We start from the raw sequence: 57,671 nt of genomic DNA on the forward strand, positions 1-57,671 counted from the left end.
TCAATGGATGGACTTGATATTGCACTTTGTTCAGTTAAAGGGGCTGGTCCTTCAACGCAGGTGAAAATTATTCAATTTGAAACCATTCCATTTGATGAAACATTTAAACTAGAAATAAGAAAAATCTTTGCTAAAGAAGAGATCAGATTTGAGCAATTATGCGTTTTAAACCCCTATATAGCAACAACTCATGCGAAATTAATAAATGATTGCTTAAAGAAATGGGGTTTCGAAACGCAATCGATTGACCTAATTGCAAGTCATGGGCAAACGGTTTTTCATGCGCCCAAAAGATTACATCAGAAGGAGAAATTTGGAAACGCCACTTTGCAAATTGGAGATGGAGATCATTTGGCTGTGAAGACGGGTATAATTACAATTAGTGATTTTAGGCAGAAACATATAGCAGCGGGAGGCGAAGGAGCCCCCTTGGCAGTTTATGGTGATTATCTGATTTTCTCTGAAAGGGGTGAAGATCGAATTATGTTAAATATTGGTGGGATAGCCAATTTTACCTATCTGTCAGCCGATTTGGAATCCGCAAAGGTGTTTTCTACGGATGTTGGGTCAGGAAATACCTTGATTGACGCTTATGTTCATAAATATTACTCGGGAATGGCTTATGATGAAGACGGAAAGATCGCCAGGTCGGGAAAAGTCAATGAAGCATTATTGAATCAGCTTAAAGAACATTCGTTTTTCAAAGAAGCGTTCCCAAAATCAACTGGTCCTGAGCTTTTTAATTTCAATTATGTTGACGAAGCTTTAAAAGCAATAGGTAAAAGCGACATAGCGCCAGAAGATTTAATTAGAACCTTAACTCGTTTCAGCGCCGATGGCATTGTGGAGGCAATTAAAAGTTGTTTTTCAAAAGATATTAAGCTTCATGTTTATGGAAGTGGTGGTGGAATTCATAATCCGTGCATGATGGAGGATATTAAAAGCCAACTGCCAGAATGTGTTTTTCATACAACGGATGAACTGGGAATTATTCCCGACGCAAAGGAAGCAGTATTATTCGCTGTATTAGCTAATGAGTTAGTGGCAGGAGAGCAGTCTGAATTGTTTGGAAATGAAGAAAGGGGAACGCCTAAGGTTACGATGGGGAAAATTTCGCTTCCTTAGAAAAGGTCTGTTTTGAAAGATTTGAAACTTAAAATAAAGAGCCGGAAGCATTTGCTTCCGGCTCTTATAGTTTTATGATTTGGGATTCAAAATATCTTTGATGCGTTGCGAAAGGTCTTCCAGGTGAGCCCTGTTGATTCCGCTGTATTTTGGTGTTGCAGCTAAAATTTGTGCCTGTAAAACTTTTAGTTCGGTTTTAGCCAATGGACGAATGTCCGTTTGAGTTTGATCCGGACGACGCTGTGATGGAGGAACATTATCCTGGTTAGCCGGAGGTGTTAATAATGTTGCTAAACGCTCAACATAAGCACGTTGTAAATTACGACGATACGTGTCAATGTTTTTGCCCATAGCTAATTCAGTCCAAACGCCACCTCTAACGTCTTTAAATAATTCGCTTACCGAGTAAGATGTGGTAGGGTTAGTGGTTTCGAACTCAATTAAGCGCGATAATTTTTCAACGCTAAAAATCGAGTTTAAAATATTGGTCTGAAATGCTCTGATACGATCAACCACATTTGATTGGTCGAACTTGCGCAGAATACTTTGATCAATCAACCAGGTTGGAGTAGCTAATGCCTGCTCATTTAAAAAGGCAACAGCTTTCTTTTGCATTTCTTTTGAAACCGGAGCATAAACATCGCCTTGCTGATCATATGATTTTGGTGTCTCATATACACCACCAATGTTTTTAGCCACATGGCCCATATAACGATTCCACTGGTTGGTCAATTCGGAGTACATATCTTTTAGAACACCATAATCCTTACCTTCTTCATAAGTCCATTTGTTAAGGTTAGGCAATTCACGCTTAAGGTTTTTAATACCATAAGTACTTGCTTTTACCGCATCATTTCCCAGGTCTTCGTTTTGTGAGCGAGGATCCGCAGGATTGGTTTCTGTTCCGAAAAAGTATAAAGGGTCACCAGAGTGCTTAACGATCATCTTGTTTAATACCAACTCTTCTTCTTTAGGAGTTTTGGCATCCGGAAGCGTACGATAACCCCAGTCGATGGCGTATTTGTCGTAAACACCTATAGCAGGATATAGATTAACACCTTTGTCTTCAGGTTGAGCAACGTAGTTGAATCGTGCATAATCCATGATTGATGGAGCAGTACCCATTTTTTGAGTAAAAGCTGCTGAACGCAAAGAATCAACAGGGTAAGCGAAGCTCGATCCATAGTTGTGGCGCAAGCCTAATGTATGGCCAACTTCGTGTGAAGAAACAAATCGAATTAATTGTCCCATAACTTCATCCTTGAACTTAAGGTTACGAGAGTCTGGATTTACAGCTGAAGTTTGGATAAAGAACCAGTTACGAACAAGTTTCATCACATTGTGGTACCAGCCAATATGGCTTTCTATAATTTCACCTGAGCGAGGATCGGCAACGTGCGGGCCATAGGCGTTTGGTATTTCAGAAGCGAAGTAGCGAATTACAGAGTAACGTGCATCTTCAGTGCTGAACTCAGGATCTTCTGCGGCTGTTGGGGCTTCTTTACAAATAATTGCATTTTTAAAACCTGCCTGCTCGAAAGCTTTATTCCAGTCATTTACACCGGCAATAAGGTATGGACGCCATTTGGCTGGAGTTGCCGGATCGATGTAGTAAACTATTTGTTTTTTAGGTTCCACCAACTCACCACGATTATAAGCTTCAAGATCTTTTGGCTCTAATCTCCAACGGCGAATAAAGGTGGTTTTGCCTGCTTGTTGTTCCTCAGCGCTAAAATCAACCTGTGTTTGTGCAAAGTAGCCCACACGATTATCAAAATAACGCGGCTTCATTGGTTCTTTAGGTAACAGCAACATTGAGTTGTTGATCTCAACGGTAGCAATAGAACCGCTTGCATCTGGAGATGCTCCATTAATTCGATAGGTGAAAACATTTTTAACCTCGATGTTTAATGGATAACTTTTTACACTACTAATGTATGAACGGCTGTCGTCAGCTCCAGCAATGCGGTATTTTTTACGAAGGTCTTCAGGAAATGTAAATGCAGGATTGTCTCTAGAGAACAAATCAGTAACATCAACTACAACGCCTGTAGAGTCTTTGCCCAATGATTTAATATCAAAGCTGGCAATAATCGGTTGTACATTTGAATTTTGTACCGACTGATACATTTCAGAGTTCTTGTCTACCACAATGTCGTAGGAGATTTCTCTTAAAAACACTTTTTTATGTTCATACTTTTCAAAACGAAGAACTTTTGAATCAAGTTGCTCGCCACCGTAGCCTAAACCGTTAGCGGTTTTTGAAGTGCGTGTTACCAATAATAAGTCGCGATTCATTAATGAATCAGGGATCTCATAAAAATAACGATCATCCACTTTGTGAACTGTAAATAGTCCTTTGTCGGAAATGGCTTTTGCAGTTATAACTTCTGAATAAGGTTTTATGCCTTGTTTTGGTTGAGACTGCATCATCGATGGATTGTTGCCGTTCATCCCGTTTGGCATGTTTGTTTTTTGCTGGGCCATGGCTGGTAAGGTCAAGGCACTTGCAAGCAAAACGGTTCCTATAAGCGTCCGCTTTGTTGAAAATTTAATCATGGGCTTTTTCTTTTGTAAGGTTAGCGGCAAAGCTACATCTTCACCCCATTAATTATAGGGAAATGGAAAGCACAACAGAGATTTTACAGAGTTATACTCTACGTTTTAGGGTTAATACAACGTAGTTGGTAGAGTTTTTACGGTGAAACTGAATCAGGAGGCCACGATTGTTTTTTGAGCGTAATAAATTATCGATTTCAGAAACCGGCATCTCTGAAACGGGTTTTAGATTGATTGAGATGATCTCATCGTCTTTTTGTAAGCCTGCTTCATCGGCAGGAGAGCCAGGCTGAACTAATGAGATAAAATAACGGCGACTACTGTTATTGTCAGTCACTAACTCAAGTCCACTCATATCATGCTCAAAAGGTAAATTAAAGTAAGCATTGGGTTTTAAGAACATTTTTTGATGTTGATAATCGAAAATGACGGTAAAGCGTTTAAGTAAATCATTGCCAATGTTTCCGTTTCGGTTGCTTGCAACCTTGTCTGTTACATCGTCATGGTTAGGGAATGAGGTAATGATATTGTTTACTTCAATATCACTAAAGGCCAAATGCTTAATTCTTCCAATAAACCCATCAATTGGACCACTTAAGCCCCGGCCTAAAAAAGCATTTAAAGTCGAATCAGGAACTTTAATATCCGGACTAGATGAAGGCTCTAAAGAAACCGGATGGCCAGCTCCTGTATCAATAATCAGTTTTGTTTTTATCGTTTTATTGTCACTTATTTTTACATCAGCAAAAACATAGGCACGCTGATTTTCGATTAGCAATGGAACCGGTTTGCATTTTCTTGATGCTTTGAACTGATCAGGAGAAAAAATGGTAATTACCTGGTTTACGTAATTGATTTTAACCACAAAGCTATTAAAGAAATCATATCCAAGAATTCCGGCGACAGGCATTCCAACGTAAGATGATAGATCTAACACATCTTTTGGGATAATGGCCCCAGCCATATTAAAACACTCTGCTTTTCCGATATTCATTCGAATGCCTGTTACAATTTTTGCCTTAAGATCATCACCTTCTCCCAAGCCCTTAATAATTACGTCCCGGCCGGTAGATAATTTAAGTGAATCTTTTAAATCAGGGTTGGTTATAAGCATAATGCTTACACCACTATCTAAAATAAAATTATAAGGGCCATGGCCGTTAATGAAAACTGGCAGAACTATTAAGTTTCGCTGAAAATTAAATGGAATGCTTAGTTGGTCTTTTTTATCGGGAAGCAGAAATTGATATTGGGCAAACGAACAATATGAGCTAAACAATAAAATGCCGCATAGCAGGATTCTCCTGAAGAGTTTTTGTATAAATGATATGTTAAGACAACAAATCATTTTATAAGATTTAGGTGACGAAAATTTAAATAAATCGGTTGAGTTGAGAGTCGTATAATAAATATACTAAAAAATAGGCCCAAGGCCTAGCTTTATATGTAATATTTTTAATAGATAATTAAGTGGAAAATCATAATTAGCTGATTTTCAGCAAAAGGCCTATTCCGTGTTTTACTATGAAGAATATTTATAAATAATCAGTCATATTTTATATTAAAAGAAAAAGCGGGACATTCTTAAAATATCCCGCTTTTGGGTAGGGTATTTTTTTTAATGTTGATGAGAGAACGGAACACTTATTCCAAATGTGATAGTTCGGGCTGTTCCGGCGATTCCAATTTCTTTAAAACGACTTAAATGATCGATATAATTAGTGTTGGTTAGATTCCTGCCAGCAACGTAAAGCGAAAGCAGTTCTTTGCCCGAAGCAGAACGAAGTGTGGCCCCGATCGTAGAGTTTAACACTGAATAACCATTGCTAGTGGTTTCAAAAGGATCAACCTTAGCTTGTTTAAAACTGGTTTCGAACCCTGCAGAAACAAATATTTTTGAAATCGAAGCATCTTTCCTTCCTTCGAAATCATATCGAACAGTATTGATCAGCTTAGCCTGTGGAATAAAAGGCAAATTAGTATTCGTCTCATTGTTGGTCCCACGGGTATAGGCAATGGAGTTTTCGAAATGTAGGTGGTCAACAGGATGAATGTCTAAACTAAACTCTAAACCACGCAAGGCAGAATTGCCCTGTACATAACTGTATACTGGGTAAAGTTGTCCGTTAACATCTATCTGCTCATTATTGATATTTTGATAATAAATATAATCGTTGATGAAATTATAGTATCCATTTAAAGAAGAACTGACATATTTCCCTTCCCAGTTAAGTGCAGCGTCAAACTGTAAAGAGGTTTCTTGCTTTAAGTTCACATTGCCTTTTTCATATCTAAAGGTCCCTTCGTGAACACCATCGGCGCTTAGTTCAGCAATGTTTGGCGCACGGAATCCACGTCCAACATTAGCTTTAAGGCCTAATTTGTCGGCTAATTGCCAGGTCATTCCAACTGATCCCGAAATATTAGAAAAACTGTTGTTAAACGAGTTGAATTGATATTCCTGTTTGGCGTTTAATTTACGGGCATCATACCTTATACCGGCATCGAGCGTGAATTCATTCCATGCCTTTTTTACATAAGCAAACGCTCCGCCTGTGTACATGTCATAAGCCGGGATAAGGGCCTCTTCTCCCTTGTTACTGTTGTTTTGAATAGTGCCCGATATGCCGAAAACAGGTGCCCAGCCATTTATCTCCTCAAAATAATACTTGCTGTCAATAGAGTAAGTGTTCAGGTAAAAATAAGTTGCTGGGTCAGTTGATGAATCCTCTAACTCCCTGCGTTGATTGTTTTGAAACGATGCAGTGGTTTTCAAAAAGCCTTTGCCAAGATTCACATTGGAGTTCAAGGTGAGCTTTTGGTGGGTAATATGTTGAAAGGGAAGGAACATTGAACGACTTTTTAAATCACTCTCACTAACAGGATTTCCATCAACATCCACAAAATTCCCGGCATTATCACGTTCTCCTTCGGTTAACCCAATTTTCGTATTAAAACGTGAATAGGTAAGATGAGCAAATCCCCATGATTTATTAAAACCTACCATGCCCGAAAGGTCATCTTCGTTAAATGCACTATTATAAACACGCTCTGTTGGTGTTTTAAATGACATGGCATTTTTATAAGTTCCGTTTAGGCGATAGACAATACCATTAGTGTTTCCCTGGAACTGAAGATTGTTAGCCGTTAAGCCATTATTGGTAGAGTAATTAGAAGCAAATTGCCCGCTAAAATTACCATTAGCAGGCACAGTAGGGTCGATAATATTAATTACTCCACCTAACGCATCCGAACCATAGAATAAACTTGCAGGTCCGCGCAACACCTCCACTTTTGAAGCCGAGTACTGGTCAATCTCAATGCCGTGTTCATCTCCCCATTGTTGCCCTTCTTGCTTAACATCGTTACTTAGTGTTACGATCCGGTTATAGCCCATACCACGAATTACGGGTTTAGAAATGGCTCCGCCCGTAGTTATTTGCGATACTCCGGGAACAGATTTTAAGGCGTCAATAATATTCGTAGCTCCCGATTGAGTAAGGTCTTTTTTAGTAACCGTTTCGATCGTTGTGCTGTTTTTAGAGTTTTTACCCAAAATAGGGGAGCCTGTTACCACCACTTCATCTGCTTCAATAACCGAAATTTCTAATTGAAAATCAGCTGTTGAAGTTGTGGTTAGGTCAACTAATTGCGTAAGGGTTTTATATCCCATGCGACTAACATCAATTAACAATTTAGCTTTTGGAACATTTGTTAGTGTGTACTCGCCATTGTTGTTAGTTGTTGCCCCTAACTTTAAACTGGAGATACCCACATTGGCACCTTGTATTGGAGCGCCTGTTTGTTTATCGGTAACACGACCACTAATACTTGTAATTGAATTGGCCATAGCTGGCGAATAAGTAAAAACGGCAATTACAAGGCACAATATCAGTATGATATGACGAATCATAAAATATATAATAGAAAGAACAATCGAATTTGAATGTCTTTGATAATAAGAAAATAGTTGAATTACTTTGAATAGTCTAAAAGCAGGCTTTTGACCAAGCGCCAAAGAGTATTCAAATAAAAATGAGGAAGGTTAACAGAAAGAAGGAGGGCCTCTTAGCTGTTTAAGAGCAATATTAAACAGTTGTTGTTTAACATTCTCTGGATGATAAGTTTTGTAGGTAAAGTTGCTGATTAAAAAAGGAGAAGTACTTTCGGTAAGAAAGTCTTTAACAAAATGATAGTTACAAATCAAACACTGACCTGAATTGTCTTTTGTTTTAATAATCTGTTCTGTTGAATCAACAGCTTCTTTACTGTTATGGTTGTGGAAGGCGGCAAATGGAACTAAGGTTATCAGAAAAACGGCTAATAGCCAGACTGATAACAGCTTTTTTAGAGTTCGCTTTTTTGCACTGTGAATCACGGTTCAAATATACTGCAGTGCCAAACCTTAAACAAGCTGCTTATGGTAACAAAGTCTTTATAGGTCAGCAATATGACGAAGCATCAGCCTACTCTGTGAAACTTAGCAGTACATAAACGCTAGTGTTTCACAGAGCAGCTTAATGCAATTAAGAACTTATCAAGTTCATTCGATCTAAAATAAACTGTTTATTGTTTCGTCGTTTACCAGGTTAGGAAGCGTAACTTTTAAATTGGGGGTTCTGTCCATCTCTCTGGTTATCGCAAAATAAGCTTCCTTATTTCGTGCCCAACTTCTACGGGCAATACCATTGTTTACATCATAAAACAACATGTTTTGCAGTTTTTGGGCAGCAGCTTCGGTTCCGTCGAGTAACATTCCGAAGCCACCATTGATTACTTCACCCCATCCAACACCGCCGCCGTTATGAATTGACACCCATGTAGCCCCTCTGAAACTATCGCCAATAACATTATGTATCGCCATATCGGCTGTATAACGGCTTCCATCATAAATATTGCTGGTTTCCCTGAACGGAGAATCCGTACCACTCACATCATGATGGTCCCGACCCAGAACTACAGGTGCAGATAATGTTCCGTTTTTTATAGCCTCATTAAACTTCAGAGCAATTTTAGCCCTGCCTTCAGCATCGGCATAAAGAATACGTGCCTGAGAACCAACCACCAGTTTGTTTTCTTCAGCATTCTCAATCCAGGTAATATTATCTTGCATCTGCTGTTGAATTTCTTCAGGAGCTGTTGCCTTAATTTCAGCTAAAACTTCTTTTGCTATACGATCTGTTATTTGAAGATCTTTAGGATTACCGGAAGTGCAAACCCAACGGAATGGCCCAAAGCCATAATCGAAACACATTGGACCGAGAATATCCTGGACATAAGACGGATACTTAAAGTCGATGCCGTTTTCGGCCATTACATCAGCACCGGCTCTGCTACATTCGAGCAAGAAGGCATTTCCGTAGTCAAAGAAGTAAGTTCCTTTTGCACTATGACGATTTACTGCTGCGGCATGACGTCTTAAGGATTCCTGAACTTTTTGTTTGAATAACTCAGGATTGCTTGCGATCAGTTGATTAGATTCTTCAAAACTAAGTCCTACAGGATAATAACCGCCCGACCATGGATTATGAAGAGATGTTTGGTCCGAACCTATTTCAATAAAGATTCCTTCCTTGTCGAATTGTTCCCAAACATCCACCACGTTACCAATAAAAGCCAACGAAACTGTTTCTTGCTTTTCTTTAGCTGTTTTCACTCTGCTAACCAATACACCCATATTGTCAATCAGTTCGTCAACCCATCCTTGTGCATGGCGTTTGGTTGCTGCAGCCGGATTCACTTCGGCACAAATGGTTATACAACCTGCGATATTGCCGGCTTTAGGCTGAGCTCCACTCATACCTCCCAAACCAGCTGTTAAGAAAATCTTTCCTTTAGTTTCAGCATTGTGGCCAAGCTTTTTACGGAAAGCGTTCATAACGGTAATAGTGGTTCCATGAACGATACCTTGGGGGCCAATATACATATATGAACCGGCTGTCATTTGTCCGTATTGGGTAACACCAAGGGCATTAAATTTTTCCCAATCATCAGGTGTTGAATAATTCGGAATCATCATTCCATTGGTTACCACCACACGTGGAGCCGTTACACCTGAAGGAAATAATCCTTGTGGATGCCCGCTGTAGATATTAAGGGTCTGCTCATCGGTCATTGTAGCAAGATATTGCATGGTGAGCAGGTATTGGGCCCAGTTTTGGAAAACAGCACCATTGCCTCCGTAAGTAATCAACTCGTGCGGATGTTGCGCTACCGCCGGATCAAGGTTATTCTGGATCATTAGCATAATTCCTGCAGCCTGGATGCTTTTATGCGGATACTCTTGTATTGGGCGAGCGTACATCGCATAACCAGGACGGAAGCGATGCATGTAAATTCGTCCGTATTTTTCCAGTTCTTCTAAAAATTCTGCAGCTAACTCTTGGTGCCAGTGCTCAGGGAAATAACGAAGTGCATTGCGTAAGCTGAGTTTCTTTTCTTCTTGACTTAGCACTTGCTTTCTGATAGGCGCATGGCTAACTGTAGTGTCGTATGGCTTTTTTTCAGGTAATTGAGCCGGAATTCCCTGAAGTAGTTCTTCTTTAAATGTCATAACAGTATTGATGGATTTTTAATCTGATTATTAACGAATTAACATCAATGGTTTAACGCAAAAATAAACGCTACTTTTGATACCTATAAATACCAATTTTGTCACTAGTTAATAACCATGAGTTATCAAATAGAGTTGCGCCATCTGAAATATTTTCAGGTATTGGCCGAGGAATTAAAATACAGAAAAGCTGCTGAAAGACTATTTATTTCTCAACCGGGCCTTAGCCGACAAATCAAACAAATGGAAGAGCGCTATAAGGTTAGTTTGTTCGACAGAACCAAAAAGAAGGTGGAATTAACCGAAGCTGGTAGCTATCTGAAGAAAGAAGTTGACTTCTTATTCAATCATCTGGACACTATTCAACAGCAATTGGAGAATATTAGTTTAGGGAAAGAGACCGAAATTCGGATTGGCTTTTTAGGCTCTGCTGCCCAGCGGGTCATTCCTGATTTAGTGCTGAAGTTAAACAGGGAGTACCCTGGTATCAGAACTGTTTTAGAAGAATTACCTAATAAATTACAAGTAGAACTCATCGAAAAAGACAAGCTCGATTTGGGTTTTGTCCGCACACATCAATTTAAAGAAGGAATAGCTAAACACCTGGTTCATCAGGATACCTTTTCGCTAGTACTACCGGTAAACCATCCAATCAATAAACCGAGCTATGAATCGGTAAAATCACTTGGTGCCTCGCCCTTTATCTTTTTCTCAAGTGATGACAGTCCTTTTTATCACGATTTAATTATGAGCATTTGTGAAGACCATGGATTCAGGCCTCAGGTTTTTCATAAATCAGTAAACGCTCTTACCATTTTTAAACTGGTGGAAGAAGGCTTGGGTATTGCCATAGTTCCTACAGCACTCCAGTACGGCTTCGATTTAAATGTTAAATTTTTGGAGCTCGATTATATCCCTCAACGTACTCAACTATTTGCCATTTGGAAAGAGAACAATCGAAAGCCAGCTTTGAATAATGTGGTGGAGGTGTTAATGAAACAGTAAATGGATTCTTGTTATTTAACCAGTAGTTAAAAAATTTTAAATATTGCTTAATAAATAGTTGTTTTGCAGAACACTATGTTATTGAGCTATTTTAATGAAAAAACATTTACTTATCATTTCAGGAATACTTCTATTTTCTATTTCAAGCAATGCCCAAAAATGGAAGTTTGGTATAAATGCTTCTATTTTTCAGAACAATTTATCAAGCGGAACATTTAAGGATGGCGGGTACCCACCAGACTATAAAAAACCGATTGACATGTCTCTAGGCGTTTTTGTTGAAAAAGAAGTAAACAATTGGCTTTCTTTTCAGCCGGCACTCATCTACAAAGGGAAATGGACCTCATTTAGTGGGTTTCTTCCCACTGTTTATGATCAGGAAACCAATACTTACGTGGACAGTTATATTGCCACTGATTATATATTTAGATATATAGAAATGCCTCTTTTAGGGAAATTTACTCCTTTAAATCATCTCCATTTATACATTGGCCCTAGTATTGGGTATGCAATTACAAAGGACGCAAAGGTTAAAATGTTCGTTGATTACTATGATTATTACATGAACTATATAGGTAATGAAGAAATAACAGTAAAAGCCAGTACAGAACAAAAAAGGGATTATTACAATAGTTTCGAAATAGGTTATCAGATTGGGGCTGGTTATGAGTATAGGAAATTTGAAGTTGGCCTCGGTTATCAATCAAACTTTACCAGTGTTTTTAAAGACAAGGAGAATAATTACTCAAGCAAGCCTAAATTTCATTCACCGTCATTAAATATCTCTTATCGATTTTTCTAAAAATAATTACTAAACCTATAAAAATTCTTTAAATGAAAGTTAAAAAAATCAAAAGCATTTTGTTGGGATTTGTTGCATTAGCAACTGTAAGTATTACTTCTTGTAATAAGAATGAGGATCCTCAACCATCTCAGGAGTCATTAACCGGGAAATGGGAAATAAAGACCAATAAGATTGTAAATTATATTAATGGCGTTGCGCTTGATGATTCTATTACACTAAATTTTCCGGCGGGCAGAGTTTTTCTTGAATTAGATGGTAGTAAAGCTAAACTTAACACTCATCCAAATATTTGGCCATATACTTTAAATGGAGATCAATTTATAATTAATGACAGCTTTTGGGGAGAACATGGTGTTTTCGAGAATGATATTCCAATTCCAATAACCAGGTCGTCAAAATTTAAAATAACAGGTGATATTTTAATATTAGAAGGAATTGATGAATGGATTCAATATGGAGAACCTAACAAAACGGTGATAAGTTATAAAGCTAAAAAAGTTAAGTAGCCTGCAAAAAGATGGTTTATAAAAAGGTGGCAAGAAAAATTCTTACCACCTTTTTATATTCTGGTTTGTTAATTAGTCTTTTCCCGCCGGTCTAAACGGATTTACCCAGCTGATGAAAGGGGCTATTTTGCGGGTTTGGATCCAAACCCTTCCTTTTCCACTGAAACGACAAACCAATCCTTCTCCTGAGAAAAACAACGATTTATAACCGCCAACTCTTGAGATCTCGTATTGCAATCCTTCCGTAAAGGCAACAATATGTCCGGTGTCAACCACGTAGCCATCCTCCACGTCAATAGGGATAATGCCTCCATAAGAGTTAAACCATAAGTCGCCTTGGCCCGAACATTTGATCAAAAAGAAACTTTCTCCTGAGAAAAAACCTCTCATTAAACCCTGAAACTTGGTTTCAACGTTAATAGTATCTGCAGAAGCCAAGAAAGCGGTATTCTGTAAATAAATAGTTTCGTTATTTAAGTAGATATGCTCTACATCACCCGGGCAAGCCGGTGCAATTTGAATATCGCCATTGCCGTTTACTGCCGAAAACTCATTTATAAATAACGATTCACCGGTTAAGAAACGTGAAAATCCACCTTTTAATTTGGTTTTCATTTCAATGTTGGTGTCCATAGTGGCCATTGCTGCAGCTTCTACTTTAAGCTTTTGTCCGGCCGGTATATTTACGGTTACAAATCCATAATCGGGTTTGCAATCCATTTTAAAATCAAATCCTTTTTTATCTAGTGTTTCCATTACTTCCTAGGTTTTAATCGTACGCCCAAAATATTTCCAAATGAAGAGGTGTTGTGAGATTGTATCCACACAGTACCATGTCCCTTAAACTTACACACCAAGCCTTCTCCTCCTAAAATGGAGCTGATCCAGCTTTTGCCGGCTTTAGTAAGTGAGAAGTTAAGGCTTTCTTCAAAGGCAACAATATGACCTGTATCTACAATGTATTCCCCATTCACCTGGATCGGATAAATAGCGCCGAATGAATTGACAACTACGGTACCCTTACCACGAATTCCTAACCAGAATAAACTCTCCTTAGAAATTAGTGATTTAAAGCCTTGCCAGTTCATGTCAATATCTATGTCGGGAGAGCTGGCAACGTAGGATCCGCCTTGAACAATAATTCCTTCTCCGTTTAGCTCTTTTACCATCATATCACCTGCATGGGTAGCTCCAAGCCATACAGTTCCGCCCTGACTACCTGCCGAATAATGGTTTAAGAAGAAACTTTCGCCCGAAAGCATTCTTTTCAATCCTTTTATAATTCCACCCGAAGCTTTTTTGTGGGTAGTGGTCGTCATATTAACCGAAGGGCTCATGGCGATCATGGCACCTGCTTCGGCTGTAAAGTCCTGGCCTGGAGCAAGTGTTATTTCAGCCGCCGATGATCCGGGACGCATCCTTAGTGTTACATTAAGTTTGCTGGTGGTTATATCTGAAGTTTGTAATTCCATTTTTAAGATCTTATAAGTGTCTGTTTACCCATGATGCCAAACCAGCAATGTTGCGGGTTTGTAAATAGATTTTTCCTGTCCCCTCTACACGTGTTACAAAACCTTCTCCACCAAAAAGGCTTCCGAAGATGCCGCCAGCTAATTGAGGTTTAAGTTTCATGCCCGGCTCGTAAGCAACTAAATGACCTGAATCCACTATATATTCGCCATTGATTTCTTTTTCGATAATACCGCCGTAGGCACCAAAAACTACTTTTCCATGACCAGAAGCAACAAGTTTAAAAAGACCTTCTCCTCCAATAAGAGAACCAATGCCAGCCCATTTAACACCAAGTTTTACTCCCGGCTCTGAGGCAATGTACGAGCCCTGCTGAATGCAATAGCTTTCGCCATTGAGTTCTTTAACTGTTATATCGCCTGGGGTAGGTTGCGTCAAATGGAGGCTCAACGTTTTGCTAGTGTTGTTGGTAAAGTGATTGATGAATAAACTTTCACCACCTAAAAATTTTCGTATTAATCCGCCAAATAGGCCTCCGTTAAATTTTGCGTTCATATCTAACTCTGCCGACATGCTCGACATGGCGTCAGATTCAGCAACGAATGTTTCACCGGGTTCGAGCTCTACAATTACGTGAGCAAAAACCGGTTTTCCTTCTACTGTTAAGTTCATGGTTAGAATTTGTTTATAGTTAATAGTTTGTAGCTAGTTAGCATTTAGCATTGCCTCTCTGAACTTTTTAAAGTTTGAAGGCAAGGGCGTAAATTGTGGGTTGATGTTTTTAATGTTTTCTTTAAGATGATCAATTCGTTCCTGGGTATTAGGGTGAGTGGATAAGAATGATAAATCAACGGTTTCCTCCATTTTTTTATTCAACTCTGTTTCTTGTTCTTTTTTTAAGGTTTCAAAAAAAGAAATCAAGCCTTGTGGATTCATATTAGCCTCAACCAGCATATTCAATCCTGTTTCGTCGGCTTCGGTTTCAAAGGCACGACTGTTAGAGAGTGATGCCAGGTCTCCCCCGATATTGGCGAAAGTGCCTGCTAATGCACTCACATCACCGAGGGTGGCCGCCAAAATGGTGAAAATGCCAATATTGTTAATCACACTTCTGACATGATGACGACGAGTAACGTGGGCAAGTTCATGACCTAAAACACCTATTACTTCTTCCCACGATTTAGCCTTATTAATTAATCCGGTTTGAACAATTACTTTTCCCCCTGGTAAGGCGAATGCATTAATAGTAGGGTCTTCTACAAAGTACAGATCAATTTTATAACCCTGCTGTTCCACCTGCTTAAATAAAGGGGCAGCAACTTTTAAAAACTCCTTCTTTAACGAATCATTTTTTATGATTTTGTATTGAAGAGACAAAGCCGTGAAGAGTTTATCGCCGGCCTCTTTTTCCCAGGTTAGAGGTACTTGTTTCGCCAAACCCTCAACCATTTTATCTTTTAACAGATAAAGACCGCCAATAAGAACTACAAAAATTGCGATAATGGTTAAAGAACCTATCAGTAGTTTATTAAGCAGTTTTCTGGCAGATACAATCTCTTTATGAAAATTAGGGTTTGAGGTTATCACAGCATCCTTTAGCACTGCTTTATCTGCCGTGTAAATGGTAATTTCTTCCCGATGTTTATCACTGAAAAAAATGAAGCGATTTCCTGAGCCACCGGCCCTAATGCTTAGATTTTTTAGATCAAGAGTATGATTTATTGATTCCGACTGAAAGAATGCACCATCGTTAGTTAAAAGCAAACTACCGGAGCATCTTCCGCCTGCAGCATTTGGATGAATAAGAACAGCTGAATAGGATTGTTTTTGGTTTTCGAGTAAAGGCATAAATTATTGAGCAGGCAGTTTTTATGGGTTGTTTTTAATTGTAACTGAATTAATTAATGGTTTGATAGAGCAAATTTAGTTTCATTGTGCAGGCAGATTGCATTATGTTGGCGATGAAAATAAGGCTTTAAGTTGAATTTGCAAATGCTTACTTTATAAATGGGTGTTTATCCTGATAATAGGACCATTCTTGTGAGGTGTTAAGTAAAAAAGCTGCAACTTCTATTTTTAGCATAGAAAATGCAGCTTTTCTAGTAAACTAAGATAGACTTCAGGTTAACCTATTTCTTCAGGTCGATAATGTAGGAGGTGAGTTCAATAATTTGACCATTAGCAAACTTGTACACATCGCAATAAGCCATGTCTACAATAGTTCCGTCTTTCTTCTTCATGCTCATTGTTCCATCCGACATGACCATATCGCCATCTGCAATTACATTTTTTACCATAATCTTCGGTGGGTCAGGGAAATCATCCGTTTTCATGGCTTTACTCACCGCTTCTTTTCCTTCTAAAGCCGGGCTGCCCACCATTCCCCAAACCACATTGTCGGCACAGTAGTCTATAAATGTTTCGACATCACCTTCTGCAAACAAGGCATTCAGCTTATTTACAATTTCTTTGTTTGATGCAGTTGACATGTTTTGAAGATTTTAAATGGTTAATAATCGTTTTGAGTTTAATAGCCCCTTATAATTATTTCGGTAAGCATATGCTAAGAAAAGATCACCAATTAATAAAGCAATTGCAACCGGTAGGCCACTAGGTTCAATACTCAAATGAAATAAAAAGATGTTGAGTATATCAGGGAAAATGACCACCGTTGCCAGCGGAACATACCAACCTGATAAAAAAGCAATGGCACAAACCAGTTCGGTTATTTTAATAAGCATCAGTAAATAACCCGATGCCACCATCCCTTCCATAAAGATTTTAACTTTTCCATGAAGTTCGGGCTGTGGCATTAAATGAAAAAGAACCGTAACTGAGGCAAATAGAAACATGAGCCCCATTAATAAACGAACAATTATTACTGCAGTTTTCATCTCGATTAAAGTTTATTCCAAAAATGTTGTTATTGAGTACGGGGCTGTTCGAAGCTAACCATCCACTGAACACCGAACTTATCTTTTAGCATGCCGAAATAGGCTCCCCAAAAAGTGTCTTGCATGGCCATTTGTTCCTGCCCGTCTTCAGAAAGACCTTTAAATACCCTGTCAGCATCAGGTTTACTATCTGCATGAACCGAGAGATAAAAGTTATTTCCTTGCTGCAAACCTTGCTGCATCGATCCTAAGGCATCAGTCCCCATTAAAATATTACCATTTCCTATAGGTAAGGCCATATGCATGATCTTGTCTTTGTCTTCCTCTTTAACATCACCCGCTTCGGGAGTGTCGCGATAACGCAATAGCATCGAAAACTCACCGCCAAAAACCGATTTGTAATGGTTAAATGCTGCTTCTGTTGTACCTAAAAAGTTTAGGTATGGATTAACAAGTGCCATAGTTGTAAGATTTAAGATTAATAGATTATTGATTTTCTAATACTGTCTTCAGATTCCCAAGGCTTTCATCCAAACTTTCGCCCAGGGTTTTATTCATTAGGAGGTTCATTAAATTCATTGGGAATGGATTTCGTCCACTCATTTCCCATTTAACTTTTGTTTGTTGCGACGAAAGGGTGTTTGTGCTCAATGAAGTGTTGGCTATTCCCTCAAAAGGTTTAATGAATCGAAGCTGAATGTCAATCTGACGATCGCTGATACGCTTAATCTGTTGCTCACCTTGACCTGCTTGTTTGTTTCCGTTCCAGGCATACACAAAACCTACAGTGCCATCCGTTCCCCTGAAATCTTTTTGGAGATTAGGATCCATCATTACCCACTTGTTATAATGGTCCTGGTTCTTGAGCAGTTTTATATAATCAAAAACCTGTTGTTGTGGCTTATTGATCACTATTTCTCGCTCAACTTTATATTCATTTTTAACGAATAGGGCTGTGATCAGTAATACAATTACGATTGAGACCACGAATAGGATAAGGATTCCGATGATTTTCATAATAAGTTGTTTTAAGTTGAATTATAAGTTTTTTATCAGGTAATTATTGATCATTGTTGGATTCATAAACAATCATCATTACAAACCTAGGAGATTATGAAATAAGTGAAAAGGCGCAGATACGGCATTCTTGTGGGTTGATTGCGACAGCAGATATAGTTATTTTTAATGTATGAAACACATCTCTATTCTGGTGCCCAAAGGGGCTATTTTAGGTAGTCTTGAAGGCTCCCGCCAGCTGCTAACACAGGTAAATGAGTTTTTTAAGGCCAAAGGGCAAGATCCAATATTTAAGGTCCAACTTATAGGGCTTTCAAAAGAAATACCTGCAAGTGGCGGTTTGTTTACTGTTAATGCCGATATGGTGATTAATGAGGTAAAAAAGACCGACTTAATTATTATACCCGCATTAGATGGGGATTTGGCAACTGCGATAGAGAACAATCGTGATTTTATACCATGGATCATTGATCAACATCGAGCAGGGGCTGAAGTAGCAAGTCTCTGCCTTGGGGCTTTTTTATTGGCATCAACAGGCTTATTAAATGGAAAGAGTTGCGCCACTCATTGGATGGCAAGCAATGAATTCAGAAGAATGTTTCCAAGTGTGAATCTTGTTACTGAGCAAATCATTACCGATGAACAAGGCCTTTATTCAAGCGGAGGAGCGTTTTCTTACATGAACTTAATCTTATATCTGATTGAAAAATATGCTGGTCGGGAAATGGCGATTCTTTCTTCCAAAGTTTTTGCCATTGATATTGAGCGCAGCAATCAATCTCCATTTATTATGTTCCGTGGTCAGAAAGAACACGAAGACCTGCCAATACGAAAGGCCCAGGAGTTTATTGAAACCAATTTCCATGAGAAAATTACCGTTGATGAACTGGCAGATATGCTGGCAATCGGACGCCGGAGTTTGGAAAGACGATTTAAGAAGGCTACTTCAAATACCGTTACAGAGTACATTCAACGGGTGAAAATTGAGGCGGCTAAAAAAGACTTTGAAACCAGCCGGAAAAATATCAACGAGGTAATGTATGAAGTGGGTTATTCAGATACCAAAGCTTTCAGAACTACCTTTAAAAAGATCACGGGTCTTTCACCTATCGACTATAAGAATAAATACAATAAAGAAATGGCCGTGGCTTAAGTAGCGGCAAACTCTTTTGTCAGAATTACCCCTAAAGAATGCCGTTTTTACACCTCATGAAACCCTAACTGTCAATGTAAATTTGATTAAAACATGACAAGCAGATGTTTTAATCAAATTACATTGGCTATGATTGAGGTATTTAAAACGAACGTAAGTATTAATCATCAGGCGATCGGCCTAATACACCTAATCCAATCAACCTTTAAGGGCTACAAGGCGAATTTCGATCTGCATGACTGCGACCGGATTTTGCGTGTGGAAAACACGGAAGGCTTAATTGATGCACTTGAAGTAATCAAGTTGCTAAATCGGCTGGGTTTTTATATTGAAGTACTTCCTGATGAACTTCCTGTCTATTCACTAAACTATTGTTTAACAAATAACTAATCCATAATTATGCTATTGTCAAACAAAATTGCAGTTATCTACGGAGGTTCAGGGGCTATTGGCAGCACTGTTGCAAAGGCTTTTGCCCATGAAGGCGCTAAGGTTTTTATTGTCGGTCGAAATCGTAGCAGGTTGGAAAAAATTGTTGCCCAAATTGAAAGCTTCGGTGGCTATGTAGAAGCAGCTTCGTTCGATACCTTGGATGATGATGCGGTAGAGAATCACCTTGCTGATCTAGTTGAGCGAATGGGGCGCATTGATATTTCCTTTAACTGCATAGGAGTTTATCATGTGCAGGGAGCGCCGCTAGCAGTAATGCGTTTAGAAGATTTCACCTTTCCAATTTCAACATATCTTACTTCAAACTTTAATACTTCAACTGCCGCAGCACGTTATATGGTAAAAGCGAATTCGGGTGTAATTTTAACCATTTCAACGCCTGGAGCCTTGATGAGTAATGGTTATGCAGGAGGCTTTGGAGTGACTTGTGCAGCCATTGAGGGTTTAACCCGGCAATTGGCAGGGGAGTTGGGTCCATCTAACATCCGGGTAGTTTGTTTACGACCAGATGCGATACCCGAGGCAGTTTGGGCTGGGTCACATAGCAGGGAAATGTTTATGAATCGAGCCCAATTGATGGGGATGTCATTTGAAGAACTCTTCCAGGGGATGTTAAACGGCACTTTACTTCAGCGTTCGCCCACCTTACAGGAGGTTGCAGATACAGCGGTTTTCCTGGCTTCGGATAAAGCGAGCGCCTTAACGGCTACGGTAGCAAATTTGAGTTGTGGATCGGTGGTGGGGTGAATCGTTTCAGGTAGTGAATTTATCCTTTTGAAGTTTCGAACGAGGCAGATATTTTAGAAGAATTTCCATTGAAGATCGATTCTGCTCCCAAATTTCTCCAGATTTATTATTTTGTTTTATCTCGAAAGATTGGGGCATGAAATTACTTATCGTTGAAGACGAACCTTCATTAAATAAAAGCATCGTGGAGTTTCTTACCTCACAGCAATATTTATGTGAATCGGTTGACAATTATCAGGATGCGGTTGATAAAATCAGCTGCTATGAATACGATTGTATCGTACTCGACATTATGCTGCCCGGCGGTAATGGATTGTTGTTGTTGCAATTGCTAAAAGAACAAAATAAAACAGATGGCGTGATCATTATATCAGCCCGGAATGAACTGGATGACAAAATAAAGGGCATTCAACTTGGTGCCGACGATTATTTAACCAAACCATTTCATCTTTCTGAATTAAGCGTAAGAATAGCTGCAATAATTCGTCGTAAAAGTCAATTTGGAAACAGTTTGTTGACATTTCATGAAATTCAACTCGATACCCAGGCTAAGTCAGTATCTATAAAAGGACAAGCCTTGGTGCTTACCCGGAAAGAATACGATTTACTTTTGTATTTTATTGTTAATAAAAACAGGGTGTTATCGAAAAATACAATAGCCGAACATTTATGGGGTGATGATATGGATTTAGCAGATAATTATGATTTTATTTATACCCACATTAAGAACTTACGTAAAAAATTACTGCTATTTGGCGCCCGCGACTATATCCAAAGTGTTTATGGTATGGGCTATAAATTTACCGATCAGTGAAACTAGCTACTAAATACAATCGCATTACCATTGCTGCATCCATCTTCATTTTTTTGGTTGGTAGTGTAGCTTTTTATTTTGTACTGAAGTATGTCCTGCTTAAACAGCTTGACGATACTTTAAGAGCCGAGCAACAAGAAATTACACAGTACACTAACGAACATAAACAGTTACCCGAAATATTGCCTGCATATGGGCAGAAGATAGTTTATAAAAATATAACTGATTCTTTAGCTTTTTCCGGATTCAGATCTGTAAAACAATGGAGTGAAGAGGACAAAGAGTTTGAGTGGCAGCGGGAATTAACCTTTCAAATTAATGTTTCAGGTAAGCAATACGAAGTAATTGTTAGCAAATCGCAGGTAGAAACGGAAGACCTGTTAGAACTGGTAATATTAGTTACGGTGAGTATGATTGCGTTAATACTACTTGCCGGTTATTTAATGAATAGAACTATCCTGAATCGTTTGTGGCAGCCTTTTTATCAAAGTTTGTTACAGGTAAAAACGTATAACCTGTCCGACCATAAAACGCTAAACTTACCTACTACCAACATTGATGAGTTTTCGCTTTTGAATCAGAGCCTTAATAGTATGAGTGATCGGGTTCAGAAAGATTATTCCGTGCTGAAAGAGTTTACCGGCAATGCAGCCCATGAGATGCAAACTCCTTTAGCGGTAATTCGTTCAAAACTGGAAATGCTTATGCAGAATGAGCGCTCACTTGAACATAATGCAGAACCTTTGCTCGAAATGGAACACTTTGTTAATAAACTTTCACGATTGAATCAGTCGTTGTTGCTACTTACCAAAATAGAAGTAAAGCGGTTTGAATTAGACGAAGAAATTCAGTTCGATGAGATCTTACAACAGAAAATAAATGAGTTGACCGAATTAATTTCAGCAAATCAACTCATCTTTAAAACTGAAATCGAAAAATTAACGATTTCTTTTAATCGTCAACTGGCGGAAATCATCATTGGCAATTTGTTAAACAATGCTGTACGGTATAATTACTCCGGAGGAGATATCGATATTTCCTTAAAAGAAGGCTCTTTGGTTATCTCAAATACTTCTGCACTCCCTGAATTAGACAAAGAGAAAGTATTTCAGCGCTTTTACCGTCATCCTGATACAAAGTCTGATGGAAATGGTTTAGGACTTTCTATCGTTAGGCAAATTTGCGAAGTAGCAAATTTTCGGTGCACTTATCAGTACAAAAATGATCGACATATTTTTACCATTGTGTTGTTCGATCGTTTTTCTTCTCAATAATTTCTTCTCCAACATTACTTCAGAATTGAGTCTTTTCTTTATCGTGCTATAAAGAAAATGAATAAAGTAACCCTTCTTATTTTAATGCTACTGAGCATAAATGCACATGCGCAGCATGTTTTTAAGGCAATAGTAAAGGATTCTATTTCCCAACAGCCTATTGTAAATGTTTCTGTAAGTGAAGGGAAAAATAAAGGCGCCTTAAGTTCCGACAGCGGAAAAGTGGTTTTTTCTGATTTGTCAGCAGGCAAACATCGGTTTTTGTTTTCTTTAGAAGGATATGACCCTCAGGAGATTCAAATAACCCTACCCAGCTCATCATGGCATGTGGTGCTATTAAAAGCGAAACAGAAAGAGTTAGAGGAAGTAACCGTTATTGCCTCTTCGCGAAATAACCTGAGAATGGAAAATTCTCCATTAAAAGTGGAGGTGTTAGGGATGGAAGAGTTAGCGGAAGAGAATACCATCAAGCCCGGAAATATAGCAAGTCTGCTTAGCGATGTTAGCGGCATTCAAATTCAACAATCATCAGCGGTGTCAGGCAATGCGAATGTCCGAATTCAAGGTCTGGAAGGCCGGTACACTCAATTGCTTAGAGATGGTGTGCCACTGTTTGATGGATTTTCAGGAGGATTTGGAGTCTTGCAAATCCCTCCGCTCGATTTAAAACAGGTAGAACTAATTAAGGGCTGTGCTTCTACTTTATATGGAAGTGGTGCTATAGGCGGATTGATCAATCTTATTTCAAAGCAGCCAACAGAACAGCAGGAAGCCGTTGCAACGCTCAACCAAACTTCGCTTAAAGAAAGTAATGTCAACCTTTATGCTGCAAAACGCTATAATCACTTTGGCTACACGTTCTTTACCGGGTTAACCCATCAAAATGCCGCCGACGTAAATAAAGACGGGTTTTCGGATGTTCCAACGCTTAACAGCGTGGTTGTTCATCCGCGCATATTCTTTTATCCAAATGAAAAAACTAAGATCATCGCGGGATATACCGGAACCTTCGAGAATCGGTTGGGTGGTGATATGGAAGTTATCGGTAATAAGTCAGATGAGATACACCGGTTTTTTGAGCGGAACAACAATGATCGTCATTCCGGAGAACTTTCTTTAGATCATACATTTGCCAAATCTGGCCGGCTAAGTGTAAGAGCCAGTTTAAGTTCCTTTGCCCGAGGGATAAGTTCTGCTGATCTTTATTTTAAGGGAAGACAAGTAAGTTATTTTACGGAAGCAGCAGTAATGGTTCCGTTTTCAAAAAACAGTGTGGTTGCCGGACTAAATGTAAGTGGTAACCTTTTCAAAAAACTGCCTTCTGATCCAATCGCGTTAACTAATTTTCAAAACAATACAGTAGGGGCTTTTGCCCAGTTCACTGCCTGGCTACCCGGAAACTCAACGTTCGAACTAGGCTTAAGAGGAGATCATGACAATTTTGGAAATTTCCTTTTGCCAAGGGTCGCCCTATTGCATCGATTTAATAATGCCTGGGCTACCCGGCTAGGTATAGGCCTTAGCTACAAATCGCCTAACCCATTAGCTCCGCAAAATATCGATTATCCGATCGAAACCATCCAGCCACTGCCTGCAGGAATAAAGGCTGAAAGATCAATAGGGTACAATGCAGAAGTGAACTACAAAAAGAAAATAGGAGAGAATTCTTCCTTATTTATCAATCAGGCTTTTTTCTTTACCGAGGTTAGGAAACCCATCGTCACTACTGTATTATCGGATGAATCGGTTGTTTTTAACAATGCCAACAAATCCATTAACACGAAAGGGTTGGATACTTATATCCAACTAACACTGAACGATTGGGAGGTTTATGCCGGGTATACTTTAACGGTGGCTGAAAGAAAATACCTTACAACTAACCAGTTCCTGCCTTTAACTCCTATGCATCGTGTGGCTTTTACGCTGGTTAAAGAATTTGAAGAGCATTGGCGCCTTGGGCTGGAGGGTTCGTATACAGGCTCGCAATACAGAGATAATGAGAGTAAAACTCCCGGATATGTTTTCTTTGCCGCAATGGTCGAACGAAAATTCGGTAAGCATGTAAGCTTAGTGTTGAATGCCGAGAATCTACTCGACTATCGTCAAAGCAAGTTTGAATCATTATATACAGGTACAATTACAAATCCCACATTTAAACCGTTATGGGCACCCATCGACGGAAGGGTAGTAAATATGAGTTTAAGAATCGGGTTGTTATAAAAATTATATGAAGAAGGATCAAATGTGGAAGATTAGGCTAACAATTGCTTTACTTTTTGTTTCCAGGTCATTTAGTGTATATGCTCAACTAGCAGATACTATGATAATGAAACAAGAGCCAATCATAAAATATGGGCAGTCATCAAAACTGAATAGTCCTATAGAAAAGGTCGCATTCATTGGCGTGCCCATAGCAATGGTCACTTATGGCTTTTGTGCATTAAACAATGAAGAACTGAAGGAAATTAACGGGAGTACAAGGGTTGAAATCAAAGAAGATCATCCTCATTTTGCTACAACTGCCGACAATTACCTCCAATTTGCACCTGCGGTTGCTGTTTATGGTTTAAACGCCATGAATGTTCCAGGGAAAAATAATTTCCGAGACCGGTCAATGATCTATTTATTGTCGACAGTTTTTATGAGCACTACCGTTCATGGGCTTAAAAACGTAACCCACGAACAACGTCCAGATGGCTCGGATTACCTGTCGTTTCCTTCCGGACATACCGCTACTGCTTTTGCTGCTGCCGAATTTCTACGACAGGAATATAAAGATCAATCTATGTGGTATGGCATTGCGGGGTATGGGGTTGCAACGGCAACGGGGGTATTACGCATGTATAATAATAAACATTGGTTCAGTGATGTAGTAGCGGGGGCTGGCATTGGCATTTTATCTACGGAAATGGCTTATTGGGTTTACCCACCTATAAAAAGAGTACTATTCAAGGATAAGTCGCCAAAAGCATTGGTTGCTCCAACTTATTACGATAAAACCATTGGGTTGAGTTTGGTGGTTAAGCTATAAATCGTTAACCATTTATGCTGAAGTGATTACGAAAACAATTTTCAAATTAATAGCCTATTGATATGAATATCTGCCAATTAAATTCACATAAACTAAATCAGAAAGGAGGATCTGATGTATCTAATGCGCTCTATGATTGTATCGTTTCTAGCCTTATCAATCATTTCAGGTTGTAGTAAAGATGAAATGACAGTTCCGGCGAACGAAGCCGAATTAGCCGCTAATGATTCCTTAACAAAAGCGGTGGAATGTGTTTTAAGAGGTGTTCCTGGTTTTCCGGGGGCATCTAACTTTGTTACCAATATCACCAACCCTTACCTTCCTCTAACTCGAGGGAAGGTCTTTACCTATAGATCTGTAACTGCAGATGGCGTTGAAATCGATATCGTGAAAGTAACCTATAAAACAAAAAACATCATTGGAGTACCTACTACCATTGTTCATGATCAATCGTTTATAGATGGAGAACTTGCCGAAGACACCTTTGATTACTTTGCTCAAGACAAGCAGGGTAATGTTTGGTATTTTGGAGAAGACACGAAGCAATTAGAAAACGGGAAAGTGATTGGTACAGTAGGCTCTTGGCGGTCGGGTGTAAATGGTGGAACCCCGGGCATTGTGATGCTTGCCAAGCCTAAGGTAGGCTTAAGTTATCGACAGGAATTTTCTCCTGATGTTGCTGCAGATCAAGCCAAAGTACTAAGTCTCACTGCAACTGTTAAGGTGCCGTTCGGGCATTTTACTAATTGTTTGAAAACCCTTGATACAACCCCATTAGAACCAACTGTAAAGGAATACAAATTTTATGCAAAAGGAGTAGGCTCAGTGTTGGAGGTTCAAGATGAAGAAAGACTAGAGCTGATCTCAGTTAAAACTTATTAGCGTTTAAAACTGCAATCTGATTTAAAATGCTAGAAATGAAAAAAAGCGATCCATGGATCGCTTTTTTTCATTTCTTGTGGTCCCTACAGGAATCGAACCTGTACCTCGAGAACCGGAATCTCGAATTCTATCCATTAAACTAAAGGACCTTTAGTAGTAGCCCAGACGGGAATCGAACCCGTATCTAAAGTTTAGGAAACTTCTATTCTATCCATTGAACTACCGGGCCAACGGTAGGCGGCAAAACTACTGTTTTGGAGCCAAATCTGAAAACGTTAAAAGGTCTTTTATCGAATTTCACTACCATTTTTCACAGCCGTTGTTGGAGCTGCAAAGCAAAGCTTACCATCCGCATCTTCGGCCATTAAGATCATTCCCTGTGACTCAATGCCTTTAATCTCTCTTGGAGCAAGGTTAATCAAAATGCTTACTTGCTGGCCAACAATGGTTGAGGGCTCAAAATATTCAGCAATTCCTGAAACAACGGTACGCTGATCAATTCCTGTATCTATTGTAAGCTTTAATAATTTTTTAGTTTTTGCTACTTTCTCAGCTGTTAAAATGGTTCCAACACGAATATCCATTTTCGAAAACTCATCGAAAGAAATGTTGTCTTTTGCAGGAGTAACCTCTTTTGCTGCAGCTGCATTTGCCGTTTTTGATGCTTCGAGTTTTTGTAATTGCTGTTCAATTACATTGTCTTCCACTTTCTCAAACAATAAGGCTGGTTCTGCAATCTGATGTCCTTCGGTTAATAAGTTAATGCCTCCTGTATTATCCCATGCCGTTTCAGAAAGATTAAGCATGGTTGCTAATTTTTTAGCGCTAAAAGGAATAAATGGTTCGGCCAAAACTGCCAGGTTTGCGGCAATTTGTAAACCGATGTTCATGATAGTTTTAACACGTTCTTCATCTGTTTTAATCAATTTCCAAGGTTCTGTATCAGCTAAATACTTATTGCCTAATCGGGCAAGGTTCATAAACTCCTGCATCGCCTCACGGAAACGATAAGCCTCTATTGAAGCTCCAATTTTAGCTGGATAGCCTTTTAGTTCTTCAATAACTTCTTTATCGAAATCGGTTAATGCGCCTAATGAAGGAACTACTCCGTTATAATATTTCTGGGTTAGTACCGCTACACGGTTAATGAAGTTACCGAAGATGGCTACTAACTCATTGTTATTACGAGCCTGATAATCTTTCCAGGTAAAATCGTTGTCTTTCGTCTCTGGAAAGGTTGAACATAATACATAACGTAATACATCCTGCTTATCTTTAAAATCAACCAGGTAATCGTTTAGCCAAACGGCCCAGTTGCGCGAAGTGGAAATTTTATTGTTTTCCAGATTTAGGAACTCATTAGCCGGAACATCGTCGGCTAAGGTGTAGGTTCCGTCAGCCATTAACATGGCAGGGAAAATTAAACAGTGGAAAACAATATTATCTTTCCCAATGAAGTGTACCAGTTTGGTGTCGTCAGATTTCCAATGCTCTTCCCAGTTTGCTGCACTAGTTTGTGGTTGACGAATATTTAAATAGTACTCGTTTTTCTTCGAATCAGCATAACCTGCCTCTTTCGACTTAAATAATTCTTTGGTTGCCGAAATATAACCGATTGGAGCATCGAACCAAACATATAGAACTTTTCCATCAGCGCCTTCAACCGGAACTGGTACGCCCCATTCTAAATCGCGGGTTACGGCACGCGGCTGTAAACCTTGAGATAACCATGATTTGCATTGGCCGAAAACGTTCGGTTTCCAGTTTTGGTGGTCCTCTAAAATATATTTCTCTAGTTGAGGCTGATATTTATCTAATGGTAAATACCAGTGTTTGGTTGACTTTAAAACAGGCTGCTCACCACTTAATGTTGATTTTGGATTAATTAACTCAGTGGCATTAAGAGTAGAACCGCAGTTTTCACATTGGTCGCCGTAGGCCTTGTCATAGCTACATTTCGGACAGGTACCTGTAATGTATCGATCCGCTAAAAACTGATTAGCTTTCTCATCATAATATTGCTCACTTTCTTCTACAATAAACTCGCCTTTATCATATAGCTTTTTAAAGAAATCTGCTGAAGTTTCATGATGAGTTTGAGAAGAAGTACGATGATAGATATCGAAAGAAATACCGAAATCACGGAAAGAGTCACCGATTATTTTATGGTACTTATCAACCACTTGTTGTGGTGTAACGCCTTCGGCTTTTGCTTTAATGGTAATTGGAACACCATGCTCATCAGAGCCACAAATAAAAACCACCTCTTTACCTTTCGAGCGTAAATAACGAACAAAAATATCAGCAGGTAAATAGGCACCGGCTAAGTGGCCAATGTGAACAGGACCGTTGGTATAAGGCAATGCAGAAGTAACCGTATATCTTTTGAATTCTTTCATCGAAACTATAAAAGTGAATGTAATGATAGATTGAGAGTTTAGACAGGAGTAGGTAGCCTATTTCAAAGCTTCCATCGTAGTCAAAATTCTCACGAAACTCGGCAAAGATAAAGAATTTAGCGCAAGGGAATAATGGCATTGTATTTTGGCCCGCGGATCAGGGAGATTTGCCCAGAAAACAAAGATTAAAAAGGATCTGCGAATATCAGCGAAATCTGCGGGAGGTATTTTGGCCCGCGGATCAGGGAGATTACTGCAGAAAATAAAGATTAAATAGGATCTGCGAATGTTAACGAAATCTGCGGGAGACATTTTAGCCCGCAGATCACGGAAATTTGCGCAGATAAAAAATATAGGAATAAGATCTGCGAACATCAGCGAAATCTGCGGGAGACATTTTAACTGCAGGAGTATTTTAGATTTCGGATCTTGCAGATTTACGCAGGAAATAAAAAACAAAAGAAACTTTGTGTACCAGTGTCTATAAACCATTTACTTTTCTAAATATCGATTTGGAGATATCAACACAGTTAAAGTTCACTAATAAGCCTAATTTCTTTTCCGATAGTTTTAGATAGGTAATTAATTGTTTATGGTGTACTTCAGCCAAGTTTTCTACTGATTTAATTTCAACTACCACCAGATTATTGATAAGTAAATCGATTCGATAGCCGGCATCTAGTTTTATTCCGTCATATATAAGAGGTAATGCACATTGAGCTTTTACGTCCAATCCCATTTTTTTCAATTCATAGGCTAAAGCGGTTTCATAAGCAGACTCCAGTAAACCTGGGCCTAAGTTGTTGAATACTGAAAAAATCGCACCTCTGATAAGATAGGAAATCTCATTTTCACTCATAGAAAACAGGTAGATAATGGTATTCATTAAATATAACTATTTATTGTTTTGATGTTAAATATTAGGTCCCAAGAACCTCTCGTCGGCTTAATTGGTAAGAAATTTGGCGTGTACAATTATGCATAAGGTTTGATTCTTGCCGCTAATCATTACATCTTTGCGCTATGAACAGAACTCCTGCATACTTACAACCCGGTGATACAATAGGCATATTATGCACTGCCCGATATGTGACTAATGACCAACTCCAACCAGCTATTAATTTATTTGAAAGCTGGGGGTTAAAGGTAAAATTGGGAAGTACGGTTAATGTTGAGTGGCATATTTTCGGAGGCGATGACCAGTTGCGTGCGCAGGATTTGACAAATTTTTTTAACGATCCGGAAGTAAAAGCGATTGTTTGTGCACGTGGGGGCTACGGTACTATAAGAATGATTGATGCGGTGGATTTTTCAGGCTTAATTCAACAGCCCAAGTGGTTGGTAGGTTTTAGTGATGTTACGGCTTTACATTCACATATTAACAGCATGTATGAGATACCCACTTTGCATGCTTCGATGCCTGTGATAATTGACAATAAAACACCTGAAGCGATTGCCTCACTTAAAAACGCCTTGTTTGGTGAAGAACTCGATTATTCATTCAAAAATGAATCTTCATTTAGTAGGTATGGTGAGGTAGAAGGTGAAATAGTTGGAGGGAATCTATCGTTAATTCATACCGTGCAGAATACCGTTTCCGAATTGTTTATGTATGATAAGATTTTATTTATAGAAGAGGTAGGGGAGTGGATGTACAATCTGGACCGTATGATGTGGAACCTAAAACGTTCTGATAAATTAAAGAATTTAAAAGGCTTGATCATTGGTGGTTTTACCGAACTGCAGGATAATGAGATTCCGTTTGGCTTGAGCTATGAAGAGATTATTTGGGAAAAGGTAAAAGATTATAACTATCCGGTTTGCTTTGGTTTTCCCGCAGGACATATTGCCGATAACCGGGCAATTAAAATGGGAGTGCAGGCTACTTTAAGAGTTGGTAAAAATGTAAGTTTTAGCCAAAAGGCATAAAAAACGCCCCGAGAAATCGGGGCGTTTTTTATGCTTCTAATCGGTCTGATTAATTTGATTATTTCTTATTCTTATTATTGATCGTTAGCCCAGAGGTAGCTAAGTAGATTATTAGCAGCAGAGGATTTTCTTCATAAGAGCGGATAAAATTTAAAGGATTATTGTATCAGTATGTGTAGATGATCGCAAGTGAATTCTTAAGTGATGGGTAAATGTTTTTACTAGATGTATATATAAGATTTGTCCAAAAGGCTTAATTGCTTTTTGGACAAATCTTCAAGCATTTTATTTATCCCACCAAACGGGAACATAGTTATCGCTAACTACGGTTGCATTTGGATTATATAATCGTTCGTCAATTGAGGTAGGATAGCGTAGCGGAATCTGAGGTTTAACACCGTTAGGATTAGGGGTTAAAGCAGGAATTCCGACTCTTCTGTAATCATCGTAAGGCTCGGTTTGAGTAAACAGGGCAATGTATTTTTGTGTAATGATCTTTTGTAAGCTTATTGTTCCAGCTGTTTCGCTTGCAAAAGCAGTGACAAATGCTGCAGGAGGAACAGCTCCGGTTACAGCTCTCACAGAGGATGTAACTGCTTCATTATGGGCTGTTGCTGCTGCTGCTGCATTTCCAAGCCTTAAATTTGCTTCCGCGGCGATGAACTGAGCTTCAGCATAGGTAACTAAAGGTAGTGGCGAGCCATTCGAAGCAATTCCAGGGCCTGGCGCTGAAGTAGAATTAGTGGTTATATCCGAAGGACTATTTCCTGAATAACCACCAGCATCGTCTTTTGCAGCAAAAAATGGCAACCGGGGATCATTATTAGTCACTAAAAGGTTAATAAAAAAATTTCCCATTCTTATATATCCTCTATTGTCCATAAAGGCAGCCCATTGATTATAATTTGAGGGGTTATTGTCGTAAAAAACAGCCTTCATGTCATCTAATTCTTTAAGCGAAAGATCTGCTGCGGCTAAGTCTTGTAAAGCTTTTGTTGCACTCCCTGTTGGATCAACTTGACTTAACCGATTTGCATATCTCGCCTTAAGTATATAAGCCGAACGAATCCATTTAGCTACATCTCCACCAAAAATAATATCATCAGCGGCCGGAATAAACGCATTAGATGTTAACGGTTCCTTTAAGTTTGTAATAGCATTATCTAACAATGTTTGAATATCGGCTATAACCTGTTCTTGTGGTTCAAATTTAGGAGTAAAGTTTCTTTGTAAACCATTAAAAGCCTCTGAATATGGAACATCACCCCAAAGATCAGTAGCCAAGCCTAAATTCATGGCCATCAAAATTTGTGATATTCCTTCATAGTAAGGATTTTCGTTTCCGTATGTCACAATAATTTGATTGGCATTGATCATTGTTCCTGCAAATAAGGTTTGCCAGGAATTTAAAATATCGTTTTCATTAATATCATAACGAGCATAGTTTTGATATTGTCCATCCACGCCGGCTACGTGTTGAGTGAATAAATTCGTTTGACGAGCCAGATCTCCGGTTAGGTTGGCAAAAGTACCTACCTCAGTAGAGCTTAATAATAAGCTAGGGGATGAATTTTCCGGATTGTTAGGATTTACTCCGTAGTCATCAAGCTTTGATTGACAAGATGAAACAGTCAGTATAAATCCTAGTATTATGTAAGTTATAATTCTTTTCATGGTTATTGTTATAATTAGAATCCAACAGTTAAACCAAAAATAAATGAGCGGGCACCAGGATTATTAAAGTAGTCAAAGCCATTCAGATTTGATCCAGCACCTGTTAAACTAGTCTCAGGATCTCCACCTTTATAATTTGTATCGAGGAATAAGTTTCGGCCGGTTGCTCTAACACTGAGTGAATGGATAAATTTTTCCATCTTTTTAAGTCTAAATGTATAAGAAAGTGAAACCTCTCGAACTCTAAACCAGTTTACATCTTCAACAAACTGCTCGGCTGCGCCACCGCCATCTCCCAAGTATTGTGAAAAATAAGTTAAGGCACTTATCTCTGTGGTATTAGGAGTGGTGCCATCTTCCAATACGCCGGGTATAACATATGTCCGTTCTCGATCTGCTGATTGCTCTGTACGACCTAAACGGTTTAAACGTGCATAAGTACCGTTCCAGATAGCTCCTCCATGTCGGATGTCAAACAGAACATTTAAACCAATTCCTTTGAAAGTGAAAGTATTTCTGATACCTCCCATCCAGTCAGGCTGTGGGTTTCCAATATTGCCGCTTTCAGCTTGTTTTAATGGTACTCCATTGGCTCCAATTATTAAATCACCATTTGTATTTCTTTGCCATTTCGTGCCATAAAATACACCAATAGGTTCACCTATAATTGCATATGAACCAATATCGGTAAAGGCAGACTCTAATTGAAGTTGCGTAACACCTTCAGCTAACTCTAAAACTTTGTTTTTATTTGTTGACCAGGTTACTCCAAGATTCCAGTTAAAGTTCTGGCTTTTAACTACATCACCTGCAACTTCGACCTCATAGCCTTGGTTTTCAGCTTTTCCAGAGTTTACATATTCAGCTGTAAAACCAGAGGATGCTGATAATGGGCGATTTAGGAGGATATCATTTGTGGTTTGATGATAGTAAGTAAATCCAAGACTAAGTCTGCTTTGGAACATTTTAAGATCGAGTCCAAGTTCATTTGCCGTTACTTTTTCAGGTTGTAGATTTGAGTTACCCAAAACTGTTAAACCATCATAGCCAAACCCATTCGCGCTTCCATAAGGAAAACTCAAACCGTTTGTAAAGCCATCGGTATAAATAGGAGGTTTATAATAAGTTTTTGTATTATAAGGTTCAGGTGAAATACCTGCCTGAGAATATGAATATCTAAACTTACCAAAGCTTATCCAATCGGTAAGGTTAAAGGTTTCGGAAAATAGCCATGCTAACGAAGCCGATGGATAGAAGAAGTTATTTTTTGATTCGCCAAATGTTGAAGACCATTCATTCCGTCCGGTCAAGGTTAAGAATAACATATCTCTAAATGCGAAATCCAACTGTCCAAATAATGCATTTGTATATTTTCTGACTGCAGAAGTTGAAGAGTATTTGGTGGCAGCATTGGACATATCATAAAATCCAGGAACTGATAATGTTTGTCCTCTTGAATAAAGACTTCCAAAGTTGCTTGTGCTAATATTGAAACCTGCAGTATAATTCAATTTAATGTCACCGATTAGCGGTCCTCCACCCGTAAAGATAAGGTCAGAGTAAATGTCACGGTTGGTAATTGTGTTATAGTTTACCTGACCGGTCTGATCTCCTGCATCGTTACCAAATGAAGAAACTGCATAAACCTGTCTTCTGTCATCAGAATATGAATCAACTCCAATTTTGTACATTGCATTAAACCATGGTTTTCCGGTATAAGATAAGTACACATTTCCTATAATTCGGTTAACACTTGTATTGAATGGGTTCTCATACGCTGTATAAAAAGGATTGTCATACAATGCAAAATAGGTGCGTTGAAAGTTGTTAGAGAATTTATAATCACGTATATCAAATGAAGCAGGCGCTCTCAACAAACCAAGCATTACACCTCCGATATTACTACCATTCTGAGATTGAATACCGGTAGTTCTGATATAATTTGCTGTTCCTCCAACTTTTAGCCAATCTTTTAAGAAACCATCAGCGGTAATGCGTAAAGAATTACGTTTGAAATCAGTATTTGGAACAATACCACTCTGATCTGTTCTGCCAGCTGAAAACCTAAATGTTACTTTGTCGTTTCCTCCGTCAATTGATAAATCGGTAGTACTTGTCCAAGGTTTTTCAAAATAATTATCGGTGTTATTATAAGAGATTAAGTCAGGTGTGGATGCAATTGCCGGACCCCAACTGCTTGAAGTTCCACCGCTTACATCATCATCAGTATTATAGATATTATCTGGCCCTGGATCAGCAGTAATATAATTACCACCTACACCTTGTGCATATTTGCTTTGGAGATTAGGAAGTCTGTTAACTTCTGAATAATCAAAGGTTTGACTAAGGGTGATTCCTAATCCAGATCCCTTTTTACCTCTTTTTGTTGTATAAACAATGGCTCCGTTTCCAGCTCTGGCTCCATATAATGCAGCTGCTGCCGGACCCTTCAGTATTGTTACTGATTCAATATCATCAGGATTAATGTCGATTGCACGGTTGGCGTTATTTACCCCACTTAATGTTTGATTAAATGGATAATCTCCGGCAACAGTAGTAGTAGTTGAGTTATCAATTGGAACCCCATCAACAACAATAAGAGGCTGAGTTTCACTCGTAAATGTTGATACACCTCTTAATTGAATTTTGCTTGATGCTCCAGGCACACCAGCTGCACTTGTTACTTGTACCCCCGCTGCTTTAGCCGCAAGAGATTCTATAACATTTACCTCTCCAGATTGCTTAAGGTTGTCTCCTTTCAGATCAGTAACAGCATATCCTAAAGCCTTTTTCTCTCGGCTTATGCCCAATGCTGTAACGACAACTTCTCCTAATTGCTTAGAGTCTTGCTCCATAGCAACGTTAATGACATTGCTTGTTCCTAACGTTATCTCACGAGTAATGTAGCCAACATATTGGAACGCTAGTGTTTTTGCATCATTAGGAACTGAAACCGAGTATTTCCCATCCTGATTAGTTTGGGATCCCAAATTGGTGCCTTTTACTTGTACGGTAACCCCGGGAATGGGCTGGCCGTCTAATTTGTCGGTAACCGTACCAGTAATGGTGCGGTTTTGCGCCACGCTAACTAAAGAGAACATCACTAGCCAGGCGACTAATAGTAAACATTTCTTCATAAGAGTAAAATTTAGATGACTGATTCACTCCAATTTAATAAAAAAAAATGGTTTAACTATCCAAATATTTACACTTAGCTATTTGATAAAGGCTTTTGTAACAAGGATTTACCTATTTAGTTACAAAACCTACTTAAAAAATCAATAAACAGCCTTAGGATTAGAGAGGGTCAATTATGTAACTTTTTCGAAACGGAAATTGCCTTTAGGTGAGTCTTTCGATTATTTAATAATGAATGCATTAACAGTGTAATTATCAAAATCAATTGCAGTTGATCCATTTACATCTAGAATTGTTTCCAATTTAATTTCCAGGCCATTATCCATTCTTAAAAAATCCTTATTATTTTTTTGAAAGAAATCAGTAATTATTCCCAAAGTGTGTTTCTGTCGGTTATCTTCCTCTGCATAGATAATAGAACATGGAGTTTTATTAGCAGCAAAAGTTTCTAACTTACCTGAGAACAAGCTGTTCAATAACTTATATCGTCCCATTGGAATAATTAATGACTCTCAGTTGCCAGTTCTTTCTGATGCTCCTCGGTTAGTTTTCTTTGTAATTCGCCGGGAACCGGGGCATACTCAGCAAAGGAGATAGTTACCTTGGCTCGTCCCTGGCTTATATTGCGTAAAACAGAAAAGTATTTATCAAGTTCAGCTAAGGGAGTTCGTGATTTGATTGCCTGAAAGTTACTTCTGTTGTCCATGCCAGTAATAATACTTCTACGGCTTTGAAGTTCCGTCATCACATCGCCCATCATTTCATCAGGAACAATGGTTTCCACATCATATACTGGCTCGAGCAATTGGGGTTCGGCCTGATGGAAAGCTTCTTTAAAGGCCATCATCCCGGCAATCTTAAAAGAAATATCATTGCTGTCGACGGGATGCATTTTGCCGTCGTAAACACTTACCCGGATGTCACGGACATAAGAGCCAGTAAGTGGTCCTTCCTGCATTTTTTCCATTACGCCTTTTAAAATCGATGGAATGAAGCGCGCATCAATCACTCCGCCTACAATACAGTTGTTAAAGACCAGTTTGCCTCCCCAGGCAAGCTCGTGGGTTTCTGTATCTCTCACCGGAAAATCTTTTAAGGGAGCCATTCCTTCAAAATAAGGCTCTATTTTCATAAACACTTCACCAAATTGTCCGGCACCGCCTGATTGTTTTTTGTGTCGATAGGATGAATTAGCGGCTTTTTGTATGGTTTCGCGATAAGGAATACGTGCCTTAATAAACTCAACCTGCATTTTATAAATATTTTCCAAACGCCATTTGGTTAATGCAAGATGCAGTTCTCCCTGACCGTGAAGAATAACCTGCTTGAGCTCCCGGTTATATTCGATCTCAATGGTCGGATCTTCCATGTGTATTTCGGCTAAAACCTCGCTCAGTTTTTCATCATCTTGTTTGTTTTTGGCAATAATGGCCACCCGAACCTTGGGATTGGGAAACTTGATTGGAGCAATAGAACCAGAAGCTCCTTTTCCATTTAAAGTATGGTTGGTATAAGTATTTTTGAGCTTAAGGGTACAGCCAATATCACCGACCTTTAATTTATCAACGGCATTTCGATTTTTGCCGTCAGCAATAAATAGCTGATTAAGTCGCTCAACGGTATTTGTTTTCTCATTGCTAAGCTCTTGCCCAACAGAGACTTCTCCTGAAATCACTTTGAAAAATGTTAATTTACCTAAATGGGGCTCAACCAGGGTTTTGAAAATGAACAAACGGGTAGGGCCTTTTGGGTCGAATGGAATTTCCTGTCCATTTTCTGATAACTCAGCTGGCATATTTATGGCACAAGGAGCAACGTTATCAATAAAGCCCATTAAACGCCCACTTCCCATATCTTTCTTTGCAGCAAGGCAGAAAACCGGAAAGACCTGATGTTTCATCATCCCAATTTTTAAACCCTCTCTCAGTTCATCTTCATCTAAATTGCCTTTCTCAAAGTAAAGCTCCATCAAACGTTCATCATTTTCGGCTGCTTTTTCAACTAATTCATTGTGAAGTTGGTCGGCAAGTTCTTTTTCTGAATCTGGAATAGGTAATTTTTCCGGTTTTCCACCCTCGGCCGGAAATTTATACATGGTCATTTTCAGAAGATCAATAATGCAGTTAAAACTAAGTCCACTATTTACCGGATATTGCATGACAGTAACAGCAGGGCCAAAGAATTTTTTAGCTTCTTCTATGGTTTGATTAAAATTAGCTTTGTCGGAATCGAGTTGGTTTACGGCTAATATCGTTGGTTTTTGATATCGATCGATATAGTCCCACAGCAGTTCAGTCCCAACCTCAACACCATATTGGGCATTTAATAGCATAACGGCAGTATCGCAAACTCTTATGGATGATACCACTTCACCAATAAAATCATCAAGACCCGGGGTATCAATTATATTAATCTTATAGTCGCGCCATTCAGTATGTAAGGAGGTTGCGTAAACAGAGTTGCCTCGTTCGTGTTCAATTTCATGGTAGTCAGAAACGGTGCTTTTATCTTCGACCGTACCACGTCGGTTTATTATTCCGGCTTCAAATAACATTGTTTCGGCAAGTGTAGTCTTGCCGCTTTTCGCAGAGCCAACCAGCACTACATTTTTAATGTGTTTTTCATCATAAGTTTTCATAAAGTTTCATTTTTGGGTGGGTAAAAAGGCTTTATAAAATTTAACAGAAATGAACCGGAGATAATGAGTTGAATGGGTTGATTTGCTGTAAATCAGAATATTAATATAATTTTAATTTTTGATTAATGAAAACACTTGATGCGTCAATTTGTGGGAGTTAAGAAATGTATTAATCAAAGAGCGTTTATCTTACCCAAGGTTACTTATAAAAACAAACTTTAATACAGTTTAATCACTTTTATTCTTAGGAATTTAATTTTAACCAAGAGTAATTATTCTGAAAATTGTTAATTTCCCCTCGTTAAATTAAAATCAAACCTTAAAAGCAAATGAAAACAACTAGCACCCTAATGCTGAAGTTAAAAACCTTTGGAATTCTGTCCATCGCTCTATTAGCGGCATCATGTTCGAATGAACTTAAATTTGTTAAAGTAAAAAGCAATGAGCCTGTTTATGTGAGAAACACTGAATCGGATAAAAATGAGGAAGTAAGTGTTGAAAAACAAGAACAGGAAATCGTAAATACACCAGTTGCGGTTTCTTATACTGCACCTGATGGATCGGCTCAGGCATCTGAGAGTTTAACCGGACAACAAACTAGCTCAACTCGTCAATTGGTTCGTGAAGAAATGAGTAAGAATGCTGCTTTCAGAAAATTGTCTGCTACTCAACAAGAAAAAGTTGAGAAACTAATTGCTAAACGGGTAGATAAAGTGGTAGCTAAAAAGAAAGCTTCACCAGCTCCTGCTCCAAGTGTTGAGTTCAGCCGAATTATGCTTATTGGTTTGATTATTTTGCTAGCAGGTATTATATTAGGTGCTATAGTAGGGGGATTAGGTTGGTTGGCCTTTGTGGTGGGTTTGGGTCTAATCGTTTACGGATTGATCATTCAGTTATAATAAATAAGATATCTTTTAATGAAAAAGGACCTTGCCGATTAAACTGGCAAGGTCCTTTTTTTATATAACGAATATTTTATTTTATTAATGATTTAATAGCAGTATCCACTTTTTCGAAATCAAAGCCTTTTATAACTTTTTCCATTTCAGCTTTAATTCTATCGGTACAAAGGTTGCCAATGCTTCCCTCATGAGTATGATGGATATTCTCCGGAACTTCAAAGTTGCCATCTTCTATTGCCAAACCCACGTTTTTGTATGCTTCGCGAAAAGGAACACCTTCCAGTACCTGGTTATTCACTACTTCAACGCTGAAAATGTACTTATACTTTTCATCTTGGGTAATACCGTCTTTACAGGTAATGTGCTGCAACATGTAATTACAGATTTGCAAGCAATCTGTTAATTCTTCGAAGGCAGGAATAATCAGTGCCTTGGTGATCTGCATATCGCGGAAATAGCCAGATGGTAAGTTGTTGGTAAGCAAGGTAAGGTCGTTAGGTAAACCCTGTAGCTTATTGCATTTAGCCCGTATTAATTCAAAAACATCCGGATTCTTTTTATGCGGCATAATGCTCGATCCGGTTGTTAAATGATCAGGGAAGCTGATAAAGCCAAAGTTTTGACTGATATATAAGCAAACATCATAGGCGAATTTTGACAAAGTAGCGGCTACTGAAGCTAATGCCATTGCAACAATCTTTTCAGATTTGCCGCGCGTCATTTGAGCATACACCACATTGTGGTTCAATGCACCAAAGCCGAGTAGTTCAGTCGTCATACTTCGGTTTAATGGGAAAGATGAGCCATAACCTGCAGCTGATCCTAATGGATTTTTATTCGCCACTTTATAGGCCGCTAGCAATAACTCCATATCATCCACTAATGATTCGGCATAAGCCCCAAACCACAAGCCAAACGATGATGGCATGGCAATCTGAAGGTGGGTATAACCAGGGATCAATTTTTCTTTATGCTCTTCACTTAGCTTTTGAAGTGTTCCGAAAAGCTGTTCCACCAGCAATACGATTTGTTTTAACTCATTACGGAGGTATTGCTTAATATCAACCAAAACCTGATCGTTGCGAGATCGGCCACTATGAATTTTCTTTCCGGCTTCACCAATTCGTTGTGTTAACAGGTATTCAACCTGAGAGTGAACATCTTCCACGCCGTCTTCAATTTTAAACTCACCGCGCTCAATCTCCCCATAAATCTTAACGAGTTCTTTTTTTAAAGTTGAAAGATCATCGTTGCTCAAAAGTCCGATGCTTTCGAGCATCGTGATATGGGCAATTGATCCCAGCACATCAAAAGGTGCCAGGTACATATCCAGTTCGCGGTCGTTGCCTACGGTAAATTGTTCTACTTCTTTTTGTACGTTGGTGTTTTTAGCCCAGAGTTTCATTTTTAGTATTGAGATATGCGATGTGCGATGTGAGATTTGGGACAAAATTCTCGCCTCTACATGCTCATAGCGAATAATTGTTAATATTTGAAAAGATGGAAAATGCGATGGATATTCTCAAATCTAAAATCCCACTTCTCACATCTTATGAAGTATATGCTTTTGCCTGCACAAATGAGTAGAAGAAAACTGCATTTGGGTTTTTGGCCACGGCCTTCATTTCTTCCTTTACCTTTTCGGCTACTTCTTTTTCTACATAGCCCGAGTCGATCAGGTTAGGCATACCACTCATGAGTAGATCTGCCCAGAAATTGATCATTTCTGCCCGTTTCCCTGGTTGACGATTATCTAAATGAATGGTTTTAACAGTAGTTTGAATATTGGTATAACCTACGCTCTGCAGCATATTGCCTAATTTGGCTCCAATAAACGGATCACCACCCATATCGTACTGTAGATCATTAAAACGCATCCAATACTGCCAGGTATTAGGAGAATATGGGTCGAGGAAAAAACTCGAATTCAATACCTCCGTTAGATAAATCACACTACCCGGCTTAAGAACCCTTCGCAGCTCTGAAAGCACTTTTACCGAATTCGGAATATGTTCCAAAACCCAGCAAAGAAAGGCGCCGTCAAATTTATTGTTAGAGCTAAAATCCATATCAGTGGCATCCATCTGCAAAATTTCGAATCGATCTTTCGCTACCGGATTATCACCAAGGAACTTTTTAGCGGTTTCTATTTGCGTTTCAGAAAAATCAATACACGTTAACTGAGGGTTCGGAAATCGGCGCAATAATATTTCTGTTTGCGCTCCTACACCACTTCCAACTTCTAATAAATTCTCAACAGAAGAAAGATCGATATCGGCATAGATATAGTTTTCGAGGAAACGCGCCTGACGCATCAGTCGTTCTTGCTCTGTTTTTGAGAATCCGTGTAAGTATTTTTCTTTAAGCATAAGGTTAAGAGTTGTGGGTTATATGTTCTAAGTTAAATAATTTATTTAACCGATAACTCATAACTCGTAACCGGCAATCAGGCTATTACTCTTTCCAAAATCTGGATATAAAGGTCGATACCTTCTTCAATTTCACTTAAATAGATATACTCATCTGCTGTATGTGAACGTGCTGAATCACCCGGTCCAAGTTTTAATGAAGGGACAGGAATAAGCGCCTGATCAGAAGTAGTTGGCGACCCATAAGTTGTTCTTCCTAAAACTAATCCTGATTGTACAATAGGATGAGATTCAGGAATAGATGATGAACGCATGCGCATTGAACGAGGTGTTACTTCGCTGCCAACATTAGCCCGTATGGTCTCCAATAATTCTTCATGGGTGTATTGTTCAGTTACTCTAACATCAATAGTAAACTCACATCTATCCGGAACCACATTATGTTGCGAACCGGCATGAATAATGGTTACACTCATCTTTATCGGTCCCATAAAAGGCGATACTTTTGGGAACTGATAAGTGCTCAGCCACTGAATATCTTTTATTGCCTTGTAAATAGCATTATCGCCTTCTTCACGCGCAGCATGCCCTGACTTTCCATAGGCCACACAATCACAAACCATTAAACCTTTTTCGGCAATGGCCAAATGCATTTGAGTGGGTTCGCCCACTATGGCAAATTCAACAGGTCCAAGCTCAGGTACAATTAATTCGATGCCATTATAGCCCGAAATCTCTTCTTCGGCAGAAGCTGCAAAGGCAACATTGTATTTCAAATCTTCTTTATCATGATAATAAAGGAAGGTTGCCATTAATGATACCAGACATCCACCCGCGTCGTTGCTACCTAGTCCAAATAGTTTTCCATCTTCCACGATTGGATTAAATGGATCTTTGGTATAGCCTTTATTTGGTTTTACCGTATCGTGATGTGAATTCAGTAAAACCGTTGGTTTTTTGGGGTCGTAATGTTTATTAAAGGCCCAGATGTTATGAATTTTTCGGAATGTGAAAACGCCTCGTTCTTTCAGAAAAGACTCAATAACATCGCCCGTAATATTTTCTTCCTTGCTAAACGATTGAATAGAGATCAGTTTTTTCAAGAGCTCTATCGCATCGTGCTTAAGTTGGTGAGTCATTTTAGTATACTTTATAACATCGATCGTTAAAAAACGAACGATCTCTAAATTTCAAATTGGTTCTTATTTAGTTTAATAGATTTCCCTAATGGGACTGCAAAACTAAGAATCCTTTGAATATAGTCCACCTGCTTTTATTGCAGAAGTTCGAATCCCTTTAATAAGTGCTGAACTGAAACCCTGATGCTCCATTTCGTTTAATCCGGCAATGGTACATCCACGAGGAGAAGTAACTTTATCAATTTCACGCTCAGGGTGAGCTCCTTCCTTAGCTAATAATGCAGCAGCACCTTTAGCAGTTTGAACGGCCATGTTAAGCGCCTCTTCGGCATGGAACCCAATTTCAACACCACCTTGCATAGCAGCACGAATTGAACGAAGGAAGAACGCAATGCCACAGGCACATAATGCAGTGGCTGATGTCATCAGCTCTTCTTTAATTTCCTGGGTTATTCCAACGGTATTAAAGATATCAAACACCAACTCTTTACGCTCAGTGCTAACTCCGTCAAAAGCGATGCAGGTCATTGATTCACCAACAGATATAGCGGTATTTGGCATTGCACGAACTACAGCAGGAGATTTACCCAAATTGTCTTTAATGTCTTGAATTGAAACCCCAGTAACGAGCGAAACGATTAACTGATTCTCATTTACCTGATCTTTAATTTCAGCCAATAAACCATTTAATTGCTGAGGTAGAATACCTAAAACCACAATATCTGCTGATTTTACAGCCTCGTTGTTGTTATTAGTGATTTTATAACCTTGGATAGAATAGGGCTGTAAGGCACCAAGATTACGACGGGTAATGGTAATTTGACCAGGTTGATAACTGCCTGATTTTACAAGTCCTTTGGCCAAAGCAAGGCCAATGTTTCCACCACCTAAGATGGCAATGTTAAGGTTGTTAGTTGACATAAAGTAAAGTTTCTGAAGTTAGTTACAACTTCATTCGGGTTTAGCGTTGGTGGCGCATAGGAGAGCTTTATGAAATTTTGGTCCCCGTATTTTTTGAGTCGTTGATCAGCGTTGGCAACCCATCAGCATGCATAATGTAAACTGATGAAACTCCTTTGTCAATCGCTGCAAATGCATTGTCAAGTTTAGGAATCATTCCGGCTATAACAACTCCTTTTTCTTTTAATTCAGCAAAGTAAGGCTTGCTGATTTCCTGAATCACTTTCTCTTCAGCATCTAATACACCGTCTTTTTCGAAACAATAGATCAGATTTACGTTGAAATGCTTTGATAATGATACCGCAACCGTTGATGCAATAGTGTCGGCATTTGTATTAAGCATATTACCCTGCTGGTCGTGTGTTAATGGAGCCAAAATAGGGGATAAGCCACTTTTTAATAATGCCGAAAGTACAACTCCATCCATTTTTTCCTCTTCAACATCGCCTACAAAGCCATAATCAATTTCTTTAACAGGGCGTTTATGAGCAGGGATAATATTTGCATCAGCGCCAGTTAAACCAATAGCATTGCATCCTTTGGACTGTAATTTGGCAACCAGATTTTTATTTATCAAACCTGCATACACCATTGTTACGATCTTCAAGGTTTCAGTATCGGTAATTCGACGGCCATCAACCATTTTAGCTTCAATGCCTAAACCTTTACTGATTTCGGTGGCTACTTTGCCGCCTCCGTGTATTAAGACTTTTAATCCTTTTAGTTGAGCAAAATCGGTTAAGAAAGTAGTAAGCTTGCTTTCGTTGTCGATGATATTTCCGCCTACTTTTATAATGTTGACTGTTTGTTGCATGCAAAATAAATAATTGAATGAGTGAATAATTAGACGAGAAAATATCTTAGAACCCAATCATTCCCTCATTCTGTCATCCATTCATTTTTATAACTTGTTTCCTTCGATTAACTTTTTAAGCACGGTTTGCGCAGCAAATACTCGGTTGCCCGCTTCATGAATTACCAATGAGTTATTACCGTCGAGTATATCATTGCCGAGCTCCAATCCACGACGAACCGGCAAACAATGCATTACTTTAGCATTATCGGTTAATTTTAACTTTTCGTTGTCCATCATCCATCCTTTCCCGTCAGATAAGATTTCACCGTATTTGTTGTAGCTGGACCAATTTTTCACATAAACGAAATCGGCATTTTTTAAGGCCTCATCCTGGTTTGTATTGATCATAGCTCCTTTTGTAAACTCTTCGGCCAGTTCATAGCCTTCAGGATGTGTGATCACAAAGTCAACCATATCTAATTCCTGTGCTTTAACCATCCATTCTGAAAATGAATTTGATACAGCTTGCGGTAATGGTTTTACATGCGGGGCCCAGGTTAAAACCACTTTTGGTTTTGGCTTGGTAGCATGTTCTTTTATGGTAATTAAGTCGGCAAAGCTTTGTAACGGGTGAAGGGTTGCGCTTTCAAGAGAAACCACCGGAACACCACAGTATTTAATAAACTTGTTAAGCACTTCCTCGCTGTAGTCCTCATGTCGGTCTTTCAAATTTGGAAAACAGCGTAAGCCTAAAATATCGCAGTATTGCCCTAATACGGCAGCGGCCTCTTTAATGTGCTCAACGGAGTAACCGTCCATTATCACATTATCATTCATTTCCAGACGCCAGCCTTCTTTGTCCATGTTAATAACCATGGTATTCATCCCAAGGTTCATTGCGGCTTTTTGCGTGCTCATACGTGTACGCAAACTTGGATTTAAAAACACTAGACCCAGTGTTTTTTGTCCTCCAATATCAACGAAACCCTGAGGATCTGCTTTAATTTTTAGCGCCTCATCAACCCATTTCTTTAGGTCGGTAACATCGTTTACTGATGTGAAATGTTTCATTCTATAAATTGATATGCAATTGATGTCAATCGTTCTTTAAACAAGTTAATTATTTTGGACCGTTGATTATTGCGCAACGGCCAAAGAGTTCATTACCTGAGCAAAAGATTTCAAGAACTCATCTGCCTGAGCCTTGGTAATATTTAAAGGAGGTAGTAAACGAATGGTGTTTTGCTTGCCTGAAACCCCAGTTAATATTTTATGGTCGTTCATCAGTTTTTTACGGACATCAGCGTAATTGTCAAGTTCTACACCGATCATCAAACCATAACCACGGACGTCTTTTACTCCATCAAACTTTCTAAGCTCAGCCATTAAGTATGCCCCCGTTTCTGCAGCATTCTCCATTAAATTTTCTTCTTTAATGATATCGCAAACGGCAATTGCTGCAGCACATGCAAGATGATTACCGCCGAAAGTAGTTCCTAACATACCATGTTTGGCTTCAATATGTGGAGCGATAATGATTCCGCCAATTGGGAAACCATTGCCCATACCTTTGGCCATTGAGATTACATCGGCCTTAACATTTGAATGCTGATGAGAAAAGAATTTGCCTGAACGTCCGCATCCTGATTGAATTTCATCCATGATCATCAATGCTCCAAATTTGTCACATAATGAACGGATTTTTTGCAAGAAGGAGTCTGTAGGAACTTGTATGCCTCCAACACCTTGCATGCCTTCAACAATAACGCCTGCAATTTCATTGCTCATTACAGCCTCCAAAGCGGCTTCATCGTTAAATGGTACAAAGATGATATTGGATGTTTCGTTTACAGGAGCGATGATCGATTTATCATCAGTAGCTGCAACTACAGCCGAGGTACGGCCATGGAACGACTTACTGAATGCGATGATTTTCTTTCTGCCTGTATGGAAAGAGGCTAACTTTAGTGCATTTTCATTAGCTTCTGCCCCTGAGTTACATAAAAACAAGCTGTAATCCTCATAGCCTCCGGTTAATTCTCCCAACTTTTTGGCCAGTTCCTTTTGAATCGGAATTTGAACGGAGTTCGAGTAAAACCCGATTTTATTTAACTGATCTGTAATCAGTTTTACATAGTGCGGATGGGTATGGCCGATTGAAATTACAGCATGTCCACCGTACAGGTCTAAATATTTGTTGCCATTTTCATCCCAAACGTAAGAGCCTTCAGCTTTTACCAATTCAAACGGGAATAATGGGTATACGTCGAATAATGTCATAAGTTATAAGTTTTGAGCAATGAGTTTTGAATCGCTTTATGCTTTATAAATGCATTTGGCTTTATTCTTTTCCTCTTACTTTGTTAATCAATGCAATCATCATTGCTTTAATTTCGTCAATTTCTGAATTTAACTTGTTGTAGTTTTCTTTCAATATATATTCTAAATCTTTTGATAGGAGTAATAAGTAAGAAACCTCGTTTATTGAACCTAAAGAGGTTTGAAGAAAATTTGCCAAATCATTTTTTGTATACTTCCCGCAACCTTCGGCAATATTGCTGGGAATTGAAAAAACAGCTCTTCTAATCTGACTTGTAACACCAAATTGTTCGTGTTTAGGAAAATCTTGAGAGATTTTATAAATCTCAAGAGTGAATTGGTGCGAACGTTGCCAAACGAGTAGTTTTCTGTAATCCTGCATTTACTAATTACCCAATACTTATGACTTAAAACTTTTCTAGAATCCTACCGGCTTTAATTTCAAGCCTGCGTTTTCATCCAGACCAAACATCAAATTCATGTTTTGAACAGCCTGACCCGACGCGCCTTTCAACAAATTATCGATGATGCTTAATACCATCAATTTACTTCCATGTTTTTCAATATGCACTAAGCATTTGTTGGTATTTACCACCTGTTTTAAGTCGATATTATTGGCTGAAACATGCGTAAACGGATGGGATGCATAAAAGTCAGTGTATAATTTTTCTGCATCTTCCTGAGTGCCCTCGAATTCTGTATAAGCCGAAACCATAATCCCGCGAGCAAAATCACCTCGATATGGAATGAAATTGATTTCTTTAGAAAACCCATTTTGTAACTGTTTTACACTTTGAGTAATTTCTTTTAAATGCTGATGACCGAATGCCTTGTAAACAGAAAGATTATTGTTTCTCCAGCTAAAGTGTGAAGTTGAACTTAACGACTGTCCAGCACCAGTTGAACCTGTGGTGGCAGAAATATGCACTTCTTCATTCAACAAACCTTTAGCAGCTAAAGGCAATAATGCCAATTGAATGCAGGTGGCAAAACAACCAGGATTAGCAACATTAGAGGCTGATCTGATTTCCTCACGTTGAAGTTCAGGTAAGCCATAGGTGAAAGTTCGGTTACTTCCCTCTGCACTTAAAATGTGACCATCGGCTTTATTTAGACGGAAGTCCTGACTTAAGTCGATGATTTTAATCTTAGCATCAAAATGATTTGCTGATAGGAATTTCTTCGCATCGCCATGGCCTACGCATAAAAATAAAACATCGATATCCTGTGAAGTTTCGGCCGCAAATTTTAAATCAGTATCGCCTAATAAATCTGAGTGAACGTCTGAAATTAAGTTACCAGCATTGCTATTACTATGTACAAAGGCAATTTCAACATGAGGATGATTAATCAGGATGCGTAATAATTCGCCGCCTGTATAGCCAGCCCCGCCGATAATGCCTGCTTTTATAGAGATTTGAGACATGAGTTTAAAGGTTTTAAGATGTTTGATTTAGGAAGTGAGATTTAATATAACCATTTATTCAGTCTCATATCCTAAATCTCTCATCTAACTATAAATTGTTCACTTTATGGTAAATACTCACCTGGTTACCGAATATTTTGGTGAAGCCTTTAACATCTTCGCCACTCCAGGTATTGTTCATTTCGCCATAGCTGCCAAATTTGGCGCTCATCAAATCATGATCAGATTCAATGCCTGTAACCAAAAACTGGTAAGGACGAAGGCTGACAAATACTTTTCCGGTAACAAACTGTTGGGTGCTTTGTAAAAATGCCTCAATATCGCGCATGGTTGGATCAAGCAGCTGACCTTCATGCAGCCAGTTTCCGTAGAACATGGCTAATTGATCTTTCCAGTACAACTGCCATTTGGTAAGTACATGCTTTTCTAAAGTATGGTGAGCTTTAATGATGATAAGCGGAGCTGGTGCTTCAAAGCCAACACGGCCTTTAATGCCTATAATGGTATCACCAATATGAATATCGCGCCCAATTCCGAATGGTGCAGCAATAGCAGTTAATGCTAAAATTGCATCAGCCGATTTTTCATATTTTTTATCATTGATGCCTTTCAATTCACCAGCTTCAAAATGCAAAGTGATATCTTCAGGCGTTGATTTGGTTACCTGAGTAGGCCAGGCGCTTTCCGGTAAAAAACCATTGGAGGTTAATGTTTCAGCACCACCAACTGATGTTCCCCAAATGCCTTTATTAATAGAGTATTTAGCTTTTTCGGCACTATAAACAACACCATATTGAGCCAAGAATTCGATCTCAGCCTCGCGTGAAAGTTTGTTGTCGCGAATAGGAGTAATGATTTCTACCTCAGGAGTTAAGATTTGAAAAACCATGTCAAAACGTACCTGATCATTGCCGGCGCCAGTAGAACCATGGGCAATGGCTTCGGCCCCAATTTCTTTGGCATACTTTGCAATTGCCATAGCTTGTGCAATACGCTCTGCGCTTACCGAAAGTGGGTATGTGTTATTTTTAAGGATATTTCCGAAGATAAGGTACTTAATGCAGCTCTCGTAATAGTTATCTATTTCGTTAATGCATCGGTAGGTTTTTGCGCCAAGGGAAAGTGCGCGTTCTTCAATCTGAACAAGTTCTTCTTTGCTAAAACCGCCTGTGTCAACAGTTACGGCATGTACCTCCATGTTTTTTACCTTTGATAGGTATACGGCGCAGTAGGAGGTATCCAATCCGCCGCTAAAAGCCAATACTACTTTTTTCATTTGGGGGTTAAGAAATATTAAAAACAGCCACTAGTGATCAGGAAGACTCTTTCCGTGTGATTGTTTTGGTTTTATATAATCAGTTAATATCATTTTACGCATTTTGCTTAAAGGCGTTTCTAGTATCTATTTAAGAAGAAAGCATTAAATAGTTTGAATGAACCTAATTTACGTTCAATTCGTTCAAACAATTTCGATTTATGAGTAACCTTTTCAAGGTGCTCTTCCTTTTCGCCTTCTTTAGGAGTCTCCGCTTTTGGAGGTTCTTTATCAGCTGGGTCATAAAGCATTGCCGTACAAAGGCAGTTTTTACGGCCTTTACTCATCAGAATATCATGATTTACGCAGCTCTTACACCCTTTCCAAAACTCCTCGTCGGTAGTTAATTCAGAATAAGTAACAGGTTCATACCCTAATTCCGAGTTGATCTTCATCACAGCTAAACCAGTAGTCAAACCAAAGATTTTGGCATCTGGATATTTTTGACGAGAAAGTTCGAATATCTTGTATTTGATAGCTTTGGCTAATCCTACCTTTCTAAATTCAGGGTTTACGATCAAGCCCGAGTTAGCCACAAATTTGCCATGGCTCCATGTTTCTATATAACAGAACCCTGCCCACGTGCCATCTTTATGCAGGGCAATTACCGATTTGCCTTCTTGCATTTTGTTGGCAACATAGTCGGGAGAGCGCTTGGCAATACCGGTTCCTCTGGCTTTGGCCGATTCGGCCATCTCCTCCACTATTTGCTCAGCGTATGGAATATGTTGCTCGGTAGCAACAATTATATCAAAATCAGAAAGTTGCACTTCTTCTTAAATGAAATGATTACAAAAATACCAACTAAATCAGTTAGAGCCCTAAAAATCAGCTTTTTATGTTTAGTTAACGTTAAATGTTCGGGAAACTTTGTGTGAGACTTGATCATCGCGTAGACGATCGGTTTTAAAATGGACGCATCAGCGTCGCGGGAAATAAGCAACTGGGGTTGGGTGAACAAAAACTACACTCATAAGCGTAGAAAAAACCACTTCTTTCGAAGCGTTTATCATATCGGTTACGTATGATAAAAAGTGTTTTTTCATCTGTTTTAATCGGTTTAATGCTTAACAAACAATCATTTCAACAATTGTTTACTATGCGTGAATATGATTATCAGTTATCTAATTAATAAACAGTTAATTAATTTGATTATGAATTTTTGCAAATATTCACATTTAAATTTAAATATCGCAAATAAAAAAAATAATAATTGCCAAAATGATAATGTTGATTTCAAAAGAACACTTGTTTGGGCTTTCCATGGGCATTAGCTATATTTATAATTAATTGAAAATGATTTTGTTACAATAGATGTATTTTCTATGAAAACGCTCTTTTTTGATACCCACAACGATCGCCAGTTCAATCGGAACTCTTGGATGATTTTGATTCTTTGTATGGCAATTTCAACAGTGATTTTATTCACTGGAGTATTCAGTGATTATCGCTGGACGATTTTATTAGCCTATTGTATCCTGCTTCCCGGATTGATTGTACGAGAATGGTATAACTACGGACACAATGGCTTTGCTTTCGCTCTTACAGTTTTGTTTCTGGTTGTCGCTTCTCTGTATGTTTTATTTGCCTGGACGGGCTTTTTAAATCATTAGTTTTTAAAATTAGCATTTACCTAATACAAGGATCTGTTGCTTTGCAGCAGATCCTTTTTTGTTTCGTAAAGTGTAAACGGGCTTGATTTGCAACAAAAATATTTCAGAAAATATGCTGAAAAACAATAACCTTTGTAATACATACAACCATGTATAGCAATGGATAGATTACAACAATTTTTCTGGTTTTGTTCAGGTGTAAATAAAGAGGTTTTGTTAAAGCATAAAACCGAGCACAATAAATATTTCAGTATTGGTGCCACTGTATTTTTTACGTCCGTTTTTGCCGCATTATCTGGTGGCTATGCATTATGGTTTGTGTTTTCAGGTAGTTCTTTAGCTGTTGGGTTTGCTTTGGTTTTTGGTATGCTTTGGGGACTGGCAATCTTTAATTTAGATCGATACATAGTTTCAAGTATCAGCAAACATGGTACATGGTTCAAACAAATTTTACAGGCATTGCCCCGGCTGATCCTGGCAATTTTAGTGGCTGTTGTTATTGCTCGCCCTCTCGAACTTAAGATTTTCGATAAAGAGATCCGTTCTAAGCTTAAGGAGAATTATTTGTTAGATCATAAGTCGAAAATTGATACCATCAATTTAAGTTTTGCAAAAAAATATACAATTGAGCTGAATAAAAAAGTAGTTGTTCAGAAAGAGGCTGATAGCTTAGATAAAGAAGTAAAACAACTTCGATATGTATTAAATCAGGAAATTTTTGGCGATCGAACCAACCAAACTTCCGGTAAATTGGGGTATGGCCCTTATGCTAAAATGAAAGAGGGTGTAATTATTGAGAAAGAAAAGCGTTTAGCATTTTTAAGGGCAGAAGGTTTAATGCTGGATAGCCTTATTGCGGCTAGAAAGGAAGCGGATGGTTTAAATCGACAAGTGATTTTGGATGATCATGCACTTGATAGTATGGCCAACGTAGCTGGATTTGCGGATCGTAACCGTGGTTTGGCACAGATTTCGGTATTGAGAAATGGAAAGGATGATGGCTCAACAGCTACGGCTGTTTTGTTTATCAGTTTGCTGTTCGTCGCATTTGAATGTTTACCTGTAATTGTTAAATTGCTAACAGCAAAAGGTCCCTATGATGAAGAAATTTTTGCTATTGAATCAGTTAAGATGAATGATCTGTTGAAAGATCGCGAGAAAATGATTAAGGTACGTAATGCTTTGCAGGAAAAGGCAATAGAATTGGAATTAAGTAAGCAACTTAAACTTACTGAAGAACGAACGGAAGCCGAAACAATAACCGAACTCTCCGAAATCGAAGATTGGAAAACACAAAAATTAGCTCATAATAAAGAAATATATACTGATCAGACTTAAAATAGATGAAGCGTAATATTCTCGTACTTATCGTTGTTTTTATAGCCAATTTAACATACGCCCAAAAGGTTGACACTGCCTATAAAAAAATCACCAATACCATTAATATCAAAGAGGATGAACTTAGACAGATCATCTCAACATTGGCCGCTGATTCAATGCTGGGGCGGGGTTTGTTTAACCATGGAGCCGAAAAGGCTGCTGATTATATCGAACGCCAGTATAAACAAATTGGCCTGGAGCCGCTTAAAATGGAAGGTGTTCAAGGCTATCGTCAGGGATTTCCATCGGTAAGGGTTAAGTCACTTACCGGAACTGTTAAGGTAGGAGACTCCGTAGTTGATAATAAAAATGTTCTTTTCATTTCTGATAAGAAAGACATTAATTGGAAAAACACAGATAAAGACACTGTTAAAGTGGAGTATGTTGGTCCGAAAGATGATATTTTAAAGAGATTGAGAGATATTGAAGCAAGCAAAAAAGATGCGATTGTATTGATTGATGAACAGCTAAAACAATTCTTTAGCGTTTATAAATCGAGATTTAAACGGGATAGATATGAAACCGATACCGTTTCACTTTCAAAAAATGCTTATGTGTTTATTCTTACTGACAAAAAAGAACTTCCCCAATTCGATATTTCTGTTAAAACAGAAATTAATCATGTGCCCTTAAGCAATTTGATCGGTATTATTCCTGGGAAAAGCAAAAAGGATCAATACGTGATTTTTTCGGCTCACTATGATAACTTGGGTGTAATTAATGCAAATAAAGGCGACTCAATAGCCAATGGAGCCGATGAAAATGCTTCAGGTGTTACCGCTGTTTTAGCGCTCGCTAAATATTTTAAGGAAAAAGGTGATAACGAGCGGACCCTTGTTTTTGTAAATTATGGAGCAGAAACAGTTAGCTCTTCAAGTTCGAAATATTTTGCCAAGCATTTTGACGCCGATAATACTGTAGCAGTAATTAATATCGATGCAATCGGAAAGGAATCAAAATTTGGTCATCGCTCGGCCTTTATTACCGGATTTGATAAAAGTGATTTAGGGAAACATTTTTCTGAAACTGGAGAAAAAATAAAATTCAAATTTAAGCCAGATCCATATAAAGAAAAGGGACTCTTCTATCAGGCATCAAATACGCCGTTAGGTCTAATGGGAGTGCCTTCACATACTTTTTCTACTGTTCAGATAGACATTGACCGTTATTTTAACTCGGTGAGAGATGATATGAATACTATCGATATAGACAATATGCTCGAAACAGTTAAAGCTATTGCTTATTCATCAGATAGTTTGGTGAAGGGCATCTTTACGCCCACCCGAATTACAAATTATAAAGACGACCCAAGTAGTCCGAAAAACATCAAGAGAGCTCAAAATGCTCAGCGATAAGGGACTTTTGAAAGATATGAAACGGGCCGGATACTAATTCCAAAGTATCCGGCCCGTTTTTGTTTATTTAAATACTGGTTAAGGCAACCATTGTTATAAAGCATCCGTAACTGTTAAAAAGCAAATCTATATTCATTGAACTTATTCATTCGATATGAAAAAGCTAACTAACATTTATAAGAGTGGAGCCGGGTTGCTTGCTTTTATACTAATTAACAGTATTTTTTTGGTGGCATGCAGTAGCAATGATGATGGTCAATCAGGCAGTAGCAACACAGTTAAATATTCTGGAACATTCACCAAGTCAAACAGCTCGGTAACTACCTCTGCTACCGGAACTGTCACCGCTACTTTAAATAAAACAACCAACGAGTTAGCCTATACTGTAAACTGGAATAATCTGACAAGTACGATTGCCGGAATGCATTTTCACGATAACGGACCTATAATCGCTGAAATCAGTGGATTTGCAACTTCTATTACCGGAACCTATTCAAATAAAGCAATGTTTACTGCAACGCAGGTAACTGATTTAGGCTCAGGGAAAATATACGTGCAAATACACACAGCAAATTATCCAGGAGGCGAGGTCATCGCTACTTTGAGCAAAACTGGAGGATCACAGAATCCACCATCTGGTTACTAATAGTGATTAAGTATGCAAAAGGAAATTATTGTTATGCTTTCCCTTGTTTTTTTGATGAGCTGTACGCGTATGGCGCCCGAAACAGATCCAGATACTGACGGTTCTGCAAACTGCACTCCATTGTTTCCTGATAAGCAAGTGACCTATAACGGATATGTAAAAAGAATAGTAGCAACTCACTGTACAATAACCTGCCATAAGGGTGGTAATAATCCGGGACCCGGGAACTTCACCACTTATGCTGGATTAAGGCCTTTTGCTAATGATATTTTTTATTTCAGGGTAGTACAGGATAATGCCGATATGCCACAAGGACGAGCTCCTCTTCCTAAAGCAGTCCGCGATTCGTTGAATATTTGGTTAAAGAACTGTATTCCGGAGAACTAAAAAGAGTAGTTAATCATGAAAAAGATTTTGTTCATAGTTAATCTGATTGCTTTCATAGGAGCAGGCGAGTGCTTGGCTCAGGGGCAACTTGTGAGCAGAAATGTATTGTTGAGTTTTTTCTCTTCTGCTCCTATTGAAGACATAAAGGCCGAAACTAAGACAGGGTACTCGATTTTAGACTTACAAACTAATAACATTTATTTTAAGGTGGATATACGATCATTCAAATTTAGAAAGGGATTAATGCAAGAGCATTTCAACGAAAATTACATGGAAAGTGACAAATATCCCTACGCTGAATTTAAAGGAAAAATTAAGGAGCCGGTTGATTTCTCTAAGGATGGAACCTACGACGTTACCGTTATTGGAGATCTCTTATTGCATAATGTAAAGCAAAACTATTCCGCTAAGGCCGTTCTAAGTATCAAAAATGGCAATATCTCCGGCTCTTCTAATTTTCCGGTTAAACTGGTGGATCATAATATCAAGATCCCAACTTTACTGATTAAAAATATTGCTGAAGTGGTGCAGGTGACGGTAAATGTAACATATGAAAACACCCTTGCAAAGAAAATGTGAACCCTAGATGAAAGCAGTATATTTACTTATTTTTAGTTGTTTGCTAACACTTAATACAATGGCTCAGCAAACTGATTCAGTAAAAACACTTGATACATTAAATACAAATTTATCAAGTGATATCCCGGTTATTGCTACATTTAAATCGGGGCTGATCATCAATGGCCAATCGAATGAAACACTTCACAAATCTGACCTCCTTGTTGATATAGCTCACCGTTTCGGAGATATAGGTGGTGCTAATGGAGGTGTTCACAATTTTTACGGTTTAGACAATTCAACCGACATCCTGATTTCGCTTAAATACGGAATTACGGACAGGTTTATGATAGGTGCTGGCAGGGCAAAAGGAGCTCCTAATGGAGTTAACACATTTCAAAAGGAGCTCTATTATTTTAGTTTAAAATACAGACTACTGCAACAAACAGAAAATGATCATATTCCGATTGCGGTTACTTTGTACGGTAATTCTGTGATATGTGGAATGGAGCCGTTGGATCTGGCTACTTCTGATGCCAATTTTCAAAAATTTGGAGAGCGTATGAGTTATACTCTTCAGGCAATAGTTGCCCGCAAGTTTAGCCGTAATTTCTCTCTTTCATTAATGCCAACATATGTACGGCGTAACTATGTATCTTACCAGGACATGAATGATTTATTTGCTTTAGGCGCAGGCGCGAGGCTGAAGTTTTCAAAAAGGATGGCAATTGTGGCCGACTATTTTCATGCATTCAGAACTCAGGAAAGCAAAGATTACTATGAAACAGCACAAGACTTTAAGTTTTATGATGCATTGGGCGTGGGTTTAGAAATAGAAACTGGGGGGCATGTGTTTAATTTAAGTTTTACCAACTCAACTGCTATATTGGATACGCAGTATGTTCCTAGCACAAGCTCTGCCTGGTCGAAAGGGCAGTTTCGCTGGGGATTTAATATTTCAAGGACTTTTACATTGTCAAAGAATAAATAAAGGCTGATATAATAAAATTGATTGAGCAACTTATAGTGACAAGTGTATTTGCATGACAGATGAACAACTAGGCCTATTAATAAAGGGTTGTGTGAATAATGATAGACAGAGCCAGAAAATGCTTTATCAGGCGTTTTATGGCTTTGCCATGAGCATTTGTTTACGTTATGCAGCGAGTAGGTATGAAGCAGCCGAAGTGGTGAACGAAGGGTTCTTTAAAGTTTTTACCAACATCGAAAAGTTTGATTCTACCCGACCATTTAAGAGTTGGTTGAGTTCGATCATGCATAATGCCTCAATTGATTTTTACAGGGCCAATATTAAAAGAACTTTATCCGATGATCTGGAGTCGGTGCCTGAAATAGAAATTAGTGCTTCTGTTGAGCAAAAACTGGCATATGACGATTTGCTTGAGATGGTTCAACAGCTTCCACCTGCATACAGAGCGGTTTTTAACCTTTACGCAATCGACGGTTATTCTCATGATGAAATCGGGAAAATGCTGCATATCTCTTCTGGTACATCAAAGTCAAATTTATTTAAAGCCAGAATGAAGCTGCAGAAAATGCTTACGAAAGTGCATAATGGCATGGATGTAAAGGATGCATTAATTATGAATATTAATCAATCAGCTGGATAGAAATAGGGGACGATGAAGGAAAAAAATAAATTAGACGGTTTGTTCAAGGATGCTTTTGACAAAGCAGGCGAACCTATTGCTTTTAGCGAGCAGGAATGGGGTCTGCTTGAGAAGCGGTTGGACAAGAAAGATCGTAAGAGAACACCTATATTCTGGATTAGCCTTGTAGGCGGTATTGCTGCCTGCCTGGCCTTGGTGTTTATTTGGTTCCAGGCACCTCAATCTGCAAAACAAGGGGAACAAAACCTTTCAAGCAAGCCTTTAACTAAGCCCACGGAGCAAGCAATCGTTAAAAGTAAAACAGACAAATCTGCTAATACAGTTTCAGAGGTAAAACCAATTGTCAGCAATAAGCCCTTACTTCCATTTAGTGAGAAAGAATCTAAAAACGATCTTTCAACTAATTATTTAACTTATACACAAGAAGGTGGTCAGCAAGCAAAAAATGATGGCTATATGCCACAGAAGGTCAACCCAATTAGTTCTATCAGCAAAGATTTAACTTCTGATACTAACAAAGCGGTTTTAACTGAACCTTTAAGAACCCAAGGTGTTGAAGGAGTTGGAATTGCAAAAGCTTCTGGTTTGAAAAAAGAAAAGTCCAATCGTCAGTTTGGTAAATTTACTTTTACGGTAAGTGCAGCCCCTTCATTTAATGGAGTGAATACCTTAAAAGATGCAAGTTTAGGTGGTGATTTTGGAGGTTTTCTTACCATGAGCTTAACCAAAAAGTTGAGTGTTAGCACTGGCGCTATTTACGCTAAAAAGGTGTATTCAACAGGCTATGAGAATTATAATCCTGTAAACCCATT

At 38.6% G+C, this 57,671-nt stretch carries 54 protein-coding genes and 2 tRNA genes (2 of these 56 cut by a window edge); 23 read left to right on the plus strand and 33 right to left on the minus strand.

Going from position 1 to position 57,671, the window contains the following annotated elements; genetic code table 11:
- Positions 1-1,125, plus strand: partial view of an anhydro-N-acetylmuramic acid kinase gene (locus tag NF867_RS10570; protein ID WP_252587837.1) — the 3' portion only. It extends 78 nt beyond the left edge of the window; 1,125 of the gene's 1,203 nt are visible here — the last part of the coding sequence; the start codon falls outside the window, past its left edge; the stop codon is at positions 1,123-1,125.
- A 72-nt stretch (positions 1,126-1,197) separates the two neighbouring features.
- Here NF867_RS10570 and NF867_RS10575 read toward each other — a convergent pair whose 3' ends face one another.
- The 5 genes from NF867_RS10575 to NF867_RS10595 form a co-directional block, all read right to left on the minus strand.
- Positions 1,198-3,684 (minus strand): zinc-dependent metalloprotease, encoded by a 2,487-nt coding sequence (locus NF867_RS10575; RefSeq protein ID WP_252587838.1) that lies wholly within the window; start codon positions 3,682-3,684, stop codon positions 1,198-1,200.
- A 91-nt stretch (positions 3,685-3,775) separates the two neighbouring features.
- On the minus strand, positions 3,776-4,963 hold the full coding sequence (locus NF867_RS10580; RefSeq protein WP_252587839.1) for an aspartyl protease family protein: 1,188 nt from the start codon (positions 4,961-4,963) through the stop codon (positions 3,776-3,778).
- Between the two features lie 339 nt (positions 4,964-5,302).
- On the minus strand, positions 5,303-7,534 hold the full coding sequence (locus NF867_RS10585; RefSeq protein WP_252587840.1) for a TonB-dependent receptor: 2,232 nt from the start codon (positions 7,532-7,534) through the stop codon (positions 5,303-5,305).
- A gap of 195 nt (positions 7,535-7,729) precedes the next feature.
- The gene (locus NF867_RS10590; RefSeq protein ID WP_252587843.1) at positions 7,730-8,062 is read right to left on the minus strand and encodes a hypothetical protein; all 333 of its coding nucleotides are present in this window, start codon (positions 8,060-8,062) and stop codon (positions 7,730-7,732) included.
- Between the two features lie 174 nt (positions 8,063-8,236).
- Positions 8,237-10,237: a urocanate hydratase gene (locus tag NF867_RS10595; protein WP_252587845.1), complete on the minus strand. Its 2,001-nt coding sequence runs from the start codon at positions 10,235-10,237 to the stop codon at positions 8,237-8,239.
- 117 nt (positions 10,238-10,354) lie between these two features.
- Here NF867_RS10595 and NF867_RS10600 point away from each other — a divergent pair, with 117 nt between their 5' ends.
- The 3 genes from NF867_RS10600 (at position 10,355) to NF867_RS10610 (ending at position 12,553) form a co-directional block, all read left to right on the plus strand.
- Positions 10,355-11,242, plus strand: a complete 888-nt coding sequence (locus tag NF867_RS10600; protein ID WP_252587846.1) for a LysR family transcriptional regulator — start codon at positions 10,355-10,357, stop codon at positions 11,240-11,242.
- 94 nt (positions 11,243-11,336) lie between these two features.
- Complete coding sequence (locus NF867_RS10605; protein ID WP_252587848.1) at positions 11,337-12,044, plus strand: outer membrane beta-barrel protein; 708 nt, start codon at positions 11,337-11,339, stop codon at positions 12,042-12,044.
- A 32-nt stretch (positions 12,045-12,076) separates the two neighbouring features.
- Positions 12,077-12,553: a hypothetical protein gene (locus tag NF867_RS10610; protein WP_252587850.1), complete on the plus strand. Its 477-nt coding sequence runs from the start codon at positions 12,077-12,079 to the stop codon at positions 12,551-12,553.
- Between the two features lie 72 nt (positions 12,554-12,625).
- Here NF867_RS10610 and NF867_RS10615 read toward each other — a convergent pair whose 3' ends face one another.
- The 8 genes from NF867_RS10615 to NF867_RS10650 all read right to left on the minus strand — a co-directional run bounded on the left by NF867_RS10615 (position 12,626) and on the right by NF867_RS10650 (position 17,934).
- The gene (locus NF867_RS10615; protein ID WP_252587851.1) at positions 12,626-13,309 is read right to left on the minus strand and encodes a TIGR00266 family protein; all 684 of its coding nucleotides are present in this window, start codon (positions 13,307-13,309) and stop codon (positions 12,626-12,628) included.
- The gene (locus NF867_RS10620; RefSeq protein WP_252587853.1) at positions 13,309-14,025 is read right to left on the minus strand and encodes a TIGR00266 family protein; all 717 of its coding nucleotides are present in this window, start codon (positions 14,023-14,025) and stop codon (positions 13,309-13,311) included. The genes NF867_RS10615 and NF867_RS10620 overlap by 1 nt, the downstream gene beginning before the upstream one ends.
- 10 nt (positions 14,026-14,035) lie before the next feature.
- The gene (locus tag NF867_RS10625) at positions 14,036-14,695 is read right to left on the minus strand and encodes a TIGR00266 family protein (RefSeq protein ID WP_252587855.1); all 660 of its coding nucleotides are present in this window, start codon (positions 14,693-14,695) and stop codon (positions 14,036-14,038) included.
- A gap of 33 nt (positions 14,696-14,728) precedes the next feature.
- Complete coding sequence (locus tag NF867_RS10630; protein WP_252587857.1) at positions 14,729-15,871, minus strand: M48 family metallopeptidase; 1,143 nt, start codon at positions 15,869-15,871, stop codon at positions 14,729-14,731.
- Positions 15,872-16,152: 281 nt separating this feature from the next.
- Positions 16,153-16,512 carry a nuclear transport factor 2 family protein gene (locus tag NF867_RS10635; RefSeq protein ID WP_252587858.1) on the minus strand — a complete coding sequence of 120 codons (360 nt, stop codon included), beginning with the start codon at positions 16,510-16,512 and terminating at the stop codon, positions 16,153-16,155.
- A gap of 12 nt (positions 16,513-16,524) precedes the next feature.
- Entirely contained in the window at positions 16,525-16,917 is a 393-nt protein-coding gene (locus NF867_RS10640) for a DoxX family protein (protein ID WP_252587860.1), read from the minus strand.
- 29 nt (positions 16,918-16,946) lie between these two features.
- Positions 16,947-17,378 (minus strand): VOC family protein, encoded by a 432-nt coding sequence (locus NF867_RS10645; protein ID WP_252587862.1) that lies wholly within the window; start codon positions 17,376-17,378, stop codon positions 16,947-16,949.
- 25 nt (positions 17,379-17,403) lie between these two features.
- On the minus strand, positions 17,404-17,934 hold the full coding sequence (locus NF867_RS10650; protein ID WP_252587864.1) for an SRPBCC family protein: 531 nt from the start codon (positions 17,932-17,934) through the stop codon (positions 17,404-17,406).
- A gap of 172 nt (positions 17,935-18,106) precedes the next feature.
- On the opposite strand from NF867_RS10650, the gene NF867_RS10655 reads away from it, so the two are divergent.
- From NF867_RS10655 to NF867_RS10690, 8 genes are all read left to right on the plus strand, one after another.
- Positions 18,107-19,087, plus strand: coding sequence for a GlxA family transcriptional regulator (locus NF867_RS10655; RefSeq protein ID WP_252587866.1), 981 nt, complete (start codon positions 18,107-18,109; stop codon positions 19,085-19,087).
- A gap of 93 nt (positions 19,088-19,180) precedes the next feature.
- Entirely contained in the window at positions 19,181-19,477 is a 297-nt protein-coding gene (locus NF867_RS10660; protein ID WP_252587867.1) for a hypothetical protein, read from the plus strand.
- Between the two features lie 9 nt (positions 19,478-19,486).
- Positions 19,487-20,284, plus strand: coding sequence for an SDR family NAD(P)-dependent oxidoreductase (locus NF867_RS10665; protein ID WP_252587869.1), 798 nt, complete (start codon positions 19,487-19,489; stop codon positions 20,282-20,284).
- A gap of 136 nt (positions 20,285-20,420) precedes the next feature.
- Positions 20,421-21,098, plus strand: coding sequence for a response regulator transcription factor (locus NF867_RS10670; RefSeq protein WP_252587871.1), 678 nt, complete (start codon positions 20,421-20,423; stop codon positions 21,096-21,098).
- Positions 21,095-22,372 carry a PorY family sensor histidine kinase gene (locus tag NF867_RS18425; protein WP_252587872.1) on the plus strand — a complete coding sequence of 426 codons (1,278 nt, stop codon included), beginning with the start codon at positions 21,095-21,097 and terminating at the stop codon, positions 22,370-22,372. Before NF867_RS10670 ends, NF867_RS18425 begins: the two co-directional genes overlap by 4 nt.
- Positions 22,373-22,429: 57 nt before the next feature.
- Positions 22,430-24,592, plus strand: coding sequence for a TonB-dependent receptor (locus tag NF867_RS10680; RefSeq protein ID WP_252587874.1), 2,163 nt, complete (start codon positions 22,430-22,432; stop codon positions 24,590-24,592).
- A 7-nt stretch (positions 24,593-24,599) separates the two neighbouring features.
- Positions 24,600-25,403: a phosphatase PAP2 family protein gene (locus NF867_RS10685; RefSeq protein ID WP_252587876.1), complete on the plus strand. Its 804-nt coding sequence runs from the start codon at positions 24,600-24,602 to the stop codon at positions 25,401-25,403.
- 132 nt (positions 25,404-25,535) lie between these two features.
- Entirely contained in the window at positions 25,536-26,285 is a 750-nt protein-coding gene (locus tag NF867_RS10690) for a hypothetical protein (protein ID WP_252587878.1), read from the plus strand.
- Between the two features lie 77 nt (positions 26,286-26,362).
- Here NF867_RS10690 and NF867_RS10695 read toward each other — a convergent pair.
- The 4 genes from NF867_RS10695 to NF867_RS10710 form a co-directional block, all read right to left on the minus strand.
- Positions 26,363-26,434, minus strand: a tRNA-Arg gene (locus NF867_RS10695).
- A gap of 8 nt (positions 26,435-26,442) precedes the next feature.
- A tRNA-Arg gene (locus NF867_RS10700) sits at positions 26,443-26,514 on the minus strand.
- 58 nt (positions 26,515-26,572) lie between these two features.
- Positions 26,573-28,684, minus strand: a complete 2,112-nt coding sequence (gene metG / locus NF867_RS10705) for a methionine--tRNA ligase (RefSeq protein ID WP_252587886.1) — start codon at positions 28,682-28,684, stop codon at positions 26,573-26,575.
- Positions 28,685-29,165: 481 nt separating this feature from the next.
- Positions 29,166-29,570, minus strand: coding sequence for a GxxExxY protein (locus NF867_RS10710; protein ID WP_252587893.1), 405 nt, complete (start codon positions 29,568-29,570; stop codon positions 29,166-29,168).
- Between the two features lie 137 nt (positions 29,571-29,707).
- Between NF867_RS10710 and NF867_RS10715 the strand changes: the two genes are divergently transcribed.
- Positions 29,708-30,613: a S66 peptidase family protein gene (locus tag NF867_RS10715; RefSeq protein ID WP_252587900.1), complete on the plus strand. Its 906-nt coding sequence runs from the start codon at positions 29,708-29,710 to the stop codon at positions 30,611-30,613.
- A 285-nt stretch (positions 30,614-30,898) separates the two neighbouring features.
- On the opposite strand, the gene NF867_RS10720 is transcribed toward NF867_RS10715, so the two are convergent.
- From NF867_RS10720 to NF867_RS10735, 4 genes are all read right to left on the minus strand, one after another.
- Positions 30,899-32,287, minus strand: a complete 1,389-nt coding sequence (locus NF867_RS10720) for a SusD/RagB family nutrient-binding outer membrane lipoprotein (protein ID WP_252587902.1) — start codon at positions 32,285-32,287, stop codon at positions 30,899-30,901.
- A gap of 14 nt (positions 32,288-32,301) precedes the next feature.
- Positions 32,302-35,424 carry a SusC/RagA family TonB-linked outer membrane protein gene (locus tag NF867_RS10725; RefSeq protein WP_252587904.1) on the minus strand — a complete coding sequence of 1,041 codons (3,123 nt, stop codon included), beginning with the start codon at positions 35,422-35,424 and terminating at the stop codon, positions 32,302-32,304.
- 222 nt (positions 35,425-35,646) lie between these two features.
- Positions 35,647-35,919: a hypothetical protein gene (locus tag NF867_RS10730; RefSeq protein ID WP_252587906.1), complete on the minus strand. Its 273-nt coding sequence runs from the start codon at positions 35,917-35,919 to the stop codon at positions 35,647-35,649.
- 8 nt (positions 35,920-35,927) lie between these two features.
- The gene (locus NF867_RS10735) at positions 35,928-38,063 is read right to left on the minus strand and encodes an elongation factor G (protein ID WP_252587908.1); all 2,136 of its coding nucleotides are present in this window, start codon (positions 38,061-38,063) and stop codon (positions 35,928-35,930) included.
- A gap of 329 nt (positions 38,064-38,392) precedes the next feature.
- On the opposite strand from NF867_RS10735, the gene NF867_RS10740 reads away from it, so the two are divergent.
- Positions 38,393-38,962, plus strand: a complete 570-nt coding sequence (locus NF867_RS10740; protein WP_252587910.1) for a hypothetical protein — start codon at positions 38,393-38,395, stop codon at positions 38,960-38,962.
- Positions 38,963-39,038: 76 nt separating this feature from the next.
- Here NF867_RS10740 and argH read toward each other — a convergent pair whose 3' ends face one another.
- The 12 genes from argH to NF867_RS18330 all read right to left on the minus strand — a co-directional run bounded on the left by argH (position 39,039) and on the right by NF867_RS18330 (position 50,335).
- Complete coding sequence (gene argH, locus NF867_RS10745; protein ID WP_252587912.1) at positions 39,039-40,370, minus strand: argininosuccinate lyase; 1,332 nt, start codon at positions 40,368-40,370, stop codon at positions 39,039-39,041.
- Positions 40,371-40,515: 145 nt separating this feature from the next.
- Positions 40,516-41,334 carry a class I SAM-dependent methyltransferase gene (locus tag NF867_RS10750; RefSeq protein WP_252587914.1) on the minus strand — a complete coding sequence of 273 codons (819 nt, stop codon included), beginning with the start codon at positions 41,332-41,334 and terminating at the stop codon, positions 40,516-40,518.
- Positions 41,335-41,411: 77 nt separating this feature from the next.
- Positions 41,412-42,473 carry a M20 family metallo-hydrolase gene (locus tag NF867_RS10755; RefSeq protein WP_252587916.1) on the minus strand — a complete coding sequence of 354 codons (1,062 nt, stop codon included), beginning with the start codon at positions 42,471-42,473 and terminating at the stop codon, positions 41,412-41,414.
- Between the two features lie 102 nt (positions 42,474-42,575).
- The gene (gene proC, locus NF867_RS10760) at positions 42,576-43,394 is read right to left on the minus strand and encodes a pyrroline-5-carboxylate reductase (protein ID WP_252587917.1); all 819 of its coding nucleotides are present in this window, start codon (positions 43,392-43,394) and stop codon (positions 42,576-42,578) included.
- 67 nt (positions 43,395-43,461) lie between these two features.
- A complete protein-coding gene (gene argB / locus NF867_RS10765; protein ID WP_252587920.1) occupies positions 43,462-44,247 on the minus strand; it encodes an acetylglutamate kinase in 786 nt (261 codons plus the stop codon).
- Between the two features lie 87 nt (positions 44,248-44,334).
- Complete coding sequence (locus tag NF867_RS10770) at positions 44,335-45,300, minus strand: Rossmann-fold NAD(P)-binding domain-containing protein (RefSeq protein ID WP_252587922.1); 966 nt, start codon at positions 45,298-45,300, stop codon at positions 44,335-44,337.
- A 66-nt stretch (positions 45,301-45,366) separates the two neighbouring features.
- Positions 45,367-46,509, minus strand: coding sequence for an aspartate aminotransferase family protein (locus NF867_RS10775; RefSeq protein WP_252587923.1), 1,143 nt, complete (start codon positions 46,507-46,509; stop codon positions 45,367-45,369).
- A gap of 61 nt (positions 46,510-46,570) precedes the next feature.
- Positions 46,571-46,930: a four helix bundle protein gene (locus NF867_RS10780; protein ID WP_252587925.1), complete on the minus strand. Its 360-nt coding sequence runs from the start codon at positions 46,928-46,930 to the stop codon at positions 46,571-46,573.
- Between the two features lie 36 nt (positions 46,931-46,966).
- Positions 46,967-47,974 (minus strand): N-acetyl-gamma-glutamyl-phosphate reductase, encoded by a 1,008-nt coding sequence (gene argC, locus NF867_RS10785; RefSeq protein WP_252587927.1) that lies wholly within the window; start codon positions 47,972-47,974, stop codon positions 46,967-46,969.
- 88 nt (positions 47,975-48,062) lie between these two features.
- On the minus strand, positions 48,063-49,250 hold the full coding sequence (locus NF867_RS10790; protein WP_252587929.1) for an argininosuccinate synthase: 1,188 nt from the start codon (positions 49,248-49,250) through the stop codon (positions 48,063-48,065).
- 119 nt (positions 49,251-49,369) lie between these two features.
- On the minus strand, positions 49,370-50,059 hold the full coding sequence (locus NF867_RS10795; protein ID WP_252587930.1) for a GNAT family N-acetyltransferase: 690 nt from the start codon (positions 50,057-50,059) through the stop codon (positions 49,370-49,372).
- Positions 50,060-50,209: 150 nt separating this feature from the next.
- Positions 50,210-50,335 (minus strand): hypothetical protein, encoded by a 126-nt coding sequence (locus tag NF867_RS18330; protein WP_256471391.1) that lies wholly within the window; start codon positions 50,333-50,335, stop codon positions 50,210-50,212.
- 279 nt (positions 50,336-50,614) lie between these two features.
- Between NF867_RS18330 and NF867_RS10800 the strand changes: the two genes are divergently transcribed.
- The 9 genes from NF867_RS10800 to NF867_RS10840 all read left to right on the plus strand — a co-directional run.
- Complete coding sequence (locus NF867_RS10800; RefSeq protein ID WP_252587932.1) at positions 50,615-50,902, plus strand: hypothetical protein; 288 nt, start codon at positions 50,615-50,617, stop codon at positions 50,900-50,902.
- Positions 50,903-51,061: 159 nt separating this feature from the next.
- Positions 51,062-52,240, plus strand: a complete 1,179-nt coding sequence (locus tag NF867_RS10805) for a DUF4407 domain-containing protein (RefSeq protein ID WP_252587933.1) — start codon at positions 51,062-51,064, stop codon at positions 52,238-52,240.
- Between the two features lie 5 nt (positions 52,241-52,245).
- Complete coding sequence (locus NF867_RS10810) at positions 52,246-53,637, plus strand: M28 family peptidase (RefSeq protein ID WP_252587935.1); 1,392 nt, start codon at positions 52,246-52,248, stop codon at positions 53,635-53,637.
- A 154-nt stretch (positions 53,638-53,791) separates the two neighbouring features.
- Positions 53,792-54,283 carry a CHRD domain-containing protein gene (locus NF867_RS10815; protein WP_252587937.1) on the plus strand — a complete coding sequence of 164 codons (492 nt, stop codon included), beginning with the start codon at positions 53,792-53,794 and terminating at the stop codon, positions 54,281-54,283.
- Between the two features lie 12 nt (positions 54,284-54,295).
- Positions 54,296-54,670 carry a hypothetical protein gene (locus tag NF867_RS10820; RefSeq protein WP_252587939.1) on the plus strand — a complete coding sequence of 125 codons (375 nt, stop codon included), beginning with the start codon at positions 54,296-54,298 and terminating at the stop codon, positions 54,668-54,670.
- Between the two features lie 15 nt (positions 54,671-54,685).
- Complete coding sequence (locus tag NF867_RS10825) at positions 54,686-55,249, plus strand: YceI family protein (RefSeq protein ID WP_252587941.1); 564 nt, start codon at positions 54,686-54,688, stop codon at positions 55,247-55,249.
- Between the two features lie 58 nt (positions 55,250-55,307).
- Positions 55,308-56,219: a DUF5777 family beta-barrel protein gene (locus NF867_RS10830; protein ID WP_252587943.1), complete on the plus strand. Its 912-nt coding sequence runs from the start codon at positions 55,308-55,310 to the stop codon at positions 56,217-56,219.
- 91 nt (positions 56,220-56,310) lie between these two features.
- Complete coding sequence (locus tag NF867_RS10835; RefSeq protein ID WP_252587945.1) at positions 56,311-56,859, plus strand: RNA polymerase sigma factor; 549 nt, start codon at positions 56,311-56,313, stop codon at positions 56,857-56,859.
- A gap of 12 nt (positions 56,860-56,871) precedes the next feature.
- Positions 56,872-57,671, plus strand: partial view of a hypothetical protein gene (locus NF867_RS10840; protein WP_252587947.1) — the 5' portion only. Its footprint extends 421 nt past the window's final position; only the first 800 of its 1,221 coding nucleotides appear in the window; it begins with the start codon at positions 56,872-56,874; the stop codon falls past the right edge of the window.

It is taken from the genome of Solitalea agri (genome assembly GCF_023914155.1).
In the GTDB taxonomy this organism is placed as follows: domain Bacteria; phylum Bacteroidota; class Bacteroidia; order Sphingobacteriales; family Sphingobacteriaceae; genus Solitalea; species Solitalea agri.

What these genes read in the sequence shown, in the direction of transcription:
- NF867_RS10770 (WP_252587922.1), bottom strand. Translation starts at nt 45,300, where the DNA reads ATGAAACATTTCACATCAGTAAACGATGTTACCGACCTAAAGAAATGG.
- NF867_RS10730 (WP_252587906.1), bottom strand. Translation starts at nt 35,919, where the DNA reads ATGGGACGATATAAGTTATTGAACAGCTTGTTCTCAGGTAAGTTAGAA.
- NF867_RS10790 (WP_252587929.1), bottom strand. Translation starts at nt 49,250, where the DNA reads ATGAAAAAAGTAGTATTGGCTTTTAGCGGCGGATTGGATACCTCCTAC.
- NF867_RS10825 (WP_252587941.1), top strand. Translation starts at nt 54,686, where the DNA reads ATGAAAAAGATTTTGTTCATAGTTAATCTGATTGCTTTCATAGGAGCA.
- NF867_RS10645 (WP_252587862.1), bottom strand. Translation starts at nt 17,378, where the DNA reads ATGGCACTTGTTAATCCATACCTAAACTTTTTAGGTACAACAGAAGCA.
- NF867_RS10670 (WP_252587871.1), top strand. Translation starts at nt 20,421, where the DNA reads ATGAAATTACTTATCGTTGAAGACGAACCTTCATTAAATAAAAGCATC.
- NF867_RS10615 (WP_252587851.1), bottom strand. Translation starts at nt 13,309, where the DNA reads ATGGAAACACTAGATAAAAAAGGATTTGATTTTAAAATGGATTGCAAA.
- NF867_RS10720 (WP_252587902.1), bottom strand. Translation starts at nt 32,287, where the DNA reads ATGAAAAGAATTATAACTTACATAATACTAGGATTTATACTGACTGTT.
- argB (WP_252587920.1), bottom strand. Translation starts at nt 44,247, where the DNA reads ATGCAACAAACAGTCAACATTATAAAAGTAGGCGGAAATATCATCGAC.
- NF867_RS10595 (WP_252587845.1), bottom strand. Translation starts at nt 10,237, where the DNA reads ATGACATTTAAAGAAGAACTACTTCAGGGAATTCCGGCTCAATTACCT.
- NF867_RS10575 (WP_252587838.1), bottom strand. Translation starts at nt 3,684, where the DNA reads ATGATTAAATTTTCAACAAAGCGGACGCTTATAGGAACCGTTTTGCTT.
- NF867_RS10685 (WP_252587876.1), top strand. Translation starts at nt 24,600, where the DNA reads ATGAAGAAGGATCAAATGTGGAAGATTAGGCTAACAATTGCTTTACTT.
- NF867_RS10810 (WP_252587935.1), top strand. Translation starts at nt 52,246, where the DNA reads ATGAAGCGTAATATTCTCGTACTTATCGTTGTTTTTATAGCCAATTTA.
- NF867_RS10735 (WP_252587908.1), bottom strand. Translation starts at nt 38,063, where the DNA reads ATGAAAACTTATGATGAAAAACACATTAAAAATGTAGTGCTGGTTGGC.
- NF867_RS10830 (WP_252587943.1), top strand. Translation starts at nt 55,308, where the DNA reads ATGGCTCAGCAAACTGATTCAGTAAAAACACTTGATACATTAAATACA.
- NF867_RS10585 (WP_252587840.1), bottom strand. Translation starts at nt 7,534, where the DNA reads ATGGCCAATTCAATTACAAGTATTAGTGGTCGTGTTACCGATAAACAA.
- argH (WP_252587912.1), bottom strand. Translation starts at nt 40,370, where the DNA reads ATGAAACTCTGGGCTAAAAACACCAACGTACAAAAAGAAGTAGAACAA.
- NF867_RS10610 (WP_252587850.1), top strand. Translation starts at nt 12,077, where the DNA reads ATGAAAGTTAAAAAAATCAAAAGCATTTTGTTGGGATTTGTTGCATTA.
- NF867_RS10815 (WP_252587937.1), top strand. Translation starts at nt 53,792, where the DNA reads ATGAAAAAGCTAACTAACATTTATAAGAGTGGAGCCGGGTTGCTTGCT.
- NF867_RS10640 (WP_252587860.1), bottom strand. Translation starts at nt 16,917, where the DNA reads ATGAAAACTGCAGTAATAATTGTTCGTTTATTAATGGGGCTCATGTTT.
- metG (WP_252587886.1), bottom strand. Translation starts at nt 28,684, where the DNA reads ATGAAAGAATTCAAAAGATATACGGTTACTTCTGCATTGCCTTATACC.
- NF867_RS10660 (WP_252587867.1), top strand. Translation starts at nt 19,181, where the DNA reads ATGACAAGCAGATGTTTTAATCAAATTACATTGGCTATGATTGAGGTA.
- NF867_RS10805 (WP_252587933.1), top strand. Translation starts at nt 51,062, where the DNA reads ATGGATAGATTACAACAATTTTTCTGGTTTTGTTCAGGTGTAAATAAA.
- NF867_RS10605 (WP_252587848.1), top strand. Translation starts at nt 11,337, where the DNA reads ATGAAAAAACATTTACTTATCATTTCAGGAATACTTCTATTTTCTATT.
- NF867_RS10715 (WP_252587900.1), top strand. Translation starts at nt 29,708, where the DNA reads ATGAACAGAACTCCTGCATACTTACAACCCGGTGATACAATAGGCATA.
- NF867_RS10775 (WP_252587923.1), bottom strand. Translation starts at nt 46,509, where the DNA reads ATGACATTATTCGACGTATACCCATTATTCCCGTTTGAATTGGTAAAA.
- NF867_RS10600 (WP_252587846.1), top strand. Translation starts at nt 10,355, where the DNA reads ATGAGTTATCAAATAGAGTTGCGCCATCTGAAATATTTTCAGGTATTG.
- NF867_RS10740 (WP_252587910.1), top strand. Translation starts at nt 38,393, where the DNA reads ATGAAAACAACTAGCACCCTAATGCTGAAGTTAAAAACCTTTGGAATT.
- NF867_RS10620 (WP_252587853.1), bottom strand. Translation starts at nt 14,025, where the DNA reads ATGGAATTACAAACTTCAGATATAACCACCAGCAAACTTAATGTAACA.
- NF867_RS10665 (WP_252587869.1), top strand. Translation starts at nt 19,487, where the DNA reads ATGCTATTGTCAAACAAAATTGCAGTTATCTACGGAGGTTCAGGGGCT.
- NF867_RS10755 (WP_252587916.1), bottom strand. Translation starts at nt 42,473, where the DNA reads ATGACTCACCAACTTAAGCACGATGCGATAGAGCTCTTGAAAAAACTG.
- NF867_RS10780 (WP_252587925.1), bottom strand. Translation starts at nt 46,930, where the DNA reads ATGCAGGATTACAGAAAACTACTCGTTTGGCAACGTTCGCACCAATTC.
- proC (WP_252587917.1), bottom strand. Translation starts at nt 43,394, where the DNA reads ATGTCAACTAACAACCTTAACATTGCCATCTTAGGTGGTGGAAACATT.
- NF867_RS10725 (WP_252587904.1), bottom strand. Translation starts at nt 35,424, where the DNA reads ATGAAGAAATGTTTACTATTAGTCGCCTGGCTAGTGATGTTCTCTTTA.
- NF867_RS10750 (WP_252587914.1), bottom strand. Translation starts at nt 41,334, where the DNA reads ATGCTTAAAGAAAAATACTTACACGGATTCTCAAAAACAGAGCAAGAA.
- NF867_RS10625 (WP_252587855.1), bottom strand. Translation starts at nt 14,695, where the DNA reads ATGAACTTAACAGTAGAAGGAAAACCGGTTTTTGCTCACGTAATTGTA.
- NF867_RS10710 (WP_252587893.1), bottom strand. Translation starts at nt 29,570, where the DNA reads ATGAATACCATTATCTACCTGTTTTCTATGAGTGAAAATGAGATTTCC.
- NF867_RS10680 (WP_252587874.1), top strand. Translation starts at nt 22,430, where the DNA reads ATGAATAAAGTAACCCTTCTTATTTTAATGCTACTGAGCATAAATGCA.
- NF867_RS10630 (WP_252587857.1), bottom strand. Translation starts at nt 15,871, where the DNA reads ATGCCTTTACTCGAAAACCAAAAACAATCCTATTCAGCTGTTCTTATT.
- NF867_RS10690 (WP_252587878.1), top strand. Translation starts at nt 25,536, where the DNA reads ATGATTGTATCGTTTCTAGCCTTATCAATCATTTCAGGTTGTAGTAAA.
- argC (WP_252587927.1), bottom strand. Translation starts at nt 47,974, where the DNA reads ATGTCTCAAATCTCTATAAAAGCAGGCATTATCGGCGGGGCTGGCTAT.
- NF867_RS18330 (WP_256471391.1), bottom strand. Translation starts at nt 50,335, where the DNA reads ATGAAAAAACACTTTTTATCATACGTAACCGATATGATAAACGCTTCG.
- NF867_RS10655 (WP_252587866.1), top strand. Translation starts at nt 18,107, where the DNA reads ATGAAACACATCTCTATTCTGGTGCCCAAAGGGGCTATTTTAGGTAGT.
- NF867_RS10820 (WP_252587939.1), top strand. Translation starts at nt 54,296, where the DNA reads ATGCAAAAGGAAATTATTGTTATGCTTTCCCTTGTTTTTTTGATGAGC.
- NF867_RS10635 (WP_252587858.1), bottom strand. Translation starts at nt 16,512, where the DNA reads ATGTCAACTGCATCAAACAAAGAAATTGTAAATAAGCTGAATGCCTTG.
- NF867_RS10800 (WP_252587932.1), top strand. Translation starts at nt 50,615, where the DNA reads ATGAAAACGCTCTTTTTTGATACCCACAACGATCGCCAGTTCAATCGG.
- NF867_RS10650 (WP_252587864.1), bottom strand. Translation starts at nt 17,934, where the DNA reads ATGAAAATCATCGGAATCCTTATCCTATTCGTGGTCTCAATCGTAATT.